At 45.9% G+C, this 57203-nt stretch carries 57 protein-coding genes (2 of these 57 cut by a window edge); 38 read left to right on the plus strand and 19 right to left on the minus strand.

Going from position 1 to position 57203, the window contains the following annotated elements; translation table 11 throughout:
- The 9 genes from MHH79_RS04105 to nosA form a co-directional block, all read left to right on the plus strand.
- Positions 1-391, plus strand: partial view of a pectate lyase gene (locus tag MHH79_RS04105; RefSeq protein ID WP_340035005.1) — the final stretch only. The gene continues 872 nt to the left of window position 1, outside the view; the window shows 391 of its 1263 coding nt (coding positions 873-1263); its start codon lies off the left edge, out of view; its stop codon occupies positions 389-391.
- Between the two features lie 126 nt (positions 392-517).
- Positions 518-1954 carry an anion permease gene (locus tag MHH79_RS04110; RefSeq protein WP_003233725.1) on the plus strand — a complete coding sequence of 479 codons (1437 nt, stop codon included), beginning with the start codon at positions 518-520 and terminating at the stop codon, positions 1952-1954.
- Between the two features lie 126 nt (positions 1955-2080).
- Entirely contained in the window at positions 2081-3709 is a 1629-nt protein-coding gene (gene yflR / locus MHH79_RS04115) for a two-component sensor histidine kinase CitS (RefSeq protein ID WP_309529788.1), read from the plus strand.
- A complete protein-coding gene (gene citT / locus MHH79_RS04120) occupies positions 3681-4361 on the plus strand; it encodes a two-component response regulator CitT (protein WP_003242754.1) in 681 nt (226 codons plus the stop codon). Before yflR ends, citT begins: the two co-directional genes overlap by 29 nt.
- A gap of 2 nt (positions 4362-4363) precedes the next feature.
- Positions 4364-5323 carry a tripartite tricarboxylate transporter substrate binding protein gene (locus tag MHH79_RS04125; RefSeq protein WP_063335675.1) on the plus strand — a complete coding sequence of 320 codons (960 nt, stop codon included), beginning with the start codon at positions 4364-4366 and terminating at the stop codon, positions 5321-5323.
- Between the two features lie 26 nt (positions 5324-5349).
- A complete protein-coding gene (locus tag MHH79_RS04130) occupies positions 5350-5475 on the plus strand; it encodes a hypothetical protein (protein ID WP_015383084.1) in 126 nt (41 codons plus the stop codon).
- 42 nt (positions 5476-5517) lie between these two features.
- The gene (citM, locus tag MHH79_RS04135; RefSeq protein WP_003242978.1) at positions 5518-6819 is read left to right on the plus strand and encodes a citrate transporter CitM; all 1302 of its coding nucleotides are present in this window, start codon (positions 5518-5520) and stop codon (positions 6817-6819) included.
- Positions 6820-6874: 55 nt separating this feature from the next.
- Complete coding sequence (locus MHH79_RS04140; protein WP_015383086.1) at positions 6875-7669, plus strand: MBL fold metallo-hydrolase; 795 nt, start codon at positions 6875-6877, stop codon at positions 7667-7669.
- Positions 7670-7787: 118 nt separating this feature from the next.
- The gene (gene nosA, locus MHH79_RS04145; RefSeq protein WP_340035006.1) at positions 7788-8879 is read left to right on the plus strand and encodes a nitric oxide synthase; all 1092 of its coding nucleotides are present in this window, start codon (positions 7788-7790) and stop codon (positions 8877-8879) included.
- On the opposite strand, the gene MHH79_RS04150 is transcribed toward nosA, so the two are convergent.
- A complete protein-coding gene (locus MHH79_RS04150) occupies positions 8870-9145 on the minus strand; it encodes an acylphosphatase (RefSeq protein WP_100506780.1) in 276 nt (91 codons plus the stop codon). The two genes, nosA and MHH79_RS04150, sit on opposite strands and share 10 nt — an antisense overlap.
- A gap of 66 nt (positions 9146-9211) precedes the next feature.
- Here MHH79_RS04150 and MHH79_RS04155 point away from each other — a divergent pair, with 66 nt between their 5' ends.
- On the plus strand, positions 9212-9877 hold the full coding sequence (locus MHH79_RS04155) for an MOSC domain-containing protein (protein WP_100506781.1): 666 nt from the start codon (positions 9212-9214) through the stop codon (positions 9875-9877).
- A gap of 43 nt (positions 9878-9920) precedes the next feature.
- Here the strand turns inward: MHH79_RS04155 and MHH79_RS04160 are convergent, their stop codons facing one another.
- From MHH79_RS04160 to map, 4 genes are all read right to left on the minus strand, one after another.
- Positions 9921-10058, minus strand: a complete 138-nt coding sequence (locus tag MHH79_RS04160; protein ID WP_003239885.1) for a YflJ family protein — start codon at positions 10056-10058, stop codon at positions 9921-9923.
- A 156-nt stretch (positions 10059-10214) separates the two neighbouring features.
- Positions 10215-10370 (minus strand): hypothetical protein, encoded by a 156-nt coding sequence (locus MHH79_RS04165; RefSeq protein WP_063335680.1) that lies wholly within the window; start codon positions 10368-10370, stop codon positions 10215-10217.
- 106 nt (positions 10371-10476) lie between these two features.
- Positions 10477-10791: a DUF3243 domain-containing protein gene (locus MHH79_RS04170; RefSeq protein WP_015383089.1), complete on the minus strand. Its 315-nt coding sequence runs from the start codon at positions 10789-10791 to the stop codon at positions 10477-10479.
- 81 nt (positions 10792-10872) lie between these two features.
- Positions 10873-11622 carry a type I methionyl aminopeptidase gene (map, locus tag MHH79_RS04175; RefSeq protein WP_003233698.1) on the minus strand — a complete coding sequence of 250 codons (750 nt, stop codon included), beginning with the start codon at positions 11620-11622 and terminating at the stop codon, positions 10873-10875.
- Between the two features lie 171 nt (positions 11623-11793).
- Here map and nagE point away from each other — a divergent pair, with 171 nt between their 5' ends.
- On the plus strand, positions 11794-13152 hold the full coding sequence (gene nagE / locus MHH79_RS04180; protein WP_340035007.1) for an N-acetylglucosamine-specific PTS transporter subunit IIBC: 1359 nt from the start codon (positions 11794-11796) through the stop codon (positions 13150-13152).
- Positions 13153-13185: 33 nt separating this feature from the next.
- Here the strand turns inward: nagE and ltaS are convergent, their stop codons facing one another.
- Positions 13186-15135, minus strand: a complete 1950-nt coding sequence (gene ltaS, locus MHH79_RS04185; RefSeq protein ID WP_015383091.1) for a lipoteichoic acid synthase — start codon at positions 15133-15135, stop codon at positions 13186-13188.
- Between the two features lie 100 nt (positions 15136-15235).
- On the opposite strand from ltaS, the gene MHH79_RS04190 reads away from it, so the two are divergent.
- The 3 genes from MHH79_RS04190 to MHH79_RS04200 all read left to right on the plus strand — a co-directional run bounded on the left by MHH79_RS04190 (position 15236) and on the right by MHH79_RS04200 (position 17324).
- Complete coding sequence (locus MHH79_RS04190) at positions 15236-15373, plus strand: hypothetical protein (protein WP_072557053.1); 138 nt, start codon at positions 15236-15238, stop codon at positions 15371-15373.
- 18 nt (positions 15374-15391) lie between these two features.
- Positions 15392-15784: a DUF1992 domain-containing protein gene (locus MHH79_RS04195; RefSeq protein WP_003233692.1), complete on the plus strand. Its 393-nt coding sequence runs from the start codon at positions 15392-15394 to the stop codon at positions 15782-15784.
- A 124-nt stretch (positions 15785-15908) separates the two neighbouring features.
- Positions 15909-17324, plus strand: a complete 1416-nt coding sequence (locus tag MHH79_RS04200; RefSeq protein ID WP_015252561.1) for a sodium:alanine symporter family protein — start codon at positions 15909-15911, stop codon at positions 17322-17324.
- On the opposite strand, the gene MHH79_RS04205 is transcribed toward MHH79_RS04200, so the two are convergent.
- From MHH79_RS04205 to MHH79_RS04220, 4 genes are read right to left on the minus strand one after another with little or no spacing between them, the layout of a single operon-like run.
- A complete protein-coding gene (locus MHH79_RS04205) occupies positions 17321-18397 on the minus strand; it encodes an endospore germination permease (protein WP_063335682.1) in 1077 nt (358 codons plus the stop codon). The two genes, MHH79_RS04200 and MHH79_RS04205, sit on opposite strands and share 4 nt — an antisense overlap.
- 23 nt (positions 18398-18420) lie before the next feature.
- Complete coding sequence (locus MHH79_RS04210) at positions 18421-18621, minus strand: hypothetical protein (protein WP_003233686.1); 201 nt, start codon at positions 18619-18621, stop codon at positions 18421-18423.
- A gap of 15 nt (positions 18622-18636) precedes the next feature.
- Positions 18637-19791 (minus strand): Ger(x)C family spore germination protein, encoded by a 1155-nt coding sequence (locus MHH79_RS04215; RefSeq protein ID WP_047182277.1) that lies wholly within the window; start codon positions 19789-19791, stop codon positions 18637-18639.
- Positions 19772-21313 carry a spore germination protein gene (locus MHH79_RS04220; RefSeq protein WP_063335683.1) on the minus strand — a complete coding sequence of 514 codons (1542 nt, stop codon included), beginning with the start codon at positions 21311-21313 and terminating at the stop codon, positions 19772-19774. Before MHH79_RS04220 ends, MHH79_RS04215 begins: the two co-directional genes overlap by 20 nt.
- Before the next feature lie 188 nt (positions 21314-21501).
- Between MHH79_RS04220 and treP the strand changes: the two genes are divergently transcribed.
- From treP to MHH79_RS04240, 4 genes are all read left to right on the plus strand, one after another.
- The gene (gene treP, locus MHH79_RS04225) at positions 21502-22914 is read left to right on the plus strand and encodes a PTS system trehalose-specific EIIBC component (protein WP_063335684.1); all 1413 of its coding nucleotides are present in this window, start codon (positions 21502-21504) and stop codon (positions 22912-22914) included.
- 70 nt (positions 22915-22984) lie between these two features.
- The gene (treC, locus tag MHH79_RS04230) at positions 22985-24670 is read left to right on the plus strand and encodes an alpha,alpha-phosphotrehalase (RefSeq protein WP_340035008.1); all 1686 of its coding nucleotides are present in this window, start codon (positions 22985-22987) and stop codon (positions 24668-24670) included.
- 20 nt (positions 24671-24690) lie between these two features.
- Positions 24691-25407 carry a trehalose operon repressor gene (gene treR / locus MHH79_RS04235; protein ID WP_100506787.1) on the plus strand — a complete coding sequence of 239 codons (717 nt, stop codon included), beginning with the start codon at positions 24691-24693 and terminating at the stop codon, positions 25405-25407.
- Between the two features lie 139 nt (positions 25408-25546).
- Positions 25547-26212, plus strand: a complete 666-nt coding sequence (locus MHH79_RS04240) for an NAD(P)H-dependent oxidoreductase (protein WP_014476144.1) — start codon at positions 25547-25549, stop codon at positions 26210-26212.
- Between the two features lie 36 nt (positions 26213-26248).
- On the opposite strand, the gene MHH79_RS04245 is transcribed toward MHH79_RS04240, so the two are convergent.
- Positions 26249-30637 (minus strand): multifunctional 2',3'-cyclic-nucleotide 2'-phosphodiesterase/3'-nucleotidase/5'-nucleotidase, encoded by a 4389-nt coding sequence (locus MHH79_RS04245; RefSeq protein ID WP_340035009.1) that lies wholly within the window; start codon positions 30635-30637, stop codon positions 26249-26251.
- A 242-nt stretch (positions 30638-30879) separates the two neighbouring features.
- On the opposite strand from MHH79_RS04245, the gene yfkM reads away from it, so the two are divergent.
- Positions 30880-31398, plus strand: a complete 519-nt coding sequence (yfkM, locus tag MHH79_RS04250) for a general stress protein 18 (protein ID WP_063335688.1) — start codon at positions 30880-30882, stop codon at positions 31396-31398.
- A gap of 36 nt (positions 31399-31434) precedes the next feature.
- Here the strand turns inward: yfkM and MHH79_RS04255 are convergent, their stop codons facing one another.
- Together MHH79_RS04255 and MHH79_RS04260 are read right to left on the minus strand one after the other, a co-directional pair.
- Complete coding sequence (locus MHH79_RS04255; RefSeq protein WP_063335689.1) at positions 31435-32637, minus strand: MFS transporter; 1203 nt, start codon at positions 32635-32637, stop codon at positions 31435-31437.
- A gap of 109 nt (positions 32638-32746) precedes the next feature.
- Complete coding sequence (locus tag MHH79_RS04260) at positions 32747-32962, minus strand: DUF1128 domain-containing protein (RefSeq protein WP_010330293.1); 216 nt, start codon at positions 32960-32962, stop codon at positions 32747-32749.
- 202 nt (positions 32963-33164) lie between these two features.
- Between MHH79_RS04260 and yfkJ the strand changes: the two genes are divergently transcribed.
- From yfkJ to MHH79_RS04275, 3 genes are read left to right on the plus strand one after another with little or no spacing between them, the layout of a single operon-like run.
- Positions 33165-33635, plus strand: coding sequence for a protein-tyrosine-phosphatase (yfkJ, locus tag MHH79_RS04265; RefSeq protein ID WP_024573443.1), 471 nt, complete (start codon positions 33165-33167; stop codon positions 33633-33635).
- A gap of 17 nt (positions 33636-33652) precedes the next feature.
- A complete protein-coding gene (locus tag MHH79_RS04270; protein WP_003233665.1) occupies positions 33653-33973 on the plus strand; it encodes a hypothetical protein in 321 nt (106 codons plus the stop codon).
- A gap of 23 nt (positions 33974-33996) precedes the next feature.
- The gene (locus tag MHH79_RS04275; protein WP_003242564.1) at positions 33997-34824 is read left to right on the plus strand and encodes a YihY family inner membrane protein; all 828 of its coding nucleotides are present in this window, start codon (positions 33997-33999) and stop codon (positions 34822-34824) included.
- Positions 34825-35022: 198 nt separating this feature from the next.
- Here the strand turns inward: MHH79_RS04275 and MHH79_RS04280 are convergent, their stop codons facing one another.
- Positions 35023-36198, minus strand: coding sequence for an MFS transporter (locus MHH79_RS04280; protein WP_003233661.1), 1176 nt, complete (start codon positions 36196-36198; stop codon positions 35023-35025).
- A gap of 167 nt (positions 36199-36365) precedes the next feature.
- Between MHH79_RS04280 and cax the strand changes: the two genes are divergently transcribed.
- Entirely contained in the window at positions 36366-37421 is a 1056-nt protein-coding gene (gene cax / locus MHH79_RS04285) for a calcium/proton exchanger (protein WP_003242902.1), read from the plus strand.
- A 70-nt stretch (positions 37422-37491) separates the two neighbouring features.
- Positions 37492-38286, plus strand: coding sequence for a YfkD famly protein (locus MHH79_RS04290; protein WP_003233657.1), 795 nt, complete (start codon positions 37492-37494; stop codon positions 38284-38286).
- A 39-nt stretch (positions 38287-38325) separates the two neighbouring features.
- Here the strand turns inward: MHH79_RS04290 and mscC are convergent, their stop codons facing one another.
- Entirely contained in the window at positions 38326-39168 is an 843-nt protein-coding gene (gene mscC / locus MHH79_RS04295) for a mechanosensitive ion channel protein MscC (RefSeq protein WP_010886444.1), read from the minus strand.
- Positions 39169-40290: a radical SAM/CxCxxxxC motif protein YfkAB gene (yfkAB, locus tag MHH79_RS04300; RefSeq protein WP_003233655.1), complete on the minus strand. Its 1122-nt coding sequence runs from the start codon at positions 40288-40290 to the stop codon at positions 39169-39171.
- 144 nt (positions 40291-40434) lie between these two features.
- Between yfkAB and MHH79_RS04305 the strand changes: the two genes are divergently transcribed.
- A complete protein-coding gene (locus tag MHH79_RS04305) occupies positions 40435-40620 on the plus strand; it encodes an SE1561 family protein (RefSeq protein ID WP_003223132.1) in 186 nt (61 codons plus the stop codon).
- A 100-nt stretch (positions 40621-40720) separates the two neighbouring features.
- Entirely contained in the window at positions 40721-41512 is a 792-nt protein-coding gene (gene pdaA, locus MHH79_RS04310) for a delta-lactam-biosynthetic de-N-acetylase (RefSeq protein WP_003244439.1), read from the plus strand.
- Between the two features lie 37 nt (positions 41513-41549).
- Here the strand turns inward: pdaA and MHH79_RS04315 are convergent, their stop codons facing one another.
- Together MHH79_RS04315 and corA are read right to left on the minus strand one after the other, a co-directional pair.
- The gene (locus tag MHH79_RS04315; RefSeq protein ID WP_251218313.1) at positions 41550-42410 is read right to left on the minus strand and encodes an NAD(P)-dependent oxidoreductase; all 861 of its coding nucleotides are present in this window, start codon (positions 42408-42410) and stop codon (positions 41550-41552) included.
- Positions 42411-42508: 98 nt separating this feature from the next.
- On the minus strand, positions 42509-43468 hold the full coding sequence (corA, locus tag MHH79_RS04320) for a magnesium/cobalt transporter CorA (protein ID WP_072175490.1): 960 nt from the start codon (positions 43466-43468) through the stop codon (positions 42509-42511).
- A gap of 118 nt (positions 43469-43586) precedes the next feature.
- Between corA and MHH79_RS04325 the strand changes: the two genes are divergently transcribed.
- From MHH79_RS04325 to MHH79_RS04380, 12 genes are all read left to right on the plus strand, one after another.
- On the plus strand, positions 43587-44450 hold the full coding sequence (locus MHH79_RS04325; protein ID WP_047182285.1) for a DNA-3-methyladenine glycosylase: 864 nt from the start codon (positions 43587-43589) through the stop codon (positions 44448-44450).
- Positions 44451-44563: 113 nt separating this feature from the next.
- Positions 44564-45964: a 23S rRNA (uracil(1939)-C(5))-methyltransferase RlmD gene (gene rlmD, locus MHH79_RS04330; RefSeq protein WP_015383110.1), complete on the plus strand. Its 1401-nt coding sequence runs from the start codon at positions 44564-44566 to the stop codon at positions 45962-45964.
- A 604-nt stretch (positions 45965-46568) separates the two neighbouring features.
- Entirely contained in the window at positions 46569-46853 is a 285-nt protein-coding gene (locus tag MHH79_RS04335; protein ID WP_047182286.1) for a YfzA family protein, read from the plus strand.
- 746 nt (positions 46854-47599) lie between these two features.
- Positions 47600-48577 carry a tRNA-dihydrouridine synthase gene (locus MHH79_RS04340; RefSeq protein WP_100506790.1) on the plus strand — a complete coding sequence of 326 codons (978 nt, stop codon included), beginning with the start codon at positions 47600-47602 and terminating at the stop codon, positions 48575-48577.
- A gap of 211 nt (positions 48578-48788) precedes the next feature.
- Positions 48789-49241: a DUF6884 domain-containing protein gene (locus MHH79_RS04345; protein WP_003233638.1), complete on the plus strand. Its 453-nt coding sequence runs from the start codon at positions 48789-48791 to the stop codon at positions 49239-49241.
- A gap of 29 nt (positions 49242-49270) precedes the next feature.
- On the plus strand, positions 49271-49960 hold the full coding sequence (locus MHH79_RS04350; RefSeq protein ID WP_100506791.1) for a hypothetical protein: 690 nt from the start codon (positions 49271-49273) through the stop codon (positions 49958-49960).
- 232 nt (positions 49961-50192) lie between these two features.
- Entirely contained in the window at positions 50193-51194 is a 1002-nt protein-coding gene (acoA, locus tag MHH79_RS04355; RefSeq protein WP_015383114.1) for an acetoin:2,6-dichlorophenolindophenol oxidoreductase subunit alpha, read from the plus strand.
- Positions 51195-51197: 3 nt separating this feature from the next.
- A complete protein-coding gene (acoB, locus tag MHH79_RS04360; protein WP_014476166.1) occupies positions 51198-52226 on the plus strand; it encodes an acetoin:2,6-dichlorophenolindophenol oxidoreductase subunit beta in 1029 nt (342 codons plus the stop codon).
- 13 nt (positions 52227-52239) lie between these two features.
- A complete protein-coding gene (gene acoC / locus MHH79_RS04365; protein WP_309529782.1) occupies positions 52240-53436 on the plus strand; it encodes an acetoin dehydrogenase complex dihydrolipoyllysine-residue acetyltransferase in 1197 nt (398 codons plus the stop codon).
- 20 nt (positions 53437-53456) lie between these two features.
- Positions 53457-54833 (plus strand): acetoin dehydrogenase complex dihydrolipoyl dehydrogenase, encoded by a 1377-nt coding sequence (gene acoL, locus MHH79_RS04370; protein ID WP_340035010.1) that lies wholly within the window; start codon positions 53457-53459, stop codon positions 54831-54833.
- 115 nt (positions 54834-54948) lie between these two features.
- Positions 54949-56766 (plus strand): acetoin dehydrogenase operon transcriptional activator AcoR, encoded by a 1818-nt coding sequence (gene acoR, locus MHH79_RS04375; protein WP_100506794.1) that lies wholly within the window; start codon positions 54949-54951, stop codon positions 56764-56766.
- Between the two features lie 53 nt (positions 56767-56819).
- Positions 56820-56999, plus strand: coding sequence for a small acid-soluble spore protein H (locus MHH79_RS04380; RefSeq protein ID WP_015383119.1), 180 nt, complete (start codon positions 56820-56822; stop codon positions 56997-56999).
- Positions 57000-57034: 35 nt separating this feature from the next.
- Here the strand turns inward: MHH79_RS04380 and MHH79_RS04385 are convergent, their stop codons facing one another.
- Positions 57035-57203, minus strand: partial view of a YnfA family protein gene (locus MHH79_RS04385; RefSeq protein WP_015383120.1) — the 3' portion only. 161 nt of this gene lie beyond the right edge of the window; the window shows 169 of its 330 coding nt (coding positions 162-330); its start codon lies beyond the right edge, outside the window — the gene reads right to left on this strand; its stop codon occupies positions 57035-57037.

Below are 57203 nucleotides of genomic sequence, written 5' to 3' on the forward strand. Positions count from 1 at the left end.
TAACCGCTATAAAAATATTGTCCAGCGCGCGCCGAGAGTCCGCTTCGGGCAAGTGCACGTATACAACAACTATTATGAAGGAAGCACAAGCTCTTCAAGTTATCCTTTCAGCTATGCATGGGGAATCGGAAAGTCATCTAAAATCTATGCCCAAAACAATGTCATTGACGTACCGGGACTGTCAGCTGCTAAAACGATCAGCGTATTCAGCGGGGGAACGGCTTTATATGACTCCGGCACGTTGCTGAACGGCACACAGATCAACGCATCGGCTGCAAACGGGTTGAGCTCTTCTGTCGGCTGGACGCCGTCTCTGCATGGATCGATTGATGCTTCTGCTAATGTGAAATCAAATGTTATAAATCAAGCGGGTGCGGGTAAATTAAATTAAGAAAGTGAAAAACACAAAGGGTGCTAACCTTTGTGTTTTTTAATTAATTAAAATGTTTATTAACTTAGTTAAGGAGTAGAATGGAAAAGGGGATCGGAAAACAAGTATATAGGAGGAGACCTATTTATGGCTTCAGAAAAAGACGCAGGAAAACAGTCAGCAGTAAAGCTTGTTCCATTGCTTATTACTGTCGCTGTGGGACTAATCATCTGGTTTATTCCCGCTCCGTCCGGACTTGAACCTAAAGCTTGGCATTTGTTTGCGATTTTTGTCGCGACAATTATCGGCTTTATCTCCAAGCCCTTGCCAATGGGTGCAATTGCAATTTTTGCATTGGCGGTTACTGCACTAACTGGAACACTATCAATTGAGGATACATTAAGCGGATTTGGGAATAAGACCATTTGGCTTATCGTTATCGCATTCTTTATTTCCCGGGGATTTATCAAAACCGGGCTCGGTGCGAGAATTTCGTATGTATTCGTTCAGAAATTCGGGAAAAAAACCCTTGGACTTTCTTATTCACTGCTATTCAGTGATTTAATACTTTCACCTGCTATTCCAAGTAATACGGCGCGTGCAGGAGGCATTATATTTCCTATTATCAGATCATTATCCGAAACATTCGGATCAAGCCCGGCAAATGGAACAGAGAGAAAAATCGGTGCATTCTTATTAAAAACCGGTTTTCAGGGGAATCTGATCACATCTGCTATGTTCCTGACAGCGATGGCGGCGAACCCGCTGATTGCCAAGCTGGCCCATGATGTCGCAGGGGTGGACTTAACATGGACAAGCTGGGCAATTGCCGCGATTGTACCGGGACTTGTAAGCTTAATCATCACGCCGCTTGTGATTTACAAGCTGTATCCGCCGGAAATCAAAGAAACACCGGATGCGGCGAAAATCGCAACAGAAAAACTGAAAGAAATGGGACCATTCAAAAAATCAGAGCTTTCCATGGTTATCGTGTTTCTTTTGGTGCTTGTGCTGTGGATTTTTGGCGGCAGCTTCAACATCGACGCAACCACAACCGCATTGATCGGTTTGGCCGTTCTCTTATTATCACAGGTTCTGACTTGGGATGATATCAAGAAAGAACAGGGCGCTTGGGATACGCTCACTTGGTTTGCGGCACTTGTCATGCTCGCCAACTTCTTGAATGAATTAGGCATGGTGTCTTGGTTCAGTAATGCCATGAAATCATCCGTATCAGGGTTCTCTTGGATTGTGGCATTCATCATTTTAATTGTTGTGTATTATTACTCTCACTATTTCTTTGCAAGTGCGACAGCCCACATCAGTGCAATGTATTCAGCATTTTTGGCTGTCGTCGTGGCAGCGGGCGCACCGCCGCTTTTAGCAGCGCTGAGCCTCGCGTTCATCAGCAACCTGTTCGGGTCAACGACTCACTACGGTTCTGGAGCGGCTCCGGTCTTCTTCGGAGCAGGCTACATCCCACAAGGCAAATGGTGGTCCATCGGATTTATTCTGTCGATTGTTCATATCATCGTATGGCTTGTGATCGGCGGATTATGGTGGAAAGTACTAGGAATATGGTAGAAAGAAAAAGGCAGACGCGGTCTGCCTTTTTTTTATTTTCACTCCTTCGCAAGAAAACGGATTTTGAAAAATGAGAAAATTCCCTATAAAAATGATATGATCTAGGTAGAAAGGACGGCTGGTGCTGTGGTGAAAAAGCGGTTCCATTTTTCCCTGCAAACAAAAATAATGGGGCTGATTGCGGCTCTGCTGGTCTTTGTCATTGGTGTGCTGACTATTACGTTAGCCGTTCAGCATACACAGGGAGAACGGAGACAGGCAGAGCAGCTGGCGGTTCAAACGGCGAGAACCATTTCCTATATGCCGCCGGTTAAAGAGCTCATTGAGAGAAAAGGCGGACATGCGGCTGAGACGCAAGAGGTCATTGAACAAATGAAAGAACAGACTGGCGCGTTTGCCATTTATGTTTTGGACGAAAAAGGAGACATTCGCAGCGCCTCTTTAAAAAGCGGATTAAAGAAACTGGAGCGCAGCAGAGAAATTTTGTTTGGCGGTTCGCATGTTTCTGAAACAAAAGCGGATGGACGAAGAGTGATCAGAGGGAGCGCGCCGATTATAAAAGAACAAAAGGGATACAGCCAAGTGATCGGCAGCGTATCTGTTGATTTTCTGCAAACGGAGACAGAGCAAAGCATCAAAAAGCATTTGAGAAATTTGAGTGTGATTGCTGTGCTTGTGTTGCTGCTCGGATTTATTGGCGCCGCCGTGCTGGCGAAAAGCATCAGAAAGGATACGCTTGGGCTTGAACCGCATGAGATCGCGGCTCTATATCGTGAGAGGAACGCAATGCTTTTCGCGATTCGAGAAGGGATTATTGCCACCAATCGTGAAGGCGTCGTCACCATGATGAACGTATCGGCGGCCGAGATGCTGAAGCTGCCTGAGCCTGTGATCCATCTTCCTATAGATGACGTCATGCCGGGAGCAGGGCTGATGTCTGTGCTTGAACAAGGAGAAATGCTGCCGAACCAAGAGGTAAGCGTCAACGATCAAGTGTTTATTATCAATACGAAAGTGATGAATCAAGGCGGGCAGGCATATGGGATTGTCGTCAGCTTCAGGGAGAAAACAGAGCTGAAGAAGCTGATCGACACATTGACAGAGGTTCGCAAATATTCTGAGGATCTCAGGGCGCAGACTCATGAATTTTCAAATAAGCTTTATGCGATTTTAGGGCTGCTTGAACTTGGGGAGTATGATGAAGCCATTGATCTGATTAAAGAGGAATATGCGATACAAAATGAACAGCATGATCTTTTATTCCATAACATTCATTCGCAACAGGTGCAGGCCATTTTGTTAGGGAAAATAAGCAAGGCATCGGAAAAGAAGGTCAAGCTGATGATTGATGAGAACAGCTCACTCGCGCCTCTTCCTGCACATATCGGCTTGTCCCATCTTATTACAATTATCGGCAATTTAATTGATAACGCTTTCGAAGCTGTAGCGGAGCAAAGCGTGAAGGAAGTTTTGTTTTTTATCACGGATATGGGCCATGACATTGTCATTGAAGTATCAGACACAGGGCCCGGTGTGCCGCCAGATAAGATGGAAGAAGTGTTTGAGAGAGGCTATTCTTCAAAGGGGATGAGGAGAGGCTACGGTCTGGCCAATGTGAAAGACTCAGTGCGTGAACTGGGCGGCTGGATCGAACTGGCGAATCAAAAAACTGGCGGGGCGGTATTCACTGTGTTTATACCGAAGGAGAAACAAAGGGGGAATCCATTTGATTCACATCGCGATTGCGGAGGATGATTTTCGAGTTGCGCAAATCCATGAGAGATTGATTAAACAGCTTGATGGATTCAAGATTATCGGCAAGGCGGCTAACGCAAAAGAGACATTGGCGCTTTTGAAGGAACACAAGGCTGATTTGCTTCTGCTGGATATTTATATGCCGGACGAGCTTGGGACCGCGTTGATTCCTGATATACGAAGCCGATTTCCTGAAGTGGACATTATGATTATCACAGCGGCAACAGAAACCCGGCATTTGCAGGAAGCGCTAAGAGCGGGGATTGCCCACTATTTGATCAAACCCGTAACGGCTGACAAGTTCAGGCAGGTGCTGCTTCAGTATAAAGAAAAAAGGAAGCTGCTCATGTCTCAGCCGGAGGTCAGCCAATCGATGATCGACCATATTTTTGGGAACGGTGTGAAGACAGCTTTGCCGGCAGAGGATTTGCCGACTGGCATTAATTCGATTACACTGCGAAAAATTAAGGAAGCGCTTCAGACTGCGTCAGAAGGATTGACAGCGGAGGAACTTGGGGAAAAAATGGGGGCGTCACGAACAACTGCCCGCCGTTATGCCGAGTACCTTGTGTCAAAGGAAGAAGCAAGAGCCGAGCTTGAATACGGGATTATCGGCAGGCCGGAGAGAAAATATTATTTGGCGGCGGATTAGATATGAAAAAATCTATAATATTATTGATTTTTCTATTGATCTTTATGCAGGGTGATATCAGGCAGGCGGCTGCGCCGCGCCTGCCGGACGGGCCGATAGAAATTGTCGTCCCCGCTGAGCCTTCTGGCGGCTGGGATGTCACAGCGCAGGCGATCCAATCTGTTTTGAGGCAGAAGCAGATCGTGAAGGGTGATGTTCATATCGTCTATAAACCCGGCGGCGGGGGAGAGAAAGGCTGGAAATATGTCAACAAAAGCAGCAAACAAACCATCAGCATGACGTCCAGCCTAATATTGAGCAATGATCTTCTCGGGCAAAGCAAATTAAAAATGTCCGATTTTACGCCGCTCGCCATTCTCTCCAAGGAATGGCAGACGGTTGCATTGCCAAAAGGGGCAGCGTTAACAAATGGCAAGGATGTGCTGAATGAGATCAACATGCATCCTGGCAAGGTGAGAATCGGCTTTGCCCCGGGGTTTGGCAACGATGATCAGCTCTCGTTCGTCAGAGCGGCAGATATGTACGGCATTGACCCGTTTGACATTCAATTCTCACAGTATGACAGCAGTGAACAGCTCATTCAGGCGCTGATCAGACATGAGATAGAAGCGGCTTCCATGACACTTTCTGAAGCGAAACCATATGAACGAAATGGCGATATTACGTTAGCGGCTGTAACGTCTGATAAAAGACTTCCCGGTTTTCCAAATGTACCGACGTGGAAGGAGCAGGGAATCCCGTTTGTTTTTTCTCATTGGAGAGGGATTTTGGGCCCGAAAAATATGTCTGAGGAAGAGATTTCTTACTGGGATCAAGCGCTAAAGGAGGTCACCTCTTCACCTGAATGGAAGCGGAAAATAAACGAACAGGACTGGGAAAGCTTTTATTTAAACAGCAGGGAAACGAAACGGTTTTTAGAAGAGCAATCTGCTTTTTATCAAAGCATCATGACAGGAAATTAAAATCCCGGCATCCCGGGATTTTTTTCATGCCGAAAATTGATCAAAAAGAACAAAACGGTTTTAAAAAATTAAAAATACAAAAAAACCAAATTATTTACTTGCGATTTGTTTTCCCATACGATGGCAAAAAGGCAAGACAAAAAGGGGAGTAAGGGAGAAAAAAATGTAAGCGGATTCATTAAGGGGGAATGGATGTGTTAGCAATCTTAGGCTTTCTCATGATGCTTGTGTTTATGGCATTGATCATGACAAAACGGCTTTCTGTTTTAACAGCATTGGTTTTGACGCCGATTGTGTTTGCGCTTATCGCCGGATTTGGATTTACTGAAGTTGGGGACATGATGATTTCGGGGATTCAACAAGTCGCGCCGACTGCGGTCATGATTATGTTTGCGATCTTATATTTTGGAATTATGATTGATACAGGCCTGTTTGATCCGATGGTTGGCAAAATTTTAAGCATGGTCAAAGGAGACCCTTTAAAAATTGTTGTCGGGACAGCGGTTCTTACAATGCTTGTCGCCTTGGACGGAGATGGCTCGACAACGTACATGATTACGACAAGCGCCATGCTTCCGCTCTATTTGCTGCTAGGCATCCGGCCAATTATCTTGGCGGGAATCGCGGGAGTCGGCATGGGAATCATGAACACGATTCCATGGGGTGGTGCGACGCCGAGGGCGGCGAGTGCGCTGGGGGTTGATCCAGCTGAGCTTACAGGGCCGATGATTCCTGTCATTGCAAGCGGGATGCTTTGTATGGTGGCGGTTGCGTATGTGCTTGGAAAAGCGGAACGAAAGCGCCTTGGTGTGATTGAACTGAAACAGCCGGCCAATGCCAATGAACCGGCTGCTGCGGTTGAAGATGAGTGGAAGCGGCCGAAGCTTTGGTGGTTCAATTTATTGTTAACGCTTTCTTTAATAGGATGTTTAGTATCGGGTAAAGTCAGTTTAACCGTACTGTTTGTCATTGCGTTTTGTATTGCGCTGATTGTGAATTATCCCAATCTCGAGCATCAGAGACAGCGCATCGCGGCGCATTCCAGCAACGTGCTGGCTATCGGTTCAATGATTTTTGCCGCGGGGGTGTTCACGGGGATTTTGACAGGCACGAAAATGGTTGATGAAATGGCGATCTCGCTCGTGTCCATGATACCGGAACAAATGGGCGGATTGATCCCGGCGATTGTTGCTTTAACAAGCGGCATTTTCACATTCTTGATGCCGAATGACGCGTATTTCTACGGGGTGCTGCCGATTTTATCAGAAACAGCTGTCGCATACGGTGTGGATAAAGTGGAAATTGCCAGAGCCTCTATTATCGGCCAGCCGATTCATATGCTGAGTCCGCTTGTGCCATCCACTCATTTGCTTGTCGGACTCGTCGGAGTTTCTATTGATGACCATCAAAAATTCGCATTGAAATGGGCGGTTCTCGCAGTGATCGTCATGACGGCTATCGCTCTATTGATCGGTGCGATCTCTATTTCCGTATGATAATTCAGGCGTAATGACACACACTAACGGCATACAACATTCCGGAGGTGTCATTATGAGTGATCCTTATATGCCGCTGACTTCAGTCAGAAGCGGAACGGGGTTCGAAGCGGCAAAAGGTGTGCACGGCCTGACTGTGCAAATTGCGAATGTTTATTTTATTCAGCTGCCTTCTGAACCTCACTCATTTGTTTTAATTGATGCCGGCATGCCTCAATCAGCCGGCATGATTGTCAATGAAGCCAAACAAAGATTCGGTGAAGGGTTTCAGCTGAAGGCGATTATCCTCACACACGGGCACTTTGACCATATTGGGGCAATCGAAGAGATCCTTGAACATTGGGATGTACCTGTTTATGTCCATTCTCGGGAAATGCCCTATGTAACAGGTAAAGAAGATTATCCTCCGGCTCGTCCTGACAGCAAGAGCGGGCTGGTCGCCAAGCTGTCGCCGCTGTTTCCGCGGCACTCCATCGATATTTCCTCACATGTCCAGGCACTGCCGGAAGACGGTTCAGTCCCCTTTCTTGACGAGTGGATGTGGATTGCGACACCAGGACACACGCCGGGCCATATTTCGTTATTCCGCGATGACGGCCGCGTGCTTGTGGCAGGTGATGCTGTTATTACAGTGGAACAGGAGAAAATGGCTGACGTCTTGATACAAAAACAGGAGCTTCACGGTCCGCCGGCTTATTTCACGCCTGACACAGAGACGGCCGCGGAGTCCATTCTAAAGCTGGCCGGTCTTGAACCGGAAGCGTTATTGACCGGGCACGGCATACCGATGACCGGCAAAAACTTTCGAAGTGACTTAACTGAATTGGCAAATCGGTTATCGTCTATTTGACACCCGCACCACGCGGGTGTTTTTTATTGTTTTCCAGGAAGTTGCAGAAAAATCATTTGTCTTGCCGCTTAAAAACGATACAATGAAAAGCATGAAGTGATGTGAAGGGGAGAGTTTGTTGGAAGAAAAAGAAATACTCTGGAACGAAGCGAAAGCGTTTATTGCCGCATGCTATCAGGAATTGGGAAAGGAGGAGGAAGTGAAAGACCGTCTCGAGGACATTAAAAGCGAAATTGACCTGACCGGAAGCTATGTACATACGAAGGAAGAGCTGGAGCACGGAGCGAAAATGGCTTGGAGAAACAGCAACCGCTGCATCGGCAGATTGTTCTGGAATTCGCTGAATGTTATCGACAGACGAGACGTCCGGACGAAGGAGGAGGTGCGTGATGCCCTCTTTCACCATATTGAAACCGCCACCAATAACGGGAAAATCAGACCGACCATTACGATTTTCCCTCCGGAAGAGAAGGGTGAAAAGCAAGTCGAGATCTGGAATCATCAACTGATCCGGTACGCTGGATATGAGTCAGACGGAGAAAGAATCGGAGACCCGGCTTCCTGTTCCCTGACAGCAGCCTGCGAAGAGCTCGGCTGGCGCGGAGAACGAACGGATTTTGACCTTCTGCCGCTCATTTTTCGCATGAAAGGCGACAAACAGCCTGTCTGGTATGAGCTGCCGGCTTCACTTGTGATCGAGGTTCCAATCACACATCCGGACATCGAGGCGTTTTCTGATTTGGAGCTGAAGTGGTACGGCGTGCCTATCATCTCTGATATGAAGCTTGAGGTCGGGGGCATTCATTATAATGCCGCGCCATTTAACGGCTGGTATATGGGCACGGAGATCGGAGCGAGAAACCTCGCAGATGAAAAGCGGTACGACAAGCTCAAAAAAGTAGCGTCCGTGATCGGCATCGCCGCTGATTACAATACGGATTTATGGAAGGATCAAGCGCTAGTTGAATTGAATAAAGCTGTGCTGTACTCGTATAAAAAGCAGGGTGTCAGCATCGTTGACCATCATACAGCGGCAAGCCAGTTTAAACGGTTTGAAGAACAGGAGGAAGAAGCGGGCAGAAAGCTGACGGGGGATTGGACGTGGCTGATTCCGCCAATTTCACCCGCTGCCACTCATATCTTCCACCGATCCTATGATAACTCAATCGTTAAGCCGAATTACTTTTATCAAGATAAGCCTTATGAGTAAACAATAGAAAATCGCTGATGGCCTTCAAGGCTGCGGGATTCAGTCACAGAGATGTCGGTAACCTTTGAGAAAGGGCTTCCGTTCTTTACAGCCTCAACAAACGATTGCAGGGCGTTTTCCGGACCCTCTGCCAAAATCTCGACACGCCCGTCATCACGGTTTTTGACCCAGCCGGCCAGTTTTCGCTTATCAGCTTCCATTTGAACAAAATAGCGAAAGCCCACACCTTGAACCCGGCCGTCTACAATGATTCGGTATTGAAGCATGTAAAAACCACCTTTTCTTTTTATGATAATCAATCATTTTACAACCTGTAAAGGGGATGTGTTTGTATGAAACCAGAGCGCTATTCAGTTCTTTCTCTTAATCTGGGAAAACCGCAGACGCTTGAATATGACGGAAAGAAAATCGAAACCGGCATCATGAAGCGGCCGGCTGAATCAGCCGTCATGCTGTATCGGGAGAATTTTGAAGGAGACGGACAGGCGGACCTCGTCAACCACGGCGGACCTGATAAGGCTGTCTGTGTCTACCCGGCGGAGCATTATCCGTTTTGGGAAGAGTTCCTCTCAAGACCGCTGTCAAATGCCGCATTTGGAGAAAATCTGACGGTCGCGGGCCTGACTGAGGAGAATGTTTGCATCGGGGATGTGTTCAGGCTTGATGAAGCTGTTGTTCAGGTCAGCCAGCCGCGCCAGCCGTGTGTAAAGCTGGCGAAAAAGTTTGGTGTAAAAGAAATGGTGCTGAAGGTCCAGCAAACTGGCTATACAGGGTTTTATTTTCGCGTGCTGGAGGAGGGCAGGGTGTCTCCCGGCGCGAACCTTGAATTGCTGTCCAGAGGAGAGAAGGGCATATCCGTCCAGTTCGCCAACCGTATCAACTACCATGATGCAAAAAATCTCACCGCCATTGAACGGATTTTAAGTGAGGCTGCACTATCGGAAAGCTGGAGAGCGTCCTTTATGAAAAAAAAGGGCAGGCTGCTGCCGGTTGAATAGAAAAAAAAAGCCGCGCATATCAACGTGCGCGGCTTTGCCATATTTAAGATTGTTTTTTCTTTGTTTCAAGCAGGTTGGCAAGAAAATAGGTTTTATAGCTTTGAAGCTTTCTTCCCTCATGGTGCGTGATCCCCTGCTTTTTTAGTTCTGCCACATACCAGCCTTTACTGCCGTAATGCATGTCAGAAAACTCCTTTCCCTATCTGATTTCGAAACGATTGGCATTGTAACATCTATAAAAAGATGCTGAAAAGAGATGCGGAGAAAACTGAGCCTTTCGCACTAGATGTACGAATGTTCTTCTGTATGTATATGCGGAGCAAAAGCCGAATATGATTTAATGGCCGGTTAGTTTGATGATGACAACGCCAAATGTCATAATGGCGAAAACAATGCCGATATATGTGAGCATCCCGTTTTTTTTCTTAACGCCGTAAACGGTCATAATGATGCCTTCAATGAAAAAAATGATGCCGAAAATAATAAACCACATGCAGATAAAGGCTCCTTTCACAGACATAATAGTAGTGTAGCATATCTGAAAGAGCCGGGCTGTGACAATATCAAGAAAGCCGGGCGCATATCGCCCGGCTCATGTTTTATTGTTTATCAACCAATTTGACCAGAAGCTGTGCCAAATGTTCTTTCTCATCTTCGTCCGCAACGCTCCAAAGCTCTTGCAGCAGCATTTCTTCACCGTTTTGCGGCTCTTCATGCTTTGCGAGGTAGTCTCCCAGGATCGCAGCGCTTTTTACAAGCTTGCCGTCATTCAATCCCAGCTTTTTGCCTCGGTTGACTTGTTTTTTCAGGTAGCCTTTAAATTCTTCAAAGTCTTTTAAAATGTCTTCTTTTATTGTGCCATGCATCGCGTTCATTTCGTTTTCAATTTGGATTTTTTCTTGATCTCTGTTCATTGCAAGACCTCCTCGTGCAGAATAATGATGTTTTACCTGCTATTGGAGGAGGTTAAACCTGCCAGAAGCCCGGAATGTGTTTTACAGTTTCGTCAGGATAATCGGTTCATCTTTTGTGATGACGATCGTGTGTTCAACTTGGGCAACCATGCTTTTATCCGGCGTCTTGAACGTCCAGCCGTCTCCAGCTTCAACAATCGTTTCTGCTTTCGTTGAAATAAACGGTTCAAGCGCGATGACTGTGCCATTTTTGAACAGTGCGTTATCAAACGGATCATAATAGTTCATGATGTGGTTCGGCGCTTCATGCAGGCTTCGGCCGATTCCGTGGCCGGTCAGGGTTTTGATGACGGTAAAGCCTTGAGAGCGTGCTTCATGATAAACGGCTCTTCCGATCTGGTTTTGGCGCTTGCCCGCTTTTGCCTGCTGAAGCCCCTTTTGAAAAGCGTTTTCCGCGCATTGGCAAAGCTTATGAAGACGTTCTTCTCCTTCACCGAGCACAAATGAGATGCCTGTGTCGGAATAGAAGCCGCCAAATTCAGCGGAGATGTCGATGTTGACAAGGTCCCCTGCTTTTAAAATTTTGGATGTGCTTGGTATGCCGTGAGCCACTTCATCATTTACGCTGATGCATGTCACGCCTGGAAAATCATATTCCTTCTCAGGAGCTGAAACGGCGCCGTGCTCATCAAGCACAGCTTTTCCGATAAGGTCAAGGTCTTTTGTGCTCATGCCGGGCTCTGCCTTCCGCTTCATTTCTTCACGCGCAAGCGCGACGATTCTTCCGATTTTTTTCAGGCCTTCTAATTCTTGATCGTTTGTTACAATCATCTGTCATTCCCGCTTTCTTTTTAAATAATCTAGATTAAGCTTACCACAACTGTCTTAAAAATAGGAAACACACGGACCTGGGAAAAAAGAAATACCCCCGGGAAAATTGGTATAGATCACTAGATATCTTATATGGTATATTTGAAAAAAAAGGGTATGAGGGGGATGGGTATGCTTTCATTTTTACAAAAACTCGGGAAGTCATTTATGCTCCCGATTGCGGTTCTGCCTGCGGTTGGAATTATCCTTGCGCTTGGCAGAGAGGATGTATTTAATATCCCGTTTGTCTATCAGGCGGGGACGGCGGTTTTTGATCATCTGCCGCTTATTTTTGCGATCGGAATTGCCATCGGCATTTCAAAAGACAGCAATGGGGCCGCGGGTTTATCAGGGGCGATATCGTATCTGATGCTTGACGCGGCAACAAAGACAATTGATAAAACAAATAACATGGCGGTGTTTGGGGGAATTATTGCCGGTTTAATTGCCGGTTACACCTATAACCGCTTCAAGGATACCAAGCTGCCTGAATATCTCGGATTCTTCAGCGGCAGACGGCTTGTGCCGATTATAACAGCCATTATTACGATCATTTTAGCGGGCATATTCGGAGTCGTCTGGCCGCCGATTCAATCGTGTATAAACTCGTTTGGAGAGTGGATGCTCGGGCTCGGCGGTATCGGGGCAGGCATATTCGGCCTATTCAACAGGCTGTTAATTCCGCTTGGCCTTCACCATGTGCTGAACAATATTTTCTGGTTCCAATTCGGAGAATATAACGGAGTGACAGGGGATCTGGCGCGCTTTTTCGCGAAAGATCCGACAGCGGGCACATATATGACCGGATTCTTCCCAATCATGATGTTCGGTCTTCCGGCGGCGTGTCTGGCTATGGTTGTGACTGCGAAGCCGTCTAAACGGAAAGCGACGGCTGGAATGATGATTGGGTTTGCTTTAACGGCGTTTATCACAGGGATTACGGAGCCGATTGAGTTTGCATTTATGTTTTTATCTCCGCTTTTATACGCTGTTCACGCGGTCTTAACTGGGTTATCTTTATTTATCGTCAACTGGCTCGGCATCCGCTCAGGCTTCTCTTTTTCAGCCGGTGCTATCGATTATGTGCTCAGCTATGGAATCGCAGAAAAACCGCTGCTTCTGCTTTTGGTAGGTATATGCTATGCGGCAGTATACTTTATCGTGTTTTATGTACTGATTAAGGCTTTGAATTTAAAAACGCCTGGACGGGAAGACGATGATGTGGATGAAGTGCTGGATGAAAATAGTGTTCAGGATGTAAATGAAAACATCATGCTGAAAGGGCTCGGCGGAAAAGAAAACCTTCAAACCATTGATCATTGCGCCACAAGGCTGCGACTGACTGTGAAGGATACCGCTTTGGTGGATGAAGCGCTGCTAAAGAAAGCAGGCGCAAAAGGGGTTGTCAAATCGGGCGGGCAATCGGTTCAAGTCATTATTGGCCCGAATGTGGAATTTGCGGCGGAAGAATTGAGAGCTGCTGTCAAATAAAAAAAGCGGAGAGGGCAACCTCTCCGCTTTTTCTTATTTATCTTCGTTATCCGTTGACGTTTCGGAAGAATCTTCGCCATGTTTTGTGTAATCATAATCGGAAGGATTCACCTTCTTAAAACCTTTCGGCTCGTAGAACCGCAGCAGGTCTCCGTTTATGATTTTATCGGACATTTCAAGTTCCTTCTTGACGAGCGAGTCTTCTGACTTGTCGACTTCGGATTCATCGAGTTCTTTTCCGGTTTTCGTGTCGTAATACTTACCGGATATTTTCGTGTACTTCGGTGAAATAAAGTCTCCGTTGCGGAACGGAATCACTTCACGGTGTTCTTTCGATAAAATATCAGAACCGGACATCAGATAGTCCTTCGTATCCACTCCGAGCAGATGCAGAATGGTAGGAGCCACATCAACGTCTCCGGCATATTTATGAACTTTCTCGCCCTTCACGCCGGCAGCGTGGATAAAGAGCGGCACCCGTTGAAGCTGGGCGTTGTCGTAATCAGTGATTTCATCCTTGCCAAGCACTTTCGCCATCGCTTTATTGTGGTTTTCAGAGATGCCGTAGTGGTCTCCGTACATCACAATAATCGATTTATCATATAACCCGTCTTTTTTCAGATCATTGAAGAATTGTTCAATGGACTGATCAAGGTAATGGGCTGACTGGAAGTAGTTATCGACGACAGAGTCACCAAAGTCTCCAGCCGGGAAGTCTGTATCCCCCTCATCCATTCCGAATGGGAAGTGGTTAGACAGGGTAATGAACTTCGTATAGAACGGCTGCGGCAGGCTTTCCAGCAGCGGCATTGATTCTTTGAAGAACGGTTTGTCTTTCATACCGTAGTTTTTCGTGTTTTCTTCGTTCATGTCATAGTAAGCAGAATCAAAGAATTTATCAATGCCTTCCGCTTTGTACATTTCGTTACGGTTCCAGAACGTCTGCGTGTTCCCGTGGAAAGTAGCAGATGTGTAATTCTTAGACTTCAGAATCGCCGGAACGGATTGCAGCGTGTTTTGCGCTTTGTTTACGAAAACTGAACCTTGAGCCAGCGGGTACAGAGAGTTTTCCATCATAAATTCAGCATCCGATGTTTTACCTTGTCCCGTTTGGTGGAAAAAGTTATCAAAGTAGAACGTTTCGTTATCATGTGCCAGTTTATTTAAGAACGGTGTCACTTCTTTGCCGTCAATTTTATAGTCGATGATAAATGACTGCAAAGATTCAAGTGAAACGTAAATGACGTTTTTTCCTTCCGCTTTGCCGAAATACACGTTATTCGGCACATCGTAATTGGCTTTCATGTAGTTTTCTACTTCCGTCACGTCGCTGGAATCGGCAAGCGCGCGCTGGCTGTTGGACTTGATATTCTGTACAGCGTCATAAATCGTGAAATTGTATGTTCCCAAGTATTTCACAAGATAGTTCCGGTCGAATGATCTTGTCAGCAATTCAGGACGGTCTGATTCCGCAACTGCCAGGTTGATCAAGAACACAAGAATTGAAGACGCAAAAATAATTCGGAACGATTTTTTGCTTGACGTTTCGGCAGGCTTGTTTACTTTGATCGCCAAGATGATCAGGATGATCGTATCGATAAAGTAAAAGGCGTCAGTCGGTCTCATCAGCGAAAATGCGCTGTCACCGAGTTGGCCGCCGTTTGTTTTAGCCTGCATAATGACCGGAATTGTAATAAAATCATTGAAAAATCTGTAGTACACAATGTTTGCGTACAGTAAAAAAGACATTAAAAAATGAATCACTATAATGGCTGTCTGCTGTAATTTTTTCTTGAACAAGAGTCCAAAGCCAAGAAAGAACAAGCTTGAGCTAAGAGGATTCACAAAAAGCAATATTTTTTGTATCGTGTTGTCTATTCCTAAGTTGAAGTTCAGGACATAACCGACATACGTTTTGATCCATAACAGGACGACCGCAATTAAGAAGAAGGCCAGTCCTCTTTCTTTTATAAATGTTTTCATTGTTACACTCCTTTTTTCCGATCCAGTTCGAGCGAAACGATAGAAAAAACGAACGTATCCAATATAACACGAATCAGCAGATTAGAAAAGTGAAAATCGTATGATGGAGAAAGTGGCGAAAAACGCCGTCGAATCAACGTTTCGCTTTGATATTACCAAATGTAAAACAAGGTATCTTTCTAGAAATAAAGGAATAAAATGGTACATTGAGAATTGTATGATAAAATATAAGGTATAGATAAAAAGAGGTGAAATGATGGATTTTTCCCATATTGTGTCTGAAGATAAAATTAAGCGCGCCATCAAAGACGGGGACTTTCAAAACCTCCCGGGAATGGGGAAGCCGCTGCCGAAGGATGACGCGGCACACTTGCCGGAATCGCTGCGCATGGGCTATCGTATTTTGAAAAACGCGGGAATGGCAGAGGACGAGGGCGCGCTCAAAAAAGAGCTTATGACCATCGACCATTTAATCGAAAAGTGCTATGACGAAAAAGAACGCGAGCAATTAATCAGAAAAAAATCTGAAAAGCAATTGCTGCTTGATAAGCTTGTCGACAAAAAAGGCATGTTTTCAAAGCCAGCATCCGCTTTTTATAAGAATAAAGTATATGACCGGCTTGGACGAAACAGACCTTCTTCCAGCTGATTTGTCTTGTCTGCAGGATGGCGATTGATAAAAGCCATCCTTTTTATGTTCCAAGTTCTATGTCAAAAGGTTTATGTTTTTCCATCTATGGGAAATGACCCATAAACGAAAAAAGGGTGATGGGATGGAACGACTATTGGTATGGATAGAGCATATATCTGATTGGCTGTGGGGTCCGCCGCTAATCATCCTGCTGACGGGGACGGGGTTGTATTTCACTATTTTGCTGAAAGGTTTTCAATTTCGCTATCCTTTATACATTTTCAAACAGACAATCGGCAGCGTAGGAAAAAAGCCGAAAGGAGAGGGCACAGTCACACCGCTTCAGGCATTGACCTCAGCCCTCAGTTCAACGATCGGTGCAGCGAACATTGTCGGTGTGCCCGCCGCTATTATGTTTGGAGGACCAGGAGCGGTTTTTTGGATGTGGCTTATTGCCTTATTTGCCATGGCGATTAAGTTTTCTGAAAGTGTTCTTGCTGTTCATTACAGAGAAAAAAATGAGCAGGGTGAATACGTCGGGGGACCGATGTATTACATAACAAAAGGGCTGCGCATGAAATGGCTCGGCGTATTCTTCTCTGTTGCGCTGATTGTGGAGCTGATCCCCAGCATTATGGTTCAGGGAAATTCGGTTTCAGTCTCGCTTGCCGAAACGTTTTCTTTCAATAAAATATACGCAGGAATCGGAATTGCATTTTTGATTGGGTTAGTGGTGATAGGAGGGGTAAAGCGGATCGGAAAAGTAACAGAGTTTGTCGTGCCTCTTATGGCAGGGGCATACGCGGGTGCCGGTCTCCTGATTGTTCTCATGAATCTATCATCAGTGCCGGCGTTTTTCTCTCTCGTCTTTTCAAATGCGTTTACCTCTTCTTCAGCAGTTGGAGGGTTCGCAGGTGCTGCGTTGGCGGAAACCGTTCGCTGGGGATTTGCCCGCGGGCTTTATTCTAATGAAGCCGGAATGGGAACAGCCCCGATTGCACATGCGGCAGCAATGACTGATCATCCTGTGCGGCAAGGGTTTTGGTCTGTGATCGGCATTGTCATTGACACCTTGATCATCTGCACGACCACCGCTTTTGTCGTTCTTGCATCTGGTGTCTGGACAGGGAAGAACGCCTCAATTGACCCGGCAGCACTGACGACGGCTGCATTTCAGCATTATTTCGGTTCTGGCGGAGGGTACTTCGTTTCGGTTTCCCTAGTCTTCTTTGTCGTATCAACCATTATGGTTGTCATTTTTTACGGCGTAAAGCAAGCTGAATTTCTGTTCGGGCGGCTGGCAGGACACGTGATCAAATTCGTTTATTTAGCGGCTATTATCATTGGTGCCGCAGGCGGAGCAAAAGCCATTTGGGGCTTTTTGGACTTAGCATTGGCTTTTATTCTCGTTCCAAATGTGATTGCGCTGTTGTTATTGAGCAGAAAGGTAAAAGCGCTGTACACCGAATTCTTTACATCTGAACAGTACTATTTGAAAGATATAAGAAAAACAAAACAGAATCCTGTTTATCAAACAAAAGAAGCTAAAAATTCCTAGTGTTTAGCTTTGGCGCCGAACAACGCTTTGCTTTTTATGATCAAATAAATGAGTAAAGGCAGCAAAATAGAAATCACTACATTAATGATTGGTTTGATTCTGTTAAAGTCGATTAGCTGATTTGTATTTAAAAAGAACCAAAAGCTGCATACGACTGAGAACATGCCGGTTGGTGTATACATGGCTTTCGGGTCGATTTTTGAGTGTAAAAACGAAAGGCCGTATACCACGATATATAGGGAACCTGCTATCTTCACCATAATGACCGGAATCCAAAAGGCCGCGATGATCAGGTCTGAGCGATCCAGAAAATCCGTAATGCGGATCTGCCTGATGACCATATAAGCAGGATCAAAGAAAGTAGATGTCAGGTTGGGACCAAAGACAGAAATTGAAGAAAATAACATCACGGCCAGCAATAAAGCGCCCAACAGTATTGCGAAAATGGTGTATTTTAGCGGGACACTCCGGTTTGAGAAGAGAAGCGGAAGGATAATCAATTCCCCCATTGTCCCAAACGCGTAATAGCCTGATTGAAGGTATGGGATTAGACCTTCAAAAACAGGCGTCAAGTTTTGAAGCTCAATTTGTGTGGCCAGCGTAAATGGAAGGAACAAGACCAGGATGCCGAATGGAAATAGGAATATCTGCGCCATTCTGGTCAATGTTTCTTTTCCCTCTCTGGCAATACAGATCGCCACAAAGATAATAACACCGCCAAGAACAGCCATTGGTGTTCTCGGGAGAAATAAAATGTTAATCAAATTGATGAAAAAACGTAAATCATGAGCATTGATTAACAGGAAATACAAAGAAAACAGTAAAATGATAATCCGGCCTGCGATTGGTGAGGAATCGCTCAGCAGCTCATAGATATTTTTATCCTGATGCTTTTTCATCAGCCTATGCATGAGCCAGAGTGCCGGAATCACGATGACAACGCCGAGGATGTAGCTGTGCCAGGCATTTTGTTTTGCTGATTCGATCATGAGAATCGGAGCATGCTTTAATCCGACCGCTAACGTATACAGAGCTCCGAAAAATAATCCTTGGTATGCAGAGGTCTTGTCCATAAAGCACATCCTTTCTGTCATGTTCAAAACGGAATATATTTAAACAGGTGCCCCAGCCGCGGAAGCAGGGGATTCACTCTCATATAAATCCATAGAAAAGCACTTCCTGCAATCAGCAGGCTGAAGGCCCATTTTGTTAGATTGTTAGCGGAACGAAAATTCTTCCATTCATATGCGTATATGGCAATGCACACAATCAATGTCTGTACGATATAGCTGATCATGCTGACGCACCTCCATTAATGGCTGATCGTTTTGTATAGGACACCGCCCTGCTCAATGGTCACAATTGGGACGACGTGAACCTCCATATCCTTGTATACCTCTTCCCATTCCTTTTTCAGCAGATTCTTCGTGGTTGCCGTGCTTCTAATAGTCCGGTCTTGAAAGCCGGCCGGGTCCGCCTTTAGCTTTTGCAAACGATGAACGGTGCTGGTCACGTCCTTCTTTATGGTTCTGTTTAGTGCTTTTTGAATGATGTAATACTGGTCATTTTCTCTCGTCTCATAGGTTGATTGGTTTTCCATAATAATTCCTTTAGCTCTGATCTCGATTGTCATTGACAGCTTTCCGTTTTTTTCAGCGGCATGAAAGGATGCATTGGACTTTTGAAGCTGAATGGATGCTTGCCCCATTTGATTCGGCAGGTCTACTATGAATTCTGGCTGGCGGGCTTGATTCAGCAACATCAGGGCTGCTGTCATGTGTTCATCTTTGAAAATATCCATCAATCTGTCCTTTTTAAAGATCGCAAGCCCGTCAATTTTCAAATTAGATTTGCCTTTCCCTCCAGGTTTTGTTTTAGATGCAGAGATGACCGGTGCATACGGATCACTGCCTATTTCTACTAGATCAGACATGAATCTGCTTAAAAAAACGGGGCGGCTCGTTGCGATAATGGCCAGCTCCCGAATCATTTCCGCCGGAAACTGTTCAAGCTGGACATCGGTGTTTAAAATGTCCCGCGCTTCTCCCCGGCTGACTAAAATTAGCGCCGTTAATCTGTTCTGCGGATTTCGCGTTAAAATATCAAAGACTGGGGCAACGCCGTCTCTCGCCATATCCTCTCCAATAATGACTGTACGTCTGTGGGACGTATTGATTGTCCGTGACAAGGAGGTTTGCAGCTTGTTGTTCGCTTCTCTGATCGTAGTGCCGGAAGCTGAATCAACATACCATGTTTTTGAACCGGCAGTTCCGCCGCCGCCCCCTGTTTGTCCGCCTAATTGGCCGACCAAGGGAATCTGCAAGGCTACTCGATATTGATCTTTTTTCTTATCAATGGCTGAGCTGACAACAAATGCAATGTCATTGATTTCTGTCCGGTCCCAGCACCCCGTTAGAAGGATACAAATGAGAAGCGGCACAACACACTTATATATTGTTTTCTTCATCTTTTGGGTCCTCTCTTTTCGCTCCCTTCTGTCCGTTGCCGCGCGAATACGTGCCCGGCCTTCTGGTCATCGTCCACCAAGGCGCCCTGACAAAAATATCTTTTACTTCATCTCGTTTAAACGGAGAAATGCCGGATAAATAAGGAATACCGAAAGATTGCAGCTTGCATAAATGGAGCACTAAGATAATCGTGCCGAGCATAATGCCGAAAATCCCGAAAATACTCGCCAAAAACATAAGCGGGAAACGAAGCATCCTGATGGAGATAGCTAAGTTAAATCGCGGAATTGTAAATGACGCGATCCCTGTTAACGATACGATGATCACCATGGGGGCAGACACAATTCCCGCTTCAACAGCGGCTGTCCCAATGACAAGGGCCCCGAGAATACTGACGGTCTGGCCGATGGTTTTCGGCAGGCGCACTCCCGCCTCACGGAGAGCCTCAAAAGAAATTTCCATAATCAATGCTTCTATGATGGCGGGGAAAGGAATCGGTTCACGCGCGGAGGCCACACTGAACATTAAGTTTGTCGGCATTAAGTCCTGATGGTATGTAATAACGGCAACATAAATAGCCGGCAAATATAAAGCAACGAATAAAAACATATAGCGAAGCCAGCGGATTAAGTTAGACATCAAATAACGCTCATAGTAATCTTCACTGGCCTGCATAAGCTGCCAAAACGTAATCGGGCCTGTTAAGACAAAGGGCGTATTATCTGTGAAAATGGCAAATCGGCCTTCGAGAAGCTGGGCGGCGACGGTGTCCGGCCTTTCTGTGTATTGCAGCTGGGGGAATGGCGAGTACGTGTCGTCTTCGATAAACTCTTCAATATATCCGCTTTCTAAGACAGCATCAATCTTTATCTTTTTGATTCTTTTTTTTACTTTGTCAATGACCTTTGGATCGGCAAGCCCGTCAATATAGGCCAAGACAACATCGGTTTTGGTTTTCGTGCCGATTTTAAACGAGATCATTTTAAGCTGAAACGTTTTGACGCGAAAGCGCACAAGAGCGGTATTGACCCTGAGGCTTTCAGTGAAGCCCTCTCTTGACCCTCTGATGGTCGATTCTGTTATCGGCTCTTCAATGCTTCTTCTTTGTCCGCCTTTTATATTTAAGATCAGGCCTTTTGAGTGCCTGTCGGCAAATAAAACTGCGTTCCCCTCAATGATGGATGCAGCCACTTTGCTCATACTCGTTTCTGTTGCAACACTTGAAATGGATAGAGTATTTTGCAGCGCCTCTTCATGTTCATCTATTTGATCCGTCAAATGCATTAAGAAAGGGCGGAGGGCGTGATCCTGAATATGTTCAGATTTTACAATTCCTTCGATATAAACAATAAATCCGCACAGCCCGTTTCCAAAGTCAAATTGTCTAAATACGATGTCTGAGCAGCCTTCTGTTAATAAGGTTAGATTATCGAGGTTTTCCTTCAAATCAGGAGAGATCGGTCTGTCCTGATTGTCTTCAAGCTCTTTGATGAGCTGAAGCGCTTTGTCGCGTTTATTCATAGAGGCTCACCCTGCTTTTTAATGTCACAATAAGTGCTTGTGACTTTTAGGGTAACCTTGTCTGTTTCATATATTCCAGACTAGGATGAAAGCGCTATAAAAAAGTGTTGACTACCTGTATATACAGGAATACAATATGATTATAAGTTGTATATACAAGTTATAAAAACGGTTACGGAGGGGTTGGCATGGGGGAACTGAACAAATCGGCACGTCAGATTGTCGAAGCAGTCGGCGGTGCTGAAAATATTGCAGCGGCAACTCATTGTGTTACACGTTTGCGTTTTGCTTTAATAGATGAAAGCAAGGTTGACCAAGAGATGCTTGATCAAATTGATGTGGTAAAGGGATCATTCTCGACAAACGGACAGTTTCAGGTCGTAATCGGCCAGGGAACTGTCAATAAAGTATATGCTGAACTGGTCAAGGAAACGGGAATTGGCGAGTCAACAAAGGATGAAGTGAAGAAGGCCTCAGAAAAAAATATGAATCTTTTGCAGCGTGCTGTGAAAACGCTTGCAGATATTTTTATTCCAATATTGCCTGCGATTGTCACGGCGGGTCTTTTAATGGGGATCAATAACATTTTAACGGCGGAAGGCATTTTCTTCAGCACAAAATCGATTGTGCAGGTTTATCCGCAGTGGGCGGATCTTGCTAATATGATTAACCTGATTGCAGGCACGGCCTTTACGTTTTTGCCTGCGTTAATCGGATGGTCTGCCGTCAAGCGGTTCGGCGGCAATCCGCTTCTCGGCATTGTGCTCGGGGTTATGCTCGTGCATCCTGATTTGCTGAATGCGTGGGGATATGGCGCTGCAGAACAAAGCGGAGAGATCCCGGTATGGAATCTATTCGGCCTAGAGGTGCAGAAAGTCGGCTATCAGGGCCAGGTGCTCCCAATTTTGCTTGCTTCTTATATGCTGGCGAAGATTGAGGTATTTTTAACAAAACGCACACCTGAGGGCATACAGCTGCTCGTTGTCGCACCAATTACGCTTCTCTTAACAGGATTTGCCTCTTTTATCATTATCGGCCCGATTACATTTGCGATCGGTAATGTACTGACTTCAGGGCTTATCTCGGTGTTTGGTTCTTTTGCCGCACTGGGCGGTCTGTTATATGGCGGTTTCTACTCAGCGCTCGTGATTACCGGTATGCACCACACGTTTCTTGCAGTCGACCTGCAGCTCATCGGTTCAAAGCTCGGCGGCACCTTTTTATGGCCGATGCTGGCGCTTTCTAATATCGCACAAGGTTCGGCCGCTCTGGCCATGATGTTCATCGTGAAGGATGAGAAACAAAAAGGCCTCTCCCTCACATCAGGGATTTCTGCTTATCTTGGCATTACAGAGCCTGCCATCTTTGGGGTGAATCTGCGATACAGATTTCCGTTTATCATTGCAATGGTCAGCTCTGGCCTGGCCGGAATGTATATTTCTTCTCAAGGTGTGCTGGCAAGCTCCGTCGGTGTCGGCGGTGTGCCGGGGATTTTCTCAATCATGAGCCAGTACTGGGGCGCGTTTGCAATCGGGATGGCTATTGTATTGATCGTGCCGTTTGCCGGAACATACGCGTATGCGAGATTCAAACATAAATAACAAATGGGGAGCGGGACGTGTTGTACGTTCCCTTTTCCCGTTTTCAATTTAAATATGGTGGTGGAAACAGATGAAAACAGAACAAACGCCATGGTGGAAAAAAGCTGTGGTTTATCAAATTTATCCGAAAAGCTTTAACGATACGACAGGAAACGGTGTCGGCGATCTGAACGGCATTATTGAAAAGCTTGATTACTTAAAAACACTTCAGGTGGATGTGCTTTGGCTGACGCCGATTTATGATTCTCCGCAACATGATAATGGGTACGATATTCGTGATTATTACTCGATTTATCCTGAATACGGAACGATGGAGGATTTTGAGCGGCTAGTGTCCGAAGCACATAAAAGAGACCTGAAAGTCGTCATGGATCTTGTTGTCAATCATACGTCAACAGAGCACAAATGGTTTCGCGAGGCGATCTCTTCAATAGACAGCCCGTACCGTGATTTTTATATATGGAAAGACCCGCAGGAAAACGGTTCTGTTCCGACGAACTGGGAATCGAAATTCGGCGGCTCGGCATGGGAGCTTGACGAAGCATCAGGCCAATACTATTTGCATCTGTTTGATGTGACGCAGGCTGATTTGAATTGGGAAAATGAAGAGGTCAGAAAGCATGTCTATGACATGATGCATTTTTGGTTTGAAAAGGGAATAGACGGCTTTAGGCTTGATGTCATCAACCTGATTTCTAAAGATCAGCGCTTTCCGAATGCGGAGGAAGGCGACGGCCGCTCTTTTTACACTGATGGGCCGCGGGTGCACGAATTTCTGCATGAAATGAACGAAAAGGTGTTTTCGCATTACGACAGCATGACGGTCGGTGAGATGTCTTCAACAACCGTAGACCACTGTATCCGGTATACGAATCCTGACAATAAAGAACTTGATATGACATTCAGCTTCCATCATCTCAAGGTTGACTATCCAAACGGCGAAAAATGGGCCTTGGCGCCGTTTGACTTTTTGAAGCTGAAGGAGATCCTATCCGACTGGCAAACGGGGATGCACGCAGGAGGGGGATGGAACGCTCTGTTCTGGTGCAATCATGATCAGCCGCGCGTTGTATCAAGATATGGAGATGATGGCGCATATAGGGTGAAATCGGCGAAAATGCTTGCTACGGCCATTCATATGATGCAGGGCACGCCTTATATTTATCAGGGCGAGGAGCTGGGGATGACGAATCCGAAGTTCACTGACATAAGCTGCTATCGGGATGTCGAATCGCTGAACATGTATCACGCCTTTAAGGACAAAGGAATGGCTGATCAAGAGATTACAGCCATTTTACAGGCGAAATCCCGTGACAATTCCAGAACCCCCGTTCAGTGGGATGCTACGGAGAATGGCGGTTTTACAACGGGCACACCGTGGATACCGGTTGCCGGAAATTATCGGGAAATCAATGCTGAAGCGGCGCTAAGAGATCAAAATTCGGTGTTTTACCATTATCAAAAATTGATTCGGATTCGCAAAATGTATGACATTGTGACAGAGGGAACGTATGAGTTAATCGCAAAGGATGATCCGAACATTTTTGCGTATCTCAGACACGGCAGCAATGAAAAGCTGCTCGTGATCAATAATTTTTACGGGACAGAGGCGGCCTTTACACTGCCGGACTCTTTAGCGCCTGACGAATGGAAGGCAGAGGTGCTGTTGACGAACGATGAAGAAAGGGAAGGGCTTCAGAACATGACGCTTCGCCCGTATGAGTCCATTGTTTATCGTTTAACAAAACCGTGTTAAACTAAGCTGGGTGGTCCATAATGAAGGTGAATAAATTCATCACAATTTATAAAGACATCGCACAGCAAATTGAAGGCGGCCGATGGAAAGCGGAGGAGATTCTTCCGTCTGAACATGAGTTGACCGCACAGTACGGTACATCAAGAGAAACGGTCCGAAAGGCGCTTCATATGCTCGCGCAAAACGGTTATATCCAGAAAATCAGGGGAAAAGGCTCCGTCGTGCTCAATCGTGAAAAAATGCAGTTTCCCGTTTCGGGCCTTGTCAGCTTCAAGGAGCTCGCGCAAACGCTTGGCAAAGAAACGAAAACAACTGTACACAAATTCGGGCTGGAGCCTCCGGCAGAGCTGATCCAAAAACAGCTCCGGGCCAATCTGGATGACGACATCTGGGAAGTCATCAGGTCTAGAAAGATTGACGGGGAACATGTGATTTTGGACAAGGATTACTTTTTCAGAAAGCATGTCCCTCACCTGACGAAAGAAATTTGTGAAAACTCCATATATGAATATATAGAAGGAGAGCTCGGTCTTTCGATCAGTTACGCCCAAAAAGAAATTGTCGCCGAGCCGTGTACGGACGAGGACAGAGAGCTGCTCGATTTACGCGGCTATGACCATATGGTCGTGGTGAGAAACTACGTCTTTTTGGAGGATACCAGTTTGTTTCAATATACGGAAAGCAGACACCGTCTCGACAAATTCCGATTTGTTGATTTTGCGCGGCGGGGGAAATGAGAGAGGCGCCTGCCTGCGGCAGCGCGCTTTTTTGTTTGGTATCAAAATTGATACTATCCAACAAAAATGTGCGTACTTTTACTTTTTATCATAATGGCTACAATAGAGATGAGAGTAACCTAAAGGAGAGGTGTTTTACATGGCAGATCTAAAGAAACAAATTCTGGATGCATACAATTTCAGGCATGCGACTAAGGAATTTGACCCGAATAAAAAAGTGTCAGACAGCGATTTTGAATTTATTTTAGAAACAGGAAGACTGTCTCCGAGCTCACTCGGCCTTGAGCCTTGGAAATTTGTCGTCGTCCAAAATCCGGAGTTCCGCGAGAAGCTTCGTGAATACACATGGGGCGCGCAAAAGCAGCTGCCGACCGCAAGCCATTTCGTCCTGATTCTTGCGCGTACAGCGAAGGATATCAAATATAATGCGGACTACATCAAACGTCATTTAAAAGAAGTAAAACAAATGCCGCAAGACGTGTACGAAGGCTATTTAAGCAAAACAGAAGAATTCCAGAAAAACGATTTGCATTTGCTTGAAAGTGACAGAACATTGTTTGACTGGGCATCAAAACAAACCTATATCGCGCTTGGCAACATGATGACTGCCGCTGCGCAAATCGGTGTTGATTCCTGCCCGATAGAAGGCTTCCAGTACGATCACATTCACCGTATTCTTGAAGAAGAAGGCCTTCTGGAAAACGGAAGCTTCGATATTTCTGTGATGGTGGCATTTGGCTACCGAGTGAGAGACCCTCGTCCGAAAACAAGATCTGCTGTTGAAGATGTTGTGAAGTGGGTTTAAATAAAGAAAGCTGCTCGCTTAGCGAGCAGCTCTTTTTTATGCCTGATTCGCTCTATTCTGTTTTCTCCTCTGATGTAAGTACATTGCGGTGCCGAGTGCGCTGATCAGAAATCCGGCCAACAGGATCGAGTACATGGATGTGGCTGTGTCCGGAAGCAGGCCGCCAGCCGGACCGTCTGTTCCTGATCCGCCCGAACCGTTTCCTCCAGAGCCGTTAGTCGGTTGTGTGCCGGGAGGCGTATCATTTCCTCCGTTTCCGTCAGTTGGCTGTTTTCCGCCTGGTTTGTCGGGGCCGCCGCCATGATTGCCGTCATCACCGCCTGTCGGTTGATCTGACGGGAATGCAGGCGGTTTGTTGTTCTCTCCGGAATTTAAGATCGTGTATTCGCTGAAGTGGTTTGTATATCCTGTCACCATATCATCGTCAACTGATCCGTGATCTGTCTTTATGAAAGCTTTCTTTTTCCTGTCGACATGATAAATGGCAGGGTTATGGGCTTCTTCAATATCAAACATGCGAAGCGAAAGCTGAACGGGCTCCTTGAATGATTTTATTTCTTTTCCTTTTTGCTTCACTGTAAAGTCATATACATCTGCCAGTGACACATCCAATTCTCCCGTCGACTTGATTCCGATTGCAGTGTCTGCTGATTTAAGGTTCGCCATTGGCATCTTCATGCTGTACCAGTAGTTGAACACCGTCAATGAAGGATCTGATTCTCTTTCTTTCAAAAGTTTGACCTGATCTTTTTTCATTTTAAGATTGATAGGCTTCTCTTGAGATCCTTCATGTGTTCCATAATAGACAAACGGCGTGTTGGCATTTTTAGCGTAAATCGCAAATTTGTCTTCATCAAGTGTCCAGCTGCCGTCCTCCTGCTTTGTCGGCAGGAATACTTCTTTGATCCGTCCTTCAAGCTTAGGAGAGACCTTGTTTCCTAGTTTTTTCAGCTGTTCGGTGAAAATCTCATAATCAACGTAGCCAAGGTCTTCACCATGGGAGGCTTCTGTAAAGACAGAATATCCGTCTCCTCCGGCACCGACAAAATTATTTGTTGCCACGCGGTAGGTATCATCCGTATTTATAGCAACTTTGTCTCCGTTAGGCGATTCAATTTTCACTTCTAACACACGGTGTCCAGGTTTGTTGTTTAATGTAAAGGTATATTCGATTCCGGCCACCTGAGGGAAAGCGCCGCCGCCATTTTCCACATTGCTTAAGCCTTGTTCAAGGGCTTCTTTAATTTGTTTTCCGGTTAAATCGGCCACGTAAAGCGTATTGCCGAACGGCATCACGTTGAGCACCTCGCCGAGTGTGATATCCCCTTTGTCAATGCCGGCTCTGATGCCGCCGCCATTTGTTATCGCTATTCTGGCGCCGGCTGCTTCTTTCGCTTTTGCCAGCATACCGTCCGCAATGAAGTTTCCGAGATTTGTTTCCTTCGTGCGCACATGCTCACGCTGGCCGTCAAGCGCCACATCCGTATAGCCGACTTTTTCATTTTTCACGTCTTCTAATTCACTTTTGAACTGATCAAGCTCTTGTTTTGCTTCTGCGTTTTCTTCTGTATGCTCATCAATTGGCAGCACGCTCAGATTTGATTTGTCTGTTTGCACAACGCCATTTTCATCAAACGCGACATCAACGCGCCCCAAGAATTGGCCGTATTCTTTTGCCTGCGCCACGATCGTCGGTTCTTCGTTGTTTACGACCTCCATTTTGTCAACGAGGGTGTGAGTGTGTCCGCCGATGATCAAGTCAATGCCTTTTACTTTTTTGGCTAGCTCAAGATCACGGTTATGACCGATATGGGTTAAAGCAATAATTTTATTTACCTGTCCTTCTTCCTGAATCGCTTTGACGGTGTTTTGTGCTGTTTCAAAGGCATCATTGAATACGATGCTTTTGCCCGGGCTTGATGTGGTGGCCGTATCTTCCGTTGTCAGGCCGAATACGGCGACTTTCTCCCCGTCAACGTCTAACAGAATGTAAGGATGGATGCCGGCCTCTTTCTTTTCACCTGCGGTAAAGGTTTGCGGTTTTTTGACAAATGATTTCAGTTTGGGCTCATTTGACACATCTACGTTTGCGCTGACAATCGGAAATTCCGGCGCTTCAAAGTGATAGCGGTTCGCCGGATCAACGGTCGCGCTGTTTCCGCTTAGAAAATCAGAAAGCACTGTCGGGCCTTTGTCAAATTCATGATTTCCGAAGGTCATGGCGTCATAGCCCATCATGTTCATCATTTTCAGATCGGCCAAACCGTTCCATTTTGTAAAATACAGATCGCCGGAAAACACATCTCCCGCATCAAGGAGAATGTTGTGATTTGTTTCGCTGCGTACTTCGTTGATTTTCGTCATTCGTCTCGCTGCATCATCGAGATGTGCGTGCGTATCATTGGTGTGCATGACGGTCAGATCCCACAGTCCGTCTTTAGGAGGATCTGGATTTGAATCATCATCGAATTGCAGCTTATACACACCATAGCCTTCATTCGCAGACTTGCCTACATAAGCGACGTCGTCTGCTTTATCGGCAAATGGCTTGGCCAAAAGCGAGGATTCAAACGTCAGATTCGTGCCGGAAACAGGCGCGATTGACCAGTTGTTGTCTGCCTTTGGATTGACTGTTTTTTGTTCAATAATGTAATCCATCAGCACCTGCCTATTTTCAACTGCAGAGCCGTGGACAATTTTATCGCTTGTCAGATGAGGGAACCCGCCGCCTCCGGACGCACGATAGTTATTGGTGACTACGAGAAATTCCTGGCTTGGGCTGATCGGCTTGCCTTCATAGGAAAGGTTGATGATCCGGGATGAATCCGCATTGATCACTTTTCCGTTCTCATTGTATTTAGCCGGTTTTGTCACATCGACCTGATATGTGACACCGTCAATCACGTCAAAATTATAGGAGCGGAAATTCTCGTTCAGCAAGGCCTGATCGCCGCTTTTGGCTGGATCAATTTGATTGAATTGGCCTGCTGACATCTCCAGCCAGTCCTTGACCTCGCTGCCTGTCAGCTTGACGATTTGAACAGTATTATCGTAAAGATACAAGTCACCGACATTTTTAATCGCAAGATCTCCGGCTGGAATGTTTGTATAGTAATTGGCTCCGTTTCTGCCGCCTGCTTTAAACGGCGCTCCAGCGGATAAAATCGGCAGGTTCTGGTACTCGGTATCCTTCATTTCTTTTTCGGCATACCATTTTTGCGCGTCAGTCACGATCTGAATGGAAGGATCATCTTTGACCTGTGCAAAGAAGCTGTTAATATCTGCTTCGGTTTTGCCGACTGGCTTTCGGACATACTCCAGTGTGTTTTGGTGTGTTTGCTGAATGGTGTTTGTAACGGTTTCGTTTCTTGATGTGACGTTGCCGGCAATGGATTCAATACTTCCTTTGGAATCTGCTACCTTCCATGAGCCGTCCGCCTTTTCAAGCTTGAGGTCAATCACGCCTAAATATTTGCCCCAGCTGCTTGGCATGACGACAGGAATGCCGTTAATTGTTCCCTTTTCCACATCGAACTGAGCAACACCCGCATACTCGGCGGAAGGAAAGAGTCCGTGCTGATGGCCCGAGATAATCGCGTCAATGCCTTTCGTTTTGGTGGCAAGGTCAAACACGGCGTTTTCTGCACCTGTTGATTGTGACTGCTTTTCAATGCCGGTGTGGGCGAGGGCAATAATGACATCTGCGCCTTCCGCCTTCATTTTCGGGATCGTTTCATTGGCGGATTCTACGATATCCTGCACCTGCACCTGCCCCTCGAGATTCTTTTTGTCCCATGTCATGATTTGCGGCGGGACAAAGCCTATGTAGCCGACTTTTACTTTTTGCTCATTACCGTTTTCATCAATGAGGGTTTTTTCATTAATCACATACGGCGTATAACGGTTTTCACCGCTAGTTGTTTTGACGTTGGCATTTACAATCGGGAAATCGGCTCCTTTGATTGTGCCGTCGAGAAAGTCGAGCCCGTAGTTGAATTCATGATTGCCAAGCGTTCCGGCGTCGTATTTCAGCGCATTCATGACGCTGATAATCGGATGGGTTTTCGTGCCGGAGATAATGTCGTCTTTTTGATATTTCACCGCGTATTCACCCAGCGGATTCCCTTGAATCAAGTCGCCGTTATCCACAAGCAGGGTGTTAGGGTTTTGCTCGCGGTGCTTTTGGATCAATTGCGCTGTTCTCGCCAGACCGAAATCCGCCGTTTCTTTGTCGCTGTAGTAATCGTAATCCATCATGTTGGCATGAATATCAGTCGTAGCCAAAATACTCAGATGCACCTGAGGAGCCGCGCTTTCTTCTGCATGAATGGGTGGTGTTGGGAGGATTAGGCTAAGTATCATAATTGGGGGCAAAAGAATACGGAGAATGTTTTCGACGTGTGTTCGTCTTTTCTGTATTCTCACCAGTTCTCCACCTTTCAACGAAATTTGTGTTACAGCTCCTATTGTAAGAATATTTTGTAACTATTTGTAGGTGTTTCTTTATGATTATTGTAAAAGGGAGAAAAATGAGTACTATGTAGCAGCTTCAAGCGACAAATACTGGGTATTTATGCTTATCGTTTATCACAATCGCGGAATGTTTATTTTAGTGTGGCTGGGGTAGAGTGTTTTATGTAGACATATAAAGCGGGAGGTTATGAATCATGGGGAAAAAAATTGCAGTTGTTTTAACAGATTATTTTGAGGACAGCGAGTACACTGAGCCTGCGAAAGCCATTAAAGAAGCGGGACATGAACTGACTGTCATCGAAAATGAAAAAGGAAAAATAGTAAAAGGCAAGCAAGGAAAAGCGGAAGTGACAGTTGACGCATCCATTGACGACGTAAACCCTTCAGACTTTGATGCGCTTTTGATTCCCGGAGGGTTTTCACCAGACCAGCTTCGTGCTGACGATCGTTTCGTCCAATTTGCAAAAGCGTTTATGACTGACAAAAAGCCGGTATTCGCTATTTGCCATGGCCCGCAGCTTTTAATCAATGCGAAAGCGCTCGACGGCCGAAAAGCGACAGGCTATACGTCCATTCGTGTTGACATGGAAAACGCCGGTGCCGACGTTGTGGACAAGGAAGTGGTTGTTTGCCAAGATCAATTGGTCACTAGCCGCACACCGGACGATATACCGGCATTTAACCGCGAGTCATTGGCATTGCTTGAGAAATAAAGAAAAAACGGACGCCCGCGGGCGTCCGTTTTTTGATCATAACGTGGCATCAGCTTGAACAGCCGTCAGTTTCTTGTACCTGTAATACAAGAAAGCAGCTGCAGCCGTTCCGATGACCGCAATGCCGAAATCGAATATGAAAATATGGGCGATGCCCCCCGCTTTTGCGATAAGCCCTGTTGCAATCGGCAGCAGAATCGATGCAAGGCTTGAAGCGGTCGCTACAATTCCGGTAACGGTTCCTTTTCGCTTCCAGAAAAGCTCTGTCATTAACGTAATGGTAATTTGAAACACACCCGCAGTTGAAAAGCCTAAGAAAAAGGCAGTGATGTCCAGCACAACTGGGATATGAACGGTCAGCATAACTGCGAGTGTACATAAAGTAATAATAGGATATAAGAGCGTTATTAAGACAGGTTTGACCCATCTGTTCAGCAAAACGGCTAATAATAAAACAGATGCCAGAGATCCTATACTATAATAGCTCAGCAATTGAACGGATGCTGATTCAGCTAAACCGGCTGCCTTTTGCGCGTAGCTCGGGAGCCAGATTTGAGAAACCGTAAATAAAGCCGTGGATGTAAAACCGATGATAATCAGTGCGGTGCCTTCTTTCTGAAAAACGGGTTCAGACAAGAAAACGGGAGATTCCTGTTGGCCGCTATTCGTTGGTTTCTTATGTTTTTTAGGAAACGAAAGCGTTGATAAATAAATAATATTCAGGAGATAGACCGCTGCCGGCAGATAAAAAGCAAATCCGTAAAACATGCTGTGGTCTGCTAAAAATGTGATCAAAAGCGGCAAAAGTGCGGCCCCGACAGACATAAAGGCTTTGACCAAGACATTCGCCGAACCGGAAGCAGACGGAAAGAGCTCGGTTAGGGCCGGATATGTTCCGGCATCCATCGCTGAATTTGCGACTCCGGCTAATAAGGCGAACACAAACGCCAGCTCATAGCTCGGTGATAAAGGAATACCGACTAAAAAGACGGCCATAATTCCCGCAGAAGCGACAACAAGCGGCTTTCTGCCGATTTTATCTGATAGAACTCCGGAAATGCCGTATGTCAGCAGTTTGCCAAACCCGATAGCGGCAATGACATAACTGATGCCGGTCGGATCGGTATTCCACTGTTTTGTTAATGAGGACATATTGGATGCGAGAATGATGTTGACCATCCCCAGAAAGAAGTAGTTGATATACATTCCGGATGCTGTTTTGATAGATGTCGTTTGCATGCTTGTACTCCTTCAAATCTTATTCGAACACTTTACTGTTTACTGTTCTAAGGAAAATTGGTTTGGGGAAATGATAAAAAAGACTCGCCGAGTTTCCGGCCAGTCTCCATTATTTACGAAGCGAGGCTAATTCTTGAGCAATCGCCTGCATTTCACTTGGGCTGAATGATTCTTTTTTCATCACCATGCTGTGAAGGTACGTGAGGTCTTCAATCTTCTCATCACTGAAATCCTCCGCTTTGATTACGCCGACGTTCAGCATGTTCAGCTTTTGGGAAATTTCTTCAATCATTTGAGTTAATGTTTCTGTATTTGGGCTGGACAAATGGTTCCATCCTTTCTATGCGCAATATAGGTATGTTTTATTCTAACAGAATTCCTTCAGAAAAAAACCCTATTCTAAAAGCAGGCTGTTTATTCCAAAAAAGTGAAGACATCAGTTGAAAAGAAAATGAACATCCTACTAAGATATTCATGAAGGTTTCTTTTTAGAGAAATAGGGGCAAAGAATAGGGAGGTTGCACAACATGATAAGCGTGTTATTTGTTTGTTTAGGAAACATTTGCCGGTCTCCGATGGCGGAAGCGATTTTTCGGGACCTGGCAGCCAAAAAAGGATTAGAGGGGAAAATCAAGGCGGACTCAGCGGGAATCGGCGGCTGGCACATTGGCAATCCGCCGCATGAGGGAACGCAGGAGATATTGCGCAGAGAAGGAATCAGCTTTGATGGCATGCTGGCGCGTCAAGTCAGCGAACAGGATCTGGCCGATTTTGATTACATCATTGCAATGGATGCAGAAAATATCGGAAGTCTCAGAAGCATGGCGGGATTTAAAAACACCTCACATATCAAAAGGCTTTTGGACTATGTTGAAGATTCAGATCTTGCCGACGTTCCCGATCCTTACTACACAGGGAATTTTGAAGAAGTCTGCCAATTAATCAAATCGGGCTGTGAGCATCTGCTTGCGTCTATTCAAAAAGAAAAACAATTGTGAGTGAAAGGAGAATTTGCATGAACAACGAACGTTTAATGCTGAAAGGGATATTTCTCGGAGCTGCGGCAGGCGCGGCGTTATCACTGCTCCATAAGCCGACAAGACAGGCGTGCGGCATGAGATGGCTGACATGCAAGCATAAACTTTCACTGTATAAAAGCAATCCGGAGCTGTTAAAAAACACTGTTATCACAAAAGTGGATGAGGCCAAAAAGCTCGCCCAAACGCTTTCAAAGGAAGTCGACTTTGTGAACCAGCAGGTGAAAGAGCTGAAGAAAACAACGCCGCAAGTGATGGAACTTGTGCAAGAAACGAAAGAGCATTTTTCAAAAAAATGATCAAACATACGAGGTGAGACGACATGAGTTTTTTGAAAGAGCTTTTCAGCAGATACACCCTTCATGAAGGACAAAGTAAATCAGCGGAGCTGGCGTATTTTTTTCTATTGTCACTGTTTCCGTTTTTGATTTTTATGCTGACGCTCACCGCGTATCTTCCGCTTTCTACCGATGATGTTTTAGGAGTCATAGAACAATATGCTCCCGCCAGTGCGATGTCACTCGTTGAATCCATTACCCATCAAACCTTAAATAATCGAAATGGCGGTTTGCTGTCATTCGGGATTATCGCCGCATTATGGTCTGCGTCTAATGGTATGAACGCGATCGTCCGGTCGCTAAACCACGCGTATGATGTGGAAGAAAACCGCTCTTTTATCATTGTTCGTCTTACCTCGATTTTTTTGACGATTGCCATGGTATTTACGATTTTAGTGGCTTTGCTTCTGCCGGTATTTGGCCGGGAGATTGGAAGGCTCGCTTCTGACTTTGTCGGCGCGTCGGATCTGTTTTTATCCGTCTGGGCCGCCATTCGCTGGGGTGTCAGCCCGCTTGTGCTGTTGATTGTTTTTTCCGCGCTGTATGTGATTGCGCCGAACAAAAAGCTGTCTCTCCGGTTTGTCATGCCGGGTGCGGTCTTTGCGACCATCGGCTGGATCATTGTCAGCACATTGTTTTCATTTTACGTCAGCACGTTTGCGAACTATAGCGCCACTTACGGGAGCATCGGGGGAATCATCGTTCTGATGATTTGGTTTTACTTGAGCGGCATTTTAATTATCCTAGGCGGAGAAATCAACGCTCTTTTACATAAACGTAAAAAGCTTCCTGATGAAAATCCCTACCATTAGCGCACCCTATAAACGAACTTCGGTTCAAAAAGAAGTCGGGGGGATATCGTGATGACCAAGCATACGAAAAAAGGCGGAAGCCATAACAAACAAAATTCGAAAAGCAAATCGAGCCATAAAACAAGCGGAAGCGCCAACGGACAAAACGGCTACCATTAGCATAAAAGCCTCCTGACATGATGTCAGGAGGCTTTTTGATTAAGAAGATGAAGAATAGGTTTCAGCCGGTGACCAGCTTTTCGGTTTTCCCAGCACAAGGGCCAGCCACACAGCGCTAAGCGTGAGAGTAATGAAGTAGAACAAGTTTGCGCTTTCAAATGTCTGCATATACCAGCCGCCGGCAACCGGGCCGAGGATGCTGCCGAGACTGAATGTAATGCCGCAAAGCAGGTTTCCTGCCGGCAGGAGATGAGGCGGAAGAAGATCTGTCATATAGCTGATGCCAAGTGTAAAGGTTGATCCGACTGCCATTCCTGCAATAAAAAAGCAGCCGCCGATCACGTAGGGCGAAGGAAATACACCGGCGATGAAAAAGCAAAGAGCCCCAGTCAGTAAAATCACCAGCAGCACATTCCGCCTGCCGTATCTATCGCTGAGGATGCCGAGCGGAAACTGAAAGATAATGCTTCCAATCGCAAATGCGGGAAGGATGATCGCTACTGCGTCTACTGATATCCCCAAACGGAGCGCGTACACCGGAAAGCTTCCGTTCAGCGCCGTTTCCAGAAAGCCATAGCCAAATGTAGGCATAAAGGCAACCCATCCAAACAGCATGGCCTGATAAAATCGCCTGAAACTATTGTCTGATTTGGTTTCATGAGGACTGGTTTCCGGGTATGCATTTTGTAGAAAGAAAACAAAAAGCCACGCAAACAGACTGATGCAGCCGGATACGATAAAAGGAAGCGACGGACTCAGTTTGACAAGCGGCACCATGAACGGGCCTGCGGCAAAGCCAAGGCCAAAGGAAAGCCCATAAATAGACAGGTTTCTTCCGCGATTTTGTTTTGATGACATGGAGGTCACCCACGTTTGCGTAGAAAAGTGAAGCATGTGGTCGCCGATTCCAATGAACAGGCGAAGCAGGAACCAGACCCAAACTGACTGAAGCCAAATAAATCCGAATAAGCTTAAAATGACAATGCTTCCGCCCATGACGATCAGCGGCTTGAATCCGAGCTTTCTGAGCGGCGCTTCCATAAACGGCGAAGCCAAAAGCACACCGATATACAGCCCGGTTGCGTGCAGGCCGTTGATAGCAGCGGATTCTCCATTTGTTTCAAAAATGATTGAAATGACAGGCAGCAGCATGCCTTGTGAAAACCCGGAAATGGAAACGAGCAAGACAAGGATAAAGAAATGAAATCGTGACATCGTGTCAGTTCTCCTTATGTGGAATCTATGTTGATCGTACAATGTTTTCCAAAAGCAGGCAACCTGAAAAAAGCCTATATCACGCTATACATTTGCCCTCGTGTAATCATGAAGGTTTTTGTGAAGAATAAAAATAAAACAAGTCATAAAAAAGGAGCTATTTCACCATGAATCGTATCTTTTTTATTTTAGTGGCGGCCGGTGTTCCGCTTTCTGTGATTGGCAGTTTGATGCATTGGCCTTCCGCGGTTCTATTTGCCGTTTATTGCGTGACGATTATCGCTCTTGCAAGCTATATGGGGAGGGCGACAGAATCACTGTCCATCATTGCAGGACCGCGTATCGGCGGTTTGTTGAATGCAACCTTCGGGAATGCGGTGGAGCTGATTATTTCCCTTTTTGCATTAAAAGAAGGCCTGACAGGAATCGTGCTTGCCTCTTTAACCGGTTCAGTGCTGGGGAACCTGTTGCTGGTAGCGGGCCTATCGTTTTTTGTCGGCGGTTTAAAATATAAGCGGCAGGAATTTAATATCCATGATGCCCGCCATAATTCCGGGCTTCTGATTTTTGCCATCATTGTCGCCTTTGTGATTCCGGAGGTATTCTCTGTTGGTATGGGAAACGCCAGCAAGCTCAATTTAAGCATCGGCATCAGCATCATTATGATTCTGTTATATGTGGCGGCGCTGTACTTTAAACTTGTCACTCATCGGGGCGTTTATCAGCCGAATAATGCCGCTCAGACTGAAGAAGAGGAAGAGCCGGAATGGTCAGGGAAGGTTGCGACGATTGTCTTGTTTGCGGCAACAATTGTGGTTGCATACATATCCGAAAACCTGGTCCATACCTTTCACTCGGTGGCTGAACAGTTCGGGTGGAGCGAGCTGTTTATCGGGGTCATCATCGTGGCGATTGTAGGAAATGCGGCGGAGCACGCCTCAGCGATTATTATGGCCTTCAAAAATAAAATGGACATTGCGGTTGAAATTGCAGTCGGCTCTACGCTGCAGATCGCTATGTTTGTCGCACCGGTTCTCGTCATCTGTTCTATCTTTTTTCCGACAAGCATGCCGCTTGTATTTACATTGCCGGAGCTCGTCGCGATGGTATCAGCGGTTCTCTTGATGATCGCGATTTCGAATGACGGGGATTCCAACTGGTTTGAAGGGGCGACACTGCTTGCTGCATATGTCATTATGGCGATCGGCTTTTTCCTTCTTTAACCTGAAAAAATGATGGATAACAACAAAGCGGGATGAAAAGACTAAGGGAAAATGCCATAGAAAGAGTGATATGATGAAAAAGCTATTTCATTCCACACTTATCGTGTTGTTATTCTTTAGTTTTTTCGGCGTTCAGCCCATCCACGCGAAAAAGCAGTTTAAGGTTCCTAATTCTGTCGCAAGCATTTCAAAGGAAAACACGTATCCGAATGCTTCACAGGATCAGCCAATGCTTCAGCCGAGCAAGCTGGCAAAGGAATTGCTCGATCATTCTGAGGTGAAGATTGAAAATCCGCATCTCATCAAAATGCTGAATGAATCCAACATATCCGGCACACCGCTTGCAGTAGGATACCGGGCGACAATATTTCTCGGGAAATGGGCGCTCGGCTATGAATCAAATGAAACAGTCGCAAACTGGGAATATAAAAAAATCAATACAAACCGTGCGGATAACCGCGGCGGGAAAGAAACGGCTGAAATGCATTATGCCCAGGAACAGCAGTACAGAGTGAAGGGCGGCCTGACAGCTAAAGTTCCAAATGCTGAAGATGTCAAAAGCATGATGATGCAAAAAGCAATGAAGAAAACGAACCTTCCGCTTGCATTTGAGACGGTCATTGGGGCTGGCACAAAACGGGATCAGATTTATAAAGTCGCTCCTAAAAAAATCGGTTATCTACATGCATATGCACCGGCTGTGAATGAAAAAGGAAAAGTGACTTACGGAGAAGTGTACTTAGTGCTGAAAGGGAATAAACGAAAACTCGTCGTGAAAAATGTCACGTCACAGGGAATCGGCGCCTGGATTCCGGTTCAAGACCATGTCACGTTTGGCTTTCAGCTTTCTTCACTGCCAAGATAAATAAAAAAACTGATTCCAACTCGGAATCAGTTTTTTTGTTTATTGGGTTCTCTCGATTCGGACCGCTTCCTCAAGCATTTGCACATTGTTTTGGTAGAGCTGGCGAACGAGAACCCGTCTGACTGCAAGGCTGGCACTGAAATAATCATCATCTTTCACCATGCCTTTAACCGTAAATTCGACGCCTCGATTGATTTTATTCAATGCGGTAATGCCGTGGATTTGAAACGGTTCTGTCGGATTGCCGAATTCATCCCGCTTCAATGAATCACGAAGTTCTTCGTTCAGCATGTCACATGCCTCTTCCAACACGCTGTACACGCGGTCCGGATCTTCTTTAAAGCTGATAAGAAAGGATTCGGTAATCCGCATAAAATCAATATTATAGTTCTCTATTTGTCTGACCTCGCCGTTGCTGATGGTGAGCAGCTTCCCGCTCCATTCCCTGATTTGCAGCGAGCGGAGGCCGATTTCCTCCACTGTCCCGTTGAACAAGTTGTTGACGGTGACATAATCGCCTTTGTGCAGCTGGCGTTCATATATTAAGAACACACCAGCCAGCACATCTTTGATCAGCGATTGGGCGCCAAAACCGATCACGATACCTGCTACGCCCGCCCCGGCCAATATCTTGCCGAAATCATGCACAAATAAAGAAATAACGTAAAAGATAAAACCAATTGTCGCCGTATATTGGGTGACAGAACGGACAAGGCTTTCAATCGTTTTTTCCTTTTTTTCTTCAATAAAATCCGTCCGTTTAAAAAATAGCTGTACCAGCCGGTTGATGATAAAGACACCGATCCAAAGGATAACGGCAACGAGGAGAATATCGACGATTTTATTTTGAAAAATCTCCGTAAGTGTTTCTTTCATCCGCATCTAACTCCTGGCTTGACGTTTTGTGAAGTCTGTATCCTGATAATAACTGTTTTTAACAAGAACATTCGGTCCGAGGCACCGGACATTCGGGCAGTGGCAACTTAGTTCTTTCGCAAGCTTGGTCTCTCTCCACTTTTCATAGGCGGAAGGGAGGCTGTCCGTCTGAATGTTGCCAAGCGGCGGGGTATCACCGAAATCGGTCACGATAATGTTTCCGTCGAAAATGTTCACATTCAGGCGGGACCGGCCGTCAGGGTCATTTCGCACTGTGACGTTTTTCGCCGCGCGAAGCCGGCGAAGCAGCTTTTGGTCATCTTCGTCCGGACTGCAGGCATAAAACGGCAGCGTTCCGAACAGCATCCACGTATTTTCATCACGAATATCCAGCAAGCGGTGAATGGCCTGTCTCATCTCTTTGAGGCTGAGGGATTCAAGAGCGCTTGCGAAATCGCTTGGATACATTGGGTGGACCTCGTGACGCTGACATTTCATATCTTCTGTGATTTGGCGGTGAATATGCTCAATATGCGGAAGTGTTCGTTTGTTCAGCATCGTTTCCGCAGATACCATTACTCCGGCATCCACGAGCGTGCGGCTGTTTTCGATCATTTTTTCAAAATAGCGCGCACGCTGTTCGAAGGTCGGTTTTCTGTCCATCATGGCAAAGCCGATTTCAGCAAAATCTTCAACTGTACCCCAGTTATGAGAAATATGTAGCACATCGAGATACGGAATGATCCATTCGTACCGCTCGATGTCGAGGGTCAGATTTGAATTAATTTGTGTCCGCACACCCCGTTCATGGGCATATTTCAATAAAGGAACAACATATTCTTTTACTGATTTCAACGAAAGCATCGGCTCTCCGCCTGTGATGCTGATGGATCTGAGGCGCGGGATTTCCTCCAGCCGTTTTAACAGAAGATCTATTGGCAGAGCATTCGGGTCTTTAGGCTGCAATGTATAGCCTACAGCACAATGCTCGCATCTCATATTGCACAGTGTCGTCGTTGTGAATTCAACGTTTGTCAGCTGCATGTCTCCGTATTGGTCAACATCCATATAGGCTTCCCAAGGGTCAAACTCGGGCGTAATCGGACGCAGCTTCGTGTTTTGTGTCATGACTATCTAACTCCTTTATAAATGGGCATACTAACGCTGCCAACAGTTAATTTTAGACCTGATTTGCCAAGATCGCAAGTAGCGCGGCGATTGAAAAACGGCAAAAAATGAGCTACCATAATAAAAAATGAATGGAGGAACAGAATGGGGAACGCCGTAAACAATAAAGATCAGCAGATTGATTATTTAAAGAACAGACTTGACATGTTTATGAACGTCATCGATTCATTAGACCCTGAAGCAACCGACGTTGAAGATATAGACAGGCTTATCAGCATGCTTGATGACCTGGAAGCCAAATACGAACGTTTTAAAAAAGATTGGGAATAAAACCGCGCGCCCGCCGCGGTTTTTTTATTGGCATAAAGCAACAGTATAAAACAAAGTCTCTATCTGTAAAATAAGAAAAAATGCAGAAGGAGCGCTGGCCATGAAGTGGATGTGTTCAATATGCTGCGCCGCTGTATTGCTTGCCGGAGGTGCAGCACAGGCGGAAGCGGTGCCGAATGAGCCGATTAATTGGGGCTTTAAACGAAGTGTCAATCATCAGCCGCCAGATGCCGGGAAGCAGCTGAACAGTTTAATTGAAAAATATGACGCGTTTTATTTAGGGAATACAAAGGAAAAAACGATTTACTTAACGTTTGATAACGGATATGAAAATGGCTATACGCCAAAAGTGCTTGATGTCTTAAAAAAACATCGCGTAACAGGAACGTTTTTTGTCACCGGGCATTTCGTAAAGGACCAGCCTCAGCTGATCAAACGAATGTCAGATGAGGGCCATATTATCGGCAACCATTCCTTTCACCATCCGGATTTAACGACAAAAACAGCTGATCAGATTCAGGATGAACTTGATTCAGTCAACGAAGAGGTTTATAAAATTACGGGAAAGCAGGACAATCTGTACTTGCGTCCGCCGCGCGGCGTGTTCAGTGAGTATGTACTGAAAGAAACGAAACGCCTCGGCTATCAAACCGTTTTCTGGTCGGTCGCTTTTGTTGATTGGAAAATCAACAACCAAAAGGGAAAGAAATATGCCTACGATCATATGATCAAACAGGCGCACCCGGGAGCCATTTACCTGCTTCACACCGTATCGAGGGACAATGCTGAAGCGCTGGATGACGCGATTACAGATCTGAAAAAACAGGGCTACACATTTAAAAGCATTGATGATCTGATGTTTGAGAAAGAAATGAGGCTGCCGTCTTTGTAAAAGAGAAAAACCTCTCCTTAAACGGAGAGGCTTTTTTTTATTTTATACATTTAATCAGTGCGGCCCAGTCCAGATCCCCGAAGCCTTTCTCAATCCCGCTTTCAAAATGGCTCTTGGCCAGCTCGGCAAGAGGAAGATTTGCAGAAACCCGTTTTGCGGCGGCGAGTGCCAGGTTGGTATCCTTCAGCCCTAAAGACATTTTGAAGCCGGCCGGCTCAAATTTCTGCTCGGCCATAATGGTTCCGTAATTTTGATAGACTGGAGAACCAAAGAGCGCGCTGGCGATTTCTAAAAATTGTTTTTGTTCTAAGCCGTATTTCTCCATCATTAAAAAGGATTCAGATAACGCCTCCAGCATGGACACAAGCAAGAAATTGATGCTGATTTTGGCTGCATTTGCCGTCTTGCTTTCTTCGCCGACGTCAAATACCTGCTGGCTCAGGCTGTCGAGCAGAGGCTTGGCAGCTTGCTTTGCTTCTGCCGGTCCGGCTGTTATGATACGGAGCGCGGCTTTGGCTGCGGCATCCGGTCTGCCAAGAACAGGAGCGGCGAGAAAGAATTGTCCTTTCTCTGCATGAGCTGCTGCGAGCTTTTCTGAAAACTCAACACTGATTGTGCTCATCGAGATGTGAATGCCGTTCTCTGCTAATCCTTCAAGCAGCCCGTCTTCTCCGAATGTCACGGCGCTGACAGAATCATCATCTGCAAGCATTGTGATGACAATATCAGCGGACTTTGCCGCCAGCCGCGGCGTGTCAGCTGCCTGTGCGCCTTCTGTGACAAGGTCTTCCGTCTTTTGCTTCGTCCGGTTATAGACAGTCAATTCGTAGCCTGCTTGAAGAACATTTCGGGCAATGGGCTGTCCCATATTGCCGAGTCCGATGACAGCAATTTTCAATCTGATCACTCCCTGAATATTTTTTCCATTATAAACAATATGAACAGAATATGCATAGCGATCGGCTTACAACAAAAAAGAACAGCTGCTCGCTGTCCTCATTTAAAAATATTGAACCATCCTTTATGTACAAACCAAATCAGCATTCCAATCACAAGCGCGGCCATCAGGCCAAGTACAGCGAAATATCCGTATTTCCAATGCAGCTCCGGCATAAAGTCGAAGTTCATACCGTATACACCGGCAATAAAGGTGAGCGGGATGAAAATGGTTGATACGATCGTCAGTGTCATCATAATCGCATTCATCCGGTTTGAGTTTAGCGTCACGTAGCTGTCACGCAAGTCGGACGTCATGTCACGGTTGGATTCCACAATTTCAGACAACTTTAACAAATGATCATATATGTCGCTGAAATAGGCTTTCGTTTCCCGCTGCTCTTTCACATGGTCAAGGCTTAAAATCCGGTAGAGCAAATCACGCATCGGGATAATTGTCCGTCTCAAATGCAATAGGTCTGTTCTGAGATCAAACACCTCGTTCATCAGCGTCCCATACGTTTTGTGGGGACGGCTTTCTTCAATTTCATTCAGCCGGTCTTCAATTTTATACACGAGAGGAAAATATTCATCAACAAGCTGATCCATGATCATATAAGAAATATGCCCGGGCCCTTTTGTCAATATGTCCGGTGAAGCATACAAACGCTCCCGGACTTTAGCGATACCGGGCGTTTCGTGTAAATGAAAGGTGACGACAAATTTTTCGCCTTGAAAGATATCGACTTCCTCCATCTCAAGTGTTTCCTTATTCAGCGCATGAATCACGTAAAAACGATAGCCGTCATAATGGTCAAGCTTGGGCCGCTGCATATGCTGGAAGCAATCCTCAATGGCAAGCGGGTGAAAATGAAAAAAATCTCTCAATAACGCCGTTTCCGTATCCTCCGGGCCGTAAAAATCAACCCAGTACCATGCAATATCAGGCTGTTCCACTCGTTCGATCGGTATATTTTTCAGCAGCTGATGCTCTGTTGTGATTGCGGTAATGTTGATCATAAACAACCCTCCACCTGCCATTATATCATGCGGTCTTTATGAGAAAAGTATACGGTACTCTCTGCCTAATTCCAGCGGCATGTTATACTGAACAAAAACGGAAAAAAGGGTGGATCTCATGTGGAAGGAAAAAGTATCTGTCACGCCTCCGTATCATTTTGACCGCGTGCTGGACAGGCTGTCTTTAGACCCCCTCAATGCTGTTGATCGAGAGGCGAGGGAAGTCCGTGTGCCAATCAGAAATCAAGCGGGGACTGTATGTATTGTAAAGGTACAGGCGTTAGGCCATGCGGGCGAGCCTGAGTTCCTCGTCAGCGGGGAAACGGATCAGGGAGAAATGATGAAGGAAATCAAGCGGATTTTTCAATGGGAAAATCATTTGCAGCACGTTCTGGATCACTTTTCAAAAACGAGCCTGTCCGCCATTTTTGAAGAGCATGCCGGGACGCCGCTTGTTCTGGACTATAGCGTGTACAACTGCATGATGAAATGCATTATCCACCAGCAGCTTAATCTATCCTTCGCTTACACGCTAACAGAACGATTTGTTCATGCGTTTGGCGAGCAGAAGGATGGCGTGTGGTGCTATCCAAAGCCGGAAACGATTGCGGAACTCGATTATCAGGATCTGCGTGATCTGCAATTCAGCATGAGAAAAGCGGAATACACCATTGATACATCAAGGATGATCGCAGAAGGCACACTCAGCTTGTCAGAGCTGCCGCATATGGCGGATGAAGACATTATGAAGAAACTGATCAAAATCAGGGGTATCGGCCCGTGGACCGTGCAAAACGTCCTCATGTTCGGACTTGGCCGTCCCAATTTATTCCCGCTTGCCGATATCGGCCTCCAGAATGCCATCAAACGCCATTTTCAGCTGAACGATAAGCCGGCAAAGGATGTCATGCTGGCGATGAGCAAGGAGTGGGAGCCTTATTTAAGCTATGCGTCTTTGTATTTGTGGAGGAGTATAGAATAATTCGTCTGACAATGAAGGAAATCCTGCAAACGTGTTATACTAGAAAGATGTGAAAAAACCATTTCACTTTCTGCCTTCTGCAGAAAGCTTCATATAGAAACGGAGAGAACAACGTGAACCAACAAAAGAAACAGGCGCCCGTCGAACTGAAGGTCGGACAAACCTTTCCGCTGACGATTAAGCGTCTTGGCATTAACGGAGAAGGTGTCGGCTATTTTAAGAAAAAAGTCGTCTTCGTGCCCGGCGCGCTTCCTGGCGAAGAAGTTGTTGTGCAGGCCACAAAGGTCCAGCCGAAGTTTTCGGAGGGCCGCATTAAGAAAATCCGCAAGGCATCTGAGCACCGAGTGGCACCGCCTTGCCCTGTTTATGAACAATGCGGCGGCTGTCAGCTTCAGCACCTTGCATACAGCCAGCAGCTTCGGGAAAAACGCGATATCGTCATTCAGTCTCTTGAACGCCATACGAAGTTTAAAGTTGAAAACATGGAAATCAAAGAAACGATTGGCATGGACAACCCATGGAATTACCGCAATAAAAGCCAATTCCAGATCGGGCGCTCGCAAAGCGGCAGCATCATCGCCGGCTTATACGGCCTTGATTCTCATGACATCGTGCCGATTAAAGACTGTATCGTTCAGCATCCGGCAACGAACAAAACAACAGGCATCGTCCGCCGCATATTAGAGGACTTCGATGTGTCTGTTTATAATGAAAGAAAACGAAAAGGCGACGTTCGCACGATCGTGACGAGAGTCGGCTTTGAAACAGGTGAAGTGCAGGTCGTGCTTGTAACCGCAAAAGAAACGCTTCCGCACAAGGAAGAAATCGTCAAAGCGATTCAAAAGCGATTGCCAGAGGTCACATCCATTATTCAGAATGTAAACGGGGCGAAAACTTCAGTGATTTTTGGTGAGAAAACAAAACAGCTCGCCGGAAAAACAGTAATTCAAGAAGTGCTCGGCGACGTATCTTTTGAATTGAGCGCCCGCGCTTTCTTCCAGCTCAATCCGGAACAGACCGTCAAGCTGTATGATGAAGTGAAAAAAGCGGCGCAGCTGACCGGAAAAGAAAAAGTCGTTGATGCGTATTGCGGCGTCGGCACGATCGGCATGTGGGTGGCGGACGGAGCGAAGGAAGTCCGCGGCATGGACGTCATCAAGGAATCAATTGACGATGCCAAGAAAAACGCCAAAAAACACGGCATGGCAAATGCCACATACGTAACAGGAACAGCCGAGCACTGGCTCCCGAAATGGACGAAAGAAGGCTTCCGCCCGGACGTCGTCATCGTAGACCCGCCAAGAACGGGCTGTGACAGCACGTTCCTGGACACGATCAAAAAAGTCAAACCGAAACGCTTCGTCTACGTTTCCTGCAATCCATCCACGCTTGCGAAGGATTTGCAGACGCTGTCGAAGGACTATCGCGTGGACTATATTCAGCCTGTCGATATGTTTCCGCAGACGGCGCATGTTGAAGCAGTGGCGAGACTTGTATTGAAATCGTCTAACTAAAATAAGAAATACCTAATCAGACCTGGATTTCGGTAAAATAAACAATTCCGATTTCCGGGTCTTTTTCATGTGCAGCCCTTGTCCTGACTGTCTTTTCCCAATTTTATCTTCCTTCTATTCGCGGAGATCTTTATTTTAACTAGCGAAAAGAGTTGAAAAAACGTGTTGAAAAGCGGGTGAAAAACAGCGTTATTTAACCGGAAAAATTTCCTTCCAGTATGATTAAAATACATGAGTAGAATGATGTAAAATCATAGATATTTTTTCATAATTTGTAAAATTATATATTGACTTGCAGTTATGACGTGTGAAATATTGATTATAGGAATATAAGGAAAGGTATGGCGTATATCATTTCAAGAGTCATTCGATTTAAAAAGTTGAAACATTGTAATAAACGAAAGAGGTGAAAATGATGGCCAACCCCATTTTAAAATGAATAACGTATGAGCACTACAACAAATAAATAATAGTGCCGAGACGATAACAACTATTACAGTAATACCTACAATGGTTATATCCTTGCGACAATCATGCTTCATAATATAAATTTTAGATTGACACTTGGCTAAAAAGTATTGCAGAGAAGGAAATGGATAACTAAATGGATAAAGTATATAAAAAACGACCGTTATATAAAAGAAGTTGGTTTCAAACATTTTTGGCATTTTTAGTATCTCAGCTTTATTTTAATTTTGTAGAATTAACGGGATGGGGTCCTAATTATAGAGAAATGAATGGGTTCCCAGCAAACATAGTTGAACTGGATTTCTATCAAACATATCTTTCATTCTATGATAATCCATGGTTTAATATTATTACTGTTTTCTTGGGAGTTTTCACTATTATACAAATAATTACAGGTATAACAAAGGATATTCGAAATTAAAGCAATAACTTCTGATGACTTATTAATGATGAAAGAAAATGAACGCTTTCTTAATTATCTTATGAGTGAAGACTGCGACACTTAGTCAGCAGTCTATTTTATTGGTTCTGGATCAGGATTACCGAATTATAACCCTATACAAATATATAGTAGGTTGCCACTTGCTGCGTTGGTTATTTTCTAAATCATGAGCAAATCCCAAATGATTCAGATTGAAGTTCTTGAATTCTTTTAAATAAGGGTTTATTTTCTCTTCTCATCCTCTTTACTCCATGTGATTCACAAGTGGTAGCAGCTTAAGTAGGTTTTTTCATTCTCTCGAGTACTCAGTTATACCACCCCCAACTCAATTTGCTTAATCAAAGTTTATCTCTTGAAATTAGTTTTTCCGCAAATATGATATAGAGTTACGGATATGGTGTAGTGTTAAATATCTTATCTTCAATAACAGGGCAATTATTTTGCGTTGGTAATATGGAGAACTCATATGATATTCTATTTAGGTTGGAATTCTTTTTATCCAAAAAGTTCAAAAGTAAGGCCACTAAGAAAGACGAAGGTCAGCGCCAGTGTTAACCACAATATATGGTGTAGATAATCATCCCACGTGAAATGTTCAAAATTTACTATAGATTGATAAGAAATGCTTTCGCATGCGATAAGTGTAAAAAGAAAGCATTGTCAGTTTTTTAATATTGAGTTACAGGTATAGCCGTACCCCCTAATGAAAGGATTTGATTTTTGTTATGAAAGAAAATTTCTGGCGTGAACTACCACGGCCATTTTTTGTACTGGCACCAATGGAAGATGTGACAGATGTTGTTTTCCGGCATGTAGTAAGTGAAGCAGGCAGACCGGATGTATTTTTTACAGAGTTCACAAACTCAGAGAGCTATTGCCACCCGGATGGGAAAGATAGCGTGCGCGGCCGTTTGACTTTTACAGAGGATGAACAGCCAATGGTGGCCCATATATGGGGAGATAAGCCTGAAAACTTTCGTAAAATGAGTATTGGCATGGCAGAGTTAGGATTTAAAGGGCTAGATATCAATATGGGCTGTCCTGTGCCTAATGTGACACAGAACGGTAAGGGAAGCGGTCTTATCCGCCGGCCGGAAGTTGCAGCAGAATTAATACAAGCTGCAAAAGCAGGGGGATTGCCCGTAAGCGTAAAAACTAGACTTGGTTTCACGGATGTAGACGAATGGCGCGAGTGGCTGACACACATTTTGAAACAGGATATTGCCAATCTTTCTATTCATCTGCGTACAAGAGCAGAAATGAGCAAAGTAGATGCGCATTGGGAGCTCATCCCAGAGATTAAGAAACTTCGTGATGAGGTGGCACCAGATACACTTTTGACGATCAATGGTGATATCCCTGACCGCCAAACTGGCTTAAAACTTGCTGAACAATACGGTGTTGATGGAATTATGATTGGGCGTGGTATTTTTACAAATCCATTTGCCTTTGAAAAGGAGCCGAAAGAGCATAGCAGCAAGGAATTGCTTGATCTCTTAAGGCTGCATCTGGATCTTCATGATAAATATTCAGCATTAGAAGCCCGTCCGTACAAGCCTCTTCCTCGCTTTTTCAAAATTTATCTCCGCGGGTTCCGAGGGGCAAGTGAATTAAGAAATCAATGCATGAACACAAAGTCAACAGATGAAGTGCGTGCATTGCTCGACGACTTTGAAAGAAAGTATCTTGATGGGATAGAGTAACAGCAGTGCTTGATTCAAAAAAGGCTAACAAAATAAAGGGATTTTTACACCATTCTTGACTAAAATAAACCTGGATTTTCGGTAAAATAAACAATTCCGATTTCCGGGTCTTTTTTGTACGCAGCTTTTACTCAGCCTGTCTTTTCTCTAATTTATTGTCAGAAAATAATGGTATATTTAGTGGAGATATCTTATAAAGGGGGAGAGAAAAATGAAACGGCTATGCATCATCCCTTGCGGCAAGAAAAAAATCTGGGACGTCCAGCCTGATGCCGGGCCGGTAAGAGCAGAGGACGCTTATCTCAGCCCGTTTCATCAGGCGTGCGAGCGGTATGCGAAAACATTTTTCGATGAGTGGGTGATTTTGTCGGCGAAGCATGGCTTTCTTCGCCCTGATGATCTCGTTTCGGGAAATTACGATGTCACTTTTGGCACCGGTCATCCGGAAATCATGACAGCGGACGAGCTGCGCCGTCAATTTCACGAAAAAGGCTTTTCAGACATCGAAGAGCTTGTCATGCTTGGCGGGAAAAAATATCGAAGCGTTCTAAATGCCGTCATCGGAGAGCACCAGCATATCAGCTGGCCGCTATCATCATACAAAGGCATAGGCTATATGCTCCAAGCGCTGAACCGGGCTGTTGAAGAAAAGCATGAACTGTAGCACGTACATATGAAGAAAAGAGTGGGAACATGAAAAAACTTGTGTTTGGCTTGCTTGCCATTGCATTATTCGGATGCGGACTATATATCTATCATGTATGGTTCGGTGATCCATTTTCGAAAAATGCTGCAGAACAGAAGCTAGTCTCTTATGTGAAACAAACCTATCCTAAGAAAGAAATCAAGATCACGAATGGGGTATATAACGCTAAAACCTCTGAATATGTATTCGAAGCAACCTCCCAATCTCATCGCTACCCAATGTGTACGAAGGGATTTCTGCATCCTAAAGTAACGTGCGATGGAATTGAAGAAGCGTATACCGAATCAGTATCAAAACATGTAAATGAAGAAGCAACGAAGGCAATCGAAGCAGATCTGAAAAAAGCGGTTCCTCGACTTATAAAAGCTGATGCTGCTTTGAGTATTGAAAACGGACAGTTCACGTTAGATACAAAATGGAACAAACAGCTGGCTGAAAAAGCGCCTATGAGCATGACGATTCAGTTAGACGCCAGCGGGTTATCAAAAACAGATGCCGCAAAGATGGCGGAAAAGGTCAGAAAAACGCTTAATGAAAAGGGATATACATACTCAAACGGCACGATAGACTGTATGCAGAAGGACGGGGACGGCGGTATCGCATATGTCAAATATTCAATTGATTTTCTTTCAAAAGCAGCTATTCAGTCAAACGATGCAGAGAAACTAGGAAGTTAAAAAGATTTCCAAGGAAATAAATACGTCGATCATTGTCAAAGGCCGGGTGATATCCGGTCTTTTTTGCATGCTGTAAAACGAGACAAATGAATCAGTTTGAGACAAAACGAGACACACGTCTCAAACTGTCTCCAAAGTGAAGACGAGAAGACTGATTTTACGGGCTCAAAAGACTGGCACACTTCTTGCATTTATAATGGTGAACCCTAAATAGAAGGAGGCGCACAAAAAAATGGAATTGTTAAAACGAGAGGGCTTGTCATTAACTGAGGAAAAAGCGCTGTGGATGTACCAAAAGATGCTGGAGATCAGGGGCTTTGAAGACAAAGTGCATGAACTGTTCGCCCAGGGAGTGCTTCCCGGCTTCGTTCATTTATATGCCGGTGAGGAAGCCGTGGCTGTAGGGGTGTGCGCTCATTTACATGATGGCGACAGCATTACAAGCACCCACAGGGGACATGGACATTGTATCGCCAAAGGCTGTGATCTGGACGGCATGATGGCGGAAATTTTCGGGAAAGCGACCGGATTGTGCAAAGGCAAGGGCGGTTCTATGCACATTGCGGATCTTGATAAAGGCATGTTAGGCGCAAATGGAATCGTCGGGGGCGGCTTTACGCTCGCATGCGGATCAGCGCTCACGGCTAAATATAAACAGACTAAAAATGTAAGCGTTTGCTTTTTCGGGGACGGGGCAAATAACCAAGGCACCTTCCACGAAGGGCTGAATTTAGCGGCTGTATGGAACCTTCCTGTCGTATTTGTTGCTGAAAACAACGGCTATGGCGAAGCTACCCCATTTGAGTACGCATCAGCCTGTGATTCAATCGCCGATCGGGCGGCTGCTTATAACATGCCGGGGGTGACAGTTGACGGCAAAGATATTTTAGCAGTTTACCAGGCAGCCGAGGAAGCGATAGAAAGAGCAAGAAACGGCGGCGGCCCGTCTTTGATTGAATGTATGACCTACAGAAACTACGGCCATTTCGAAGGAGATGCCCAAACCTATAAAACGAAGGATGAAAGAGTTGAGCATCTTGAAGAAAAAGATGCCATTCAAGGTTTTAAAAACTACCTTTTAAAAGAAACAGATGCTAATAAGCTGTCAGACATTGAACAGCGTGTCAGCGAATCGATTGAAAAAGCCGTCTCGTTCAGCGAAGACAGCCCATATCCAAAAGATTCGGAGCTGCTGACAGATGTGTACGTGTCATATGAAAAAGGAGGAATGTAAGAGATGGCGAGAGTCATAAGCATGTCAGACGCGATCAATGAAGCAATGAAGCTTGCGATGAGAAGAGACGAAAATGTGCTTTTGATCGGTGAGGATGTCGCCGGGGGAGCGGCGGTCGATCATTTGCAGGATGATGAAGCATGGGGCGGTGTATTAGGGGTCACAAAGGGACTCGTACAGGAATTCGGGCGCACAAGAGTGCTGGACACACCGATTTCTGAGGCGGGCTACATGGGTGCGGCTATGGCTGCGGCATCAACCGGTTTGAGACCGATTGCCGAGCTGATGTTTAACGATTTTATCGGCACGTGCTTTGACCAGGTGATCAACCAAGGGGCGAAATTCCGTTATATGTTTGGCGGAAAAGCGCAAGTGCCGATTACCGTCCGCACCACATACGGAGCAGGGTTCCGGGCCGCAGCCCAGCATTCACAAGCGCTGTATGGCCTTTTCACGAGCATTCCTGGACTGAAGACGGTTGTTCCATCCAATCCGTATGATGCCAAAGGTCTTCTGCTTGCAGCAATAGAAGATAATGATCCGGTGTTCTTCTTTGAAGACAAAACGTCCTACAACATGAAGGGCGAGGTGCCGGAAGATTATTATACAATTCCCCTCGGAAAAGCGGATATCAAACGCGAAGGCAATGATGTCACGCTCTTTGCAGTCGGCAAGCAGGTCAATACCGCGCTTGAAGCGGCTGCACAGCTTTCAGAGAGGGGCATCGAAGCCGAGGTCCTTGATCCCCGCAGTCTGTCTCCTCTGGATGAGGATGCGATTTTCACATCGTTAGAAAAAACAAACCGGCTGATCATTATTGATGAAGCCAATCCGCGATGCAGCATTGCCACGGATATTGCTGCGCTTGTTGCTGACAAGGGCTTTGATTTGCTTGATGCGCCGATTAAACGGATTACAGCGCCGCATACACCGGTTCCGTTTTCACCAGTGCTTGAAGATCAATATTTGCCGACACCAGATAAAATTGTCAGCGTCACGCTTGAATTGCTTGGCGAGCCGGCAATGAATTAAAGGGGGGACACAAATGGCGGTAAAAGTAGTGATGCCAAAATTGGGAATGGCCATGAAACAAGGGGAAGTATCGATATGGAATAAAAAAGTAGGCGACCCGGTTGAAAAGGGAGAAAGCATTGCCAGCATTCAATCGGAGAAAATTGAAATGGAGATCGAAGCGCCTGAAAAAGGAACGCTGATCGACATCAAAGTGAAAGAGGGGGAAGAGGTTCCGCCTGGCACAGCTATCTGCTATATCGGGGACGCCAATGAGTCGGTGCAGGAAGAGGCGGGGGCGCCTGTTGCTGAAGACAATATGCCGCAAGCCGTTCAGCCCGTCAAACAAGAAAACAAACCCGCAGCCTCCAAAAAAGATCGAATGAAAATATCTCCAGTCGCCAGGAAAATAGCAGAAAAAGCAGGATTAGACCTAAAACAACTGAAAGGTACTGGACCAGGCGGAAGAATCGTGAAGGATGATGTGACAAAGGCGCTGGCTGAACAGAAAAAAGATCAGGCAAAGCCTGTTTCGGAACAGATAGCGCAGGAAATCCCGGTGACAGGCATGAGAAAGGTCATCGCTGCCCGAATGCAGGAAAGCCTGGCAAACAGCGCGCAGCTGACGATCACGATGAAAGCTGATATCACCAAGCTTGCCACTCTTCAAAAACAACTTTCACCAACTGCTGAAGAGAGATACGGCACAAAACTGACGATCACTCATTTTGTCTCAAGAGCCGCCGTTCTCGCTCTGCAAGCTCACCCTGTGCTGAACAGCTTTTATCAAAATGAGCGCATCATCACACATCCCCATGTACACCTTGGTATGGCTGTAGCCTTGGAAAATGGCTTAGTGGTGCCTGTAATCCGCCATGCTGAAAAGCTACCGCTGATAGAACTGGCTCAATCCATCTCAGAAAATGCCAAAAAAGCACGCGAGGGACGTGCGGGAAGCGAAGAACTGCAAGGCTCTACCTTCTCCATTACAAACCTTGGCTCGTTTGGAGTTGAGCATTTCACACCGATACTAAATCCGCCGGAAACAGGCATTCTCGGCATCGGAGCAAGCTATGACACGCCGGTGTATCAAGGGGAGGAGATCGTCAGAAGCACGATCCTGCCGCTCAGCCTGACATTTGATCACAGAGCGTGTGACGGCGCCCCAGCCGCTGCATTCCTGAAGGCGATGAAAACATATTTGGAAGAACCCGCAGCATTAATTTTATAGGAAAAGCAGGTGAAAACGACATGACATTAGCCATTATCGGCGGCGGACCTGCAGGCTATGCGGCTGCGGTTTCCGCGGCACAGCAGGGCAGAAACGTGCTGCTCATTGACAAAGGCAAGCTTGGGGGGACCTGCTTGAATGAAGGCTGCATCCCGACAAAGTCTTTGTTAGAAAGCGCAAACGTTCTTGATAAAATCAAGCATGCCGACAGCTTTGGAATCGAACTTCCGGCAGGTGCGATATCAGTCGATTGGAGTAAAATGCAAAGCCGAAAACAACAGGTTGTCAGTCAGCTTGTCCAAGGCGTTCAGTACCTAATGAAGAAAAATCGAATACAGGTTGTAAAGGGAACAGCCTCCTTTCTTTCTGAAAGAAAGCTTTTGATCGAAGGAGAAAACGGAAAAGAAATCAGAGAGGCGGACCAAGTATTGATTGCCTCCGGATCAGAGCCAATCGAGCTGCCTTTCGCCCCGTTTGACGGCGAATGGATCATCGACAGCAAAGACGCGCTTTCTCTTTCCGAGATTCCGTCTTCACTAGTCATTGTCGGCGGCGGTGTCATCGGGTGTGAGTATGCAGGGCTGTTCGCCAGATTGGGATCGAAGGTGATCATCATTGAAACAGCGGACCAGCTGATCCCGGCTGAAGATGAAGATATTGCCCGTCTCTTTCAGGAGAAACTTGAGGAAGACGGTGTCGAAGTGCATACCTCATCCAGATTAGAGCGGGTGGATCAAACGGCCAAAACGGCAATATGGAAAAGCGGTCAGCGAGAGTTTAAAACGAAGGCCGATTATGTGCTGGTGGCGATCGGCAGAAAACCCCGTCTTGACGGATTACAGCTGGAACAGGCCGGAGTTGATTTTTCTCCAAAGGGCATTCCGGTGAATGGGCACATGCAGACGAACGTGCCTTATATTTACGCGTGCGGAGATGCTATAGGGGGCATTCAGCTGGCGCATGCCGCTTTCCATGAGGGCATCATCGCTGCTTCTCATGCTTCCGGAAGGGATGTCAAAATCAATGAGAAACATGTGCCGCGCTGCATCTATACGTCCCCGGAAATCGCGTGTATCGGAATGACAGAACGACAGGCAAGAAGCATATACGGGGATGTGAAGATCGGCGAATTTTCTTTTTCCGCAAACGGCAAGGCGCTCATTAAACAGCAAGCGGAAGGAAAGGTCAAAATCATGGCTGAACCGGAATTCGGCGAAATCGTGGGTGTCTCGATGATTGGCCCGGATGTAACCGAGCTCATCGGCCAAGCGGCAGCGATCATGAATGGTGAGATGACGGCAGATATGGCGGAGCATTTTATCGCCGCCCATCCGACTTTATCGGAAACATTGCATGAGGCGCTGTTAAGCACGATCGGGCTTGCGGTACATGCATAATAAAGGAAAAAGCAGGCGCATGGATATAAGGCGCCTGCTTTTTTATTGTTGAAAGCGCTTTATTTTTCCCCTACAATAGATGAAAACGGCGTGTAAGGGAGGAGCGATCAAGGAAATGAATTCGGTCCCAAACGATTTGCAAACCTGGAAACGTTTTGTGAAAGACGGTGTGCTTGACGAAGCCCGATTAAGAAAACGGATTGCAGAGTCATGGCATCGCTGCAAAAAAGCTGAGGTCAATCCTTATTTAGAAAAAGGCCCGAAGGTTTTACAGCAAACCGAGCTGGATCAGCAGTCAAAAAAACATTCATTCTTCTTGACGACCGCAAAGCCTTACCTCGAAAAGCTGCTGCCTGCCATAAAAGAAATGGAAATGATGGCGCTGTTAATTGATTCAGACGGTGTTGTTCTGGCATTGGACGGCCATCCCCGCGCGCTCTATGAAGCCAAACGCATCAACTTTGTCGAAGGGGCATGCTGGACGGAAACGGCTGTCGGAACAAATGCGATTGGCACGGCACTCCACATCAGCGAGCCGGTTGCGATACAAGGATCAGAGCATTACTCCATTGCTTCCCATCTTTGGAACTGTTCAGCCGCTCCGATTCACCATGAGGATGGCAGCCTTGCGGGTGTGATTGACATATCGTGTCCGGCTGCAGGCGCTCATCCTCATATGCTAGGTATTGCCACTGCGATCGCCTATGCAGCTGAACGGGAACTCGCAGCTAAAAGCCGTGAGAAAGAGCTCGAGTTGATCAGCCGTTTTGGAGAGAGGGCTGCATCCAGTGTGCCGATGGTGCTATGCAATACCAAGCAGCACATCATCAGTGCGAGCATACCGATTCAAACCTCAATGCCGGATTGGCAGGGCCGGCACCTGTATGAGTTGAAGGAACGGGGCTACTCAATCGAAAAAGCTGTCACCATAGGAGATGGCGGCACTTGTTTTTATCTTTCGGAACAAAAGAAAAAGAAGGTGTTTCGATTCAATGGAGTGATCGGGAAAAGCGGCCGATCGCAAGCGATGCTGATGAACCTTGAACGTGCAGCTGCGGCAGATGCAACGGTCTGTTTGTCGGGCGAAACTGGTACGGGAAAGGAAGTCGCGGCTCGCGCGCTTCATGAGAACAGTGAGAGACGGCACGGTCCGTTTGTTGCTGTCAATTGCGGAGCGATTCCGTCTGATTTGATTGAAAGCGAACTGTTCGGATATGCAGAGGGCGCTTTTACGGGAGCGAAACGAAATGGCTATAAAGGCGCCTTTCAAAAAGCGAATCAAGGCACATTATTTTTAGATGAAATCGGAGAAATTTCCCACTCGATGCAGGTTGCACTTTTACGGGTGCTTCAGGAACGCAAGATAACGCCAATCGGCGGGACGAAAGAAATTCCGGTTGATATCAGAGTTATTGCCGCCACACATTGTGATTTACGAGAGCTTGCCGAAAACGGAAAAATCAGAGAGGACTTGTTTTACCGTCTTCATGTCTATCCAATTGAACTCCCTCCATTACGCGATCGCACCGAGGATATCCCGGATCTCTTTGAGTACTACAAACAGAAGAATCATTGGCCAGGCGAACTTCCTTCTGATTTTTGTAATGTGCTGAAGCAATGGAAGTGGCCGGGAAATATTCGCGAGCTGTTTAATGTATTTGAACGCCTTTCTATCAGATTTCCGGACGGCCGGCTGAGGGATGAATCGCTTCCTGCTTTACTGGAAGCCGCTGGATTGCCGGCCAGCTCTGCAGAAAAAAAGCCAGCTGCTGCCGGCGTGCTTACTTTTCGTGAGCAAATCCAAAAGGATATGATGATCAAAGCGCTTGAATCTGCAAAAGGAAACGTCTCTCAAGCCGCAAAAATCAGCGGGATCCCCCGAAGCACTTTCTACAAACGCCTAAAAAAATTCAACTTGTCCGCTGAATCATAAAGCATACTTCCTTCAGGAAATGGAAACGTTATGTATTGAAGGAGGGTGTTACGATGAATATTCAAAGGGCGAAAGAAATTGTAGAATCTCCCGACATGAAGAAAGTAACATATAACGGCGTTCCTATATACATTCAGCACGTGAATGAAGAAAACGGAACAGCAAGAATTTATCCGCTTGACGAACCGCAAGAGGAGCATGAAGTGCAGCTGACTAACTTAAAAGAGGATTAAACAAAAATGGCCCGCTTCATAAGCAGGCCATTTTGTTATCCGCGCGGCGCAAATAAAATAACACAGACACCGATGAGACAAATGAATGCGCCGATCCAGTCATACAGATCAGGTGTTTTCCGGTCAACAAGCCATCCCCACAGGATCGCAAGCACGATGAATACTCCGCCATAAGCGGCGTATACACGGCCGAAGGATGGGAAG

This window comes from Bacillus sp. FSL K6-0993, from assembly GCF_037977205.1.
Taxonomy (GTDB): Bacteria; Bacillota; Bacilli; order Bacillales; family Bacillaceae; genus Bacillus; species Bacillus subtilis.

What these genes read in the sequence shown, in the direction of transcription:
- MHH79_RS04110 (WP_003233725.1), top strand. Translation starts at nt 518, where the DNA reads ATGGCTTCAGAAAAAGACGCAGGAAAACAGTCAGCAGTAAAGCTTGTT.
- MHH79_RS04125 (WP_063335675.1), top strand. Translation starts at nt 4,364, where the DNA reads ATGAAAAAATCTATAATATTATTGATTTTTCTATTGATCTTTATGCAG.
- MHH79_RS04130 (WP_015383084.1), top strand. Translation starts at nt 5,350, where the DNA reads ATGCCGAAAATTGATCAAAAAGAACAAAACGGTTTTAAAAAATTAAAA.
- MHH79_RS04140 (WP_015383086.1), top strand. Translation starts at nt 6,875, where the DNA reads ATGAGTGATCCTTATATGCCGCTGACTTCAGTCAGAAGCGGAACGGGG.
- MHH79_RS04150 (WP_100506780.1), bottom strand. Translation starts at nt 9,145, where the DNA reads ATGCTTCAATACCGAATCATTGTAGACGGCCGGGTTCAAGGTGTGGGC.
- MHH79_RS04155 (WP_100506781.1), top strand. Translation starts at nt 9,212, where the DNA reads ATGAAACCAGAGCGCTATTCAGTTCTTTCTCTTAATCTGGGAAAACCG.
- MHH79_RS04160 (WP_003239885.1), bottom strand. Translation starts at nt 10,058, where the DNA reads ATGCATTACGGCAGTAAAGGCTGGTATGTGGCAGAACTAAAAAAGCAG.
- MHH79_RS04165 (WP_063335680.1), bottom strand. Translation starts at nt 10,370, where the DNA reads ATGTGGTTTATTATTTTCGGCATCATTTTTTTCATTGAAGGCATCATT.
- MHH79_RS04170 (WP_015383089.1), bottom strand. Translation starts at nt 10,791, where the DNA reads ATGAACAGAGATCAAGAAAAAATCCAAATTGAAAACGAAATGAACGCG.
- map (WP_003233698.1), bottom strand. Translation starts at nt 11,622, where the DNA reads ATGATTGTAACAAACGATCAAGAATTAGAAGGCCTGAAAAAAATCGGA.
- nagE (WP_340035007.1), top strand. Translation starts at nt 11,794, where the DNA reads ATGCTTTCATTTTTACAAAAACTCGGGAAGTCATTTATGCTCCCGATT.
- ltaS (WP_015383091.1), bottom strand. Translation starts at nt 15,135, where the DNA reads ATGAAAACATTTATAAAAGAAAGAGGACTGGCCTTCTTCTTAATTGCG.
- MHH79_RS04190 (WP_072557053.1), top strand. Translation starts at nt 15,236, where the DNA reads ATGATGGAGAAAGTGGCGAAAAACGCCGTCGAATCAACGTTTCGCTTT.
- MHH79_RS04195 (WP_003233692.1), top strand. Translation starts at nt 15,392, where the DNA reads ATGGATTTTTCCCATATTGTGTCTGAAGATAAAATTAAGCGCGCCATC.
- MHH79_RS04200 (WP_015252561.1), top strand. Translation starts at nt 15,909, where the DNA reads ATGGAACGACTATTGGTATGGATAGAGCATATATCTGATTGGCTGTGG.
- MHH79_RS04205 (WP_063335682.1), bottom strand. Translation starts at nt 18,397, where the DNA reads ATGGACAAGACCTCTGCATACCAAGGATTATTTTTCGGAGCTCTGTAT.
- MHH79_RS04210 (WP_003233686.1), bottom strand. Translation starts at nt 18,621, where the DNA reads ATGATCAGCTATATCGTACAGACATTGATTGTGTGCATTGCCATATAC.
- MHH79_RS04215 (WP_047182277.1), bottom strand. Translation starts at nt 19,791, where the DNA reads ATGAAGAAAACAATATATAAGTGTGTTGTGCCGCTTCTCATTTGTATC.
- MHH79_RS04220 (WP_063335683.1), bottom strand. Translation starts at nt 21,313, where the DNA reads ATGAATAAACGCGACAAAGCGCTTCAGCTCATCAAAGAGCTTGAAGAC.
- treP (WP_063335684.1), top strand. Translation starts at nt 21,502, where the DNA reads ATGGGGGAACTGAACAAATCGGCACGTCAGATTGTCGAAGCAGTCGGC.
- treC (WP_340035008.1), top strand. Translation starts at nt 22,985, where the DNA reads ATGAAAACAGAACAAACGCCATGGTGGAAAAAAGCTGTGGTTTATCAA.
- treR (WP_100506787.1), top strand. Translation starts at nt 24,691, where the DNA reads ATGAAGGTGAATAAATTCATCACAATTTATAAAGACATCGCACAGCAA.
- MHH79_RS04240 (WP_014476144.1), top strand. Translation starts at nt 25,547, where the DNA reads ATGGCAGATCTAAAGAAACAAATTCTGGATGCATACAATTTCAGGCAT.
- yfkM (WP_063335688.1), top strand. Translation starts at nt 30,880, where the DNA reads ATGGGGAAAAAAATTGCAGTTGTTTTAACAGATTATTTTGAGGACAGC.
- MHH79_RS04255 (WP_063335689.1), bottom strand. Translation starts at nt 32,637, where the DNA reads ATGCAAACGACATCTATCAAAACAGCATCCGGAATGTATATCAACTAC.
- yfkJ (WP_024573443.1), top strand. Translation starts at nt 33,165, where the DNA reads ATGATAAGCGTGTTATTTGTTTGTTTAGGAAACATTTGCCGGTCTCCG.
- MHH79_RS04270 (WP_003233665.1), top strand. Translation starts at nt 33,653, where the DNA reads ATGAACAACGAACGTTTAATGCTGAAAGGGATATTTCTCGGAGCTGCG.
- MHH79_RS04275 (WP_003242564.1), top strand. Translation starts at nt 33,997, where the DNA reads ATGAGTTTTTTGAAAGAGCTTTTCAGCAGATACACCCTTCATGAAGGA.
- MHH79_RS04280 (WP_003233661.1), bottom strand. Translation starts at nt 36,198, where the DNA reads ATGTCACGATTTCATTTCTTTATCCTTGTCTTGCTCGTTTCCATTTCC.
- cax (WP_003242902.1), top strand. Translation starts at nt 36,366, where the DNA reads ATGAATCGTATCTTTTTTATTTTAGTGGCGGCCGGTGTTCCGCTTTCT.
- MHH79_RS04290 (WP_003233657.1), top strand. Translation starts at nt 37,492, where the DNA reads ATGATGAAAAAGCTATTTCATTCCACACTTATCGTGTTGTTATTCTTT.
- mscC (WP_010886444.1), bottom strand. Translation starts at nt 39,168, where the DNA reads ATGCGGATGAAAGAAACACTTACGGAGATTTTTCAAAATAAAATCGTC.
- yfkAB (WP_003233655.1), bottom strand. Translation starts at nt 40,290, where the DNA reads ATGACACAAAACACGAAGCTGCGTCCGATTACGCCCGAGTTTGACCCT.
- MHH79_RS04305 (WP_003223132.1), top strand. Translation starts at nt 40,435, where the DNA reads ATGGGGAACGCCGTAAACAATAAAGATCAGCAGATTGATTATTTAAAG.
- pdaA (WP_003244439.1), top strand. Translation starts at nt 40,721, where the DNA reads ATGAAGTGGATGTGTTCAATATGCTGCGCCGCTGTATTGCTTGCCGGA.
- corA (WP_072175490.1), bottom strand. Translation starts at nt 43,468, where the DNA reads ATGATCAACATTACCGCAATCACAACAGAGCATCAGCTGCTGAAAAAT.
- MHH79_RS04325 (WP_047182285.1), top strand. Translation starts at nt 43,587, where the DNA reads ATGTGGAAGGAAAAAGTATCTGTCACGCCTCCGTATCATTTTGACCGC.
- MHH79_RS04335 (WP_047182286.1), top strand. Translation starts at nt 46,569, where the DNA reads ATGGATAAAGTATATAAAAAACGACCGTTATATAAAAGAAGTTGGTTT.
- MHH79_RS04340 (WP_100506790.1), top strand. Translation starts at nt 47,600, where the DNA reads ATGAAAGAAAATTTCTGGCGTGAACTACCACGGCCATTTTTTGTACTG.
- MHH79_RS04345 (WP_003233638.1), top strand. Translation starts at nt 48,789, where the DNA reads ATGAAACGGCTATGCATCATCCCTTGCGGCAAGAAAAAAATCTGGGAC.
- MHH79_RS04350 (WP_100506791.1), top strand. Translation starts at nt 49,271, where the DNA reads ATGAAAAAACTTGTGTTTGGCTTGCTTGCCATTGCATTATTCGGATGC.
- acoA (WP_015383114.1), top strand. Translation starts at nt 50,193, where the DNA reads ATGGAATTGTTAAAACGAGAGGGCTTGTCATTAACTGAGGAAAAAGCG.
- acoB (WP_014476166.1), top strand. Translation starts at nt 51,198, where the DNA reads ATGGCGAGAGTCATAAGCATGTCAGACGCGATCAATGAAGCAATGAAG.
- acoC (WP_309529782.1), top strand. Translation starts at nt 52,240, where the DNA reads ATGGCGGTAAAAGTAGTGATGCCAAAATTGGGAATGGCCATGAAACAA.
- acoL (WP_340035010.1), top strand. Translation starts at nt 53,457, where the DNA reads ATGACATTAGCCATTATCGGCGGCGGACCTGCAGGCTATGCGGCTGCG.
- acoR (WP_100506794.1), top strand. Translation starts at nt 54,949, where the DNA reads ATGAATTCGGTCCCAAACGATTTGCAAACCTGGAAACGTTTTGTGAAA.
- MHH79_RS04380 (WP_015383119.1), top strand. Translation starts at nt 56,820, where the DNA reads ATGAATATTCAAAGGGCGAAAGAAATTGTAGAATCTCCCGACATGAAG.